This is a genomic window from Streptomyces sp. NPDC047974 (assembly GCF_040653375.1).
GTDB lineage: Bacteria > Actinomycetota > Actinomycetes > Streptomycetales > Streptomycetaceae > Streptomyces.
Window position 1 is genome coordinate 169,598 of the sequence record NZ_JBEZNU010000001.1, and the last position, 55,309, is coordinate 224,906.

56 protein-coding genes (2 of these 56 cut by a window edge) are annotated in these 55,309 nt (G+C 72.7%); 27 read left to right on the forward strand and 29 right to left on the reverse strand.

All coding sequences use genetic code 11. From position 1 onward, the window contains the following. The 6 genes from AB0E19_RS00750 to AB0E19_RS00775 form a co-directional block, all read left to right on the forward strand. A protein-coding gene (locus AB0E19_RS00750; protein WP_362172269.1) for an ABC transporter permease subunit crosses the window boundary here: on the forward strand, positions 1-150 show its final stretch. The gene continues 1,647 nt to the left of window position 1, outside the view; 150 of the gene's 1,797 nt are visible here — the last part of the coding sequence; its start codon lies off the left edge, out of view; its stop codon occupies positions 148-150. 22 nt (positions 151-172) lie between these two features. Continuing rightward, a complete protein-coding gene (locus tag AB0E19_RS00755) occupies positions 173-1,090 on the forward strand; it encodes an ABC transporter ATP-binding protein (protein WP_362170956.1) in 918 nt (305 codons plus the stop codon). Then, positions 1,087-1,761: a dipeptide/oligopeptide/nickel ABC transporter ATP-binding protein gene (locus AB0E19_RS00760; RefSeq protein ID WP_362170959.1), complete on the forward strand. Its 675-nt coding sequence runs from the start codon at positions 1,087-1,089 to the stop codon at positions 1,759-1,761. Before AB0E19_RS00755 ends, AB0E19_RS00760 begins: the two co-directional genes overlap by 4 nt. Further along, on the forward strand, positions 1,758-2,990 hold the full coding sequence (locus AB0E19_RS00765) for an MFS transporter (protein ID WP_362170962.1): 1,233 nt from the start codon (positions 1,758-1,760) through the stop codon (positions 2,988-2,990). The genes AB0E19_RS00760 and AB0E19_RS00765 overlap by 4 nt, the downstream gene beginning before the upstream one ends. A 139-nt stretch (positions 2,991-3,129) precedes the next feature. After that, positions 3,130-3,588 carry an SUKH-3 domain-containing protein gene (locus tag AB0E19_RS00770; RefSeq protein WP_362170965.1) on the forward strand — a complete coding sequence of 153 codons (459 nt, stop codon included), beginning with the start codon at positions 3,130-3,132 and terminating at the stop codon, positions 3,586-3,588. Between the two features lie 344 nt (positions 3,589-3,932). Further along, positions 3,933-4,721, forward strand: coding sequence for a hypothetical protein (locus AB0E19_RS00775; protein WP_362170968.1), 789 nt, complete (start codon positions 3,933-3,935; stop codon positions 4,719-4,721). 102 nt (positions 4,722-4,823) lie between these two features. Here AB0E19_RS00775 and AB0E19_RS00780 read toward each other — a convergent pair whose 3' ends face one another. Both AB0E19_RS00780 and AB0E19_RS00785 read right to left on the reverse strand, forming a co-directional pair. Then, positions 4,824-5,507, reverse strand: coding sequence for a methyltransferase domain-containing protein (locus AB0E19_RS00780; protein ID WP_362170971.1), 684 nt, complete (start codon positions 5,505-5,507; stop codon positions 4,824-4,826). Positions 5,508-5,645: 138 nt separating this feature from the next. Then, the gene (locus AB0E19_RS00785; protein WP_362170974.1) at positions 5,646-6,404 is read right to left on the reverse strand and encodes a DeoR/GlpR family DNA-binding transcription regulator; all 759 of its coding nucleotides are present in this window, start codon (positions 6,402-6,404) and stop codon (positions 5,646-5,648) included. 147 nt (positions 6,405-6,551) lie between these two features. Here AB0E19_RS00785 and AB0E19_RS00790 point away from each other — a divergent pair, with 147 nt between their 5' ends. After that, entirely contained in the window at positions 6,552-7,250 is a 699-nt protein-coding gene (locus AB0E19_RS00790; RefSeq protein WP_362172272.1) for an NUDIX domain-containing protein, read from the forward strand. A gap of 70 nt (positions 7,251-7,320) precedes the next feature. Here the strand turns inward: AB0E19_RS00790 and AB0E19_RS00795 are convergent, their stop codons facing one another. Continuing rightward, positions 7,321-7,710 (reverse strand): cupin, encoded by a 390-nt coding sequence (locus AB0E19_RS00795; protein WP_362170977.1) that lies wholly within the window; start codon positions 7,708-7,710, stop codon positions 7,321-7,323. A gap of 64 nt (positions 7,711-7,774) precedes the next feature. Further along, positions 7,775-8,893, reverse strand: a complete 1,119-nt coding sequence (locus AB0E19_RS00800; protein WP_362170980.1) for a serine hydrolase domain-containing protein — start codon at positions 8,891-8,893, stop codon at positions 7,775-7,777. Between the two features lie 187 nt (positions 8,894-9,080). Here AB0E19_RS00800 and AB0E19_RS00805 point away from each other — a divergent pair, with 187 nt between their 5' ends. After that, complete coding sequence (locus AB0E19_RS00805) at positions 9,081-9,755, forward strand: TetR/AcrR family transcriptional regulator (protein ID WP_362170983.1); 675 nt, start codon at positions 9,081-9,083, stop codon at positions 9,753-9,755. Positions 9,756-10,010: 255 nt separating this feature from the next. After that, complete coding sequence (locus AB0E19_RS00810; protein WP_362170987.1) at positions 10,011-11,231, forward strand: hypothetical protein; 1,221 nt, start codon at positions 10,011-10,013, stop codon at positions 11,229-11,231. 56 nt (positions 11,232-11,287) lie between these two features. Here the strand turns inward: AB0E19_RS00810 and AB0E19_RS00815 are convergent, their stop codons facing one another. The 3 genes from AB0E19_RS00815 to AB0E19_RS00825 are packed head-to-tail and all read right to left on the reverse strand — an operon-like array spanning position 11,288 to position 13,525. Then, positions 11,288-11,800 carry a hypothetical protein gene (locus AB0E19_RS00815; RefSeq protein WP_362170990.1) on the reverse strand — a complete coding sequence of 171 codons (513 nt, stop codon included), beginning with the start codon at positions 11,798-11,800 and terminating at the stop codon, positions 11,288-11,290. Then, a complete protein-coding gene (locus AB0E19_RS00820) occupies positions 11,797-12,735 on the reverse strand; it encodes a methyltransferase domain-containing protein (protein ID WP_362170993.1) in 939 nt (312 codons plus the stop codon). Before AB0E19_RS00820 ends, AB0E19_RS00815 begins: the two co-directional genes overlap by 4 nt. A gap of 55 nt (positions 12,736-12,790) precedes the next feature. Continuing rightward, positions 12,791-13,525, reverse strand: coding sequence for a dienelactone hydrolase family protein (locus AB0E19_RS00825; protein WP_362170996.1), 735 nt, complete (start codon positions 13,523-13,525; stop codon positions 12,791-12,793). Between the two features lie 341 nt (positions 13,526-13,866). Between AB0E19_RS00825 and AB0E19_RS00830 the strand changes: the two genes are divergently transcribed. From AB0E19_RS00830 to AB0E19_RS00840, 3 genes are all read left to right on the forward strand, one after another. Next, positions 13,867-15,063 (forward strand): FAD-dependent oxidoreductase, encoded by a 1,197-nt coding sequence (locus tag AB0E19_RS00830; RefSeq protein ID WP_362170999.1) that lies wholly within the window; start codon positions 13,867-13,869, stop codon positions 15,061-15,063. A gap of 107 nt (positions 15,064-15,170) precedes the next feature. Next, on the forward strand, positions 15,171-16,304 hold the full coding sequence (locus AB0E19_RS00835; RefSeq protein WP_362171002.1) for a hypothetical protein: 1,134 nt from the start codon (positions 15,171-15,173) through the stop codon (positions 16,302-16,304). A 74-nt stretch (positions 16,305-16,378) separates the two neighbouring features. After that, positions 16,379-17,332, forward strand: a complete 954-nt coding sequence (locus AB0E19_RS00840; protein WP_362171005.1) for a sigma-70 family RNA polymerase sigma factor — start codon at positions 16,379-16,381, stop codon at positions 17,330-17,332. Between the two features lie 68 nt (positions 17,333-17,400). Here AB0E19_RS00840 and AB0E19_RS00845 read toward each other — a convergent pair whose 3' ends face one another. Then, the gene (locus tag AB0E19_RS00845; protein WP_362171008.1) at positions 17,401-17,904 is read right to left on the reverse strand and encodes a hypothetical protein; all 504 of its coding nucleotides are present in this window, start codon (positions 17,902-17,904) and stop codon (positions 17,401-17,403) included. Positions 17,905-17,957: 53 nt separating this feature from the next. Here AB0E19_RS00845 and AB0E19_RS00850 point away from each other — a divergent pair, with 53 nt between their 5' ends. From AB0E19_RS00850 to AB0E19_RS00860, 3 genes are all read left to right on the forward strand, one after another. Beyond that, positions 17,958-18,563, forward strand: a complete 606-nt coding sequence (locus AB0E19_RS00850; protein WP_362171011.1) for a hypothetical protein — start codon at positions 17,958-17,960, stop codon at positions 18,561-18,563. A gap of 461 nt (positions 18,564-19,024) precedes the next feature. Further along, complete coding sequence (locus AB0E19_RS00855) at positions 19,025-19,813, forward strand: RNA polymerase subunit sigma-70 (protein ID WP_362171014.1); 789 nt, start codon at positions 19,025-19,027, stop codon at positions 19,811-19,813. A 123-nt stretch (positions 19,814-19,936) separates the two neighbouring features. Next, on the forward strand, positions 19,937-20,374 hold the full coding sequence (locus AB0E19_RS00860) for a DUF732 domain-containing protein (protein ID WP_362171017.1): 438 nt from the start codon (positions 19,937-19,939) through the stop codon (positions 20,372-20,374). Between the two features lie 40 nt (positions 20,375-20,414). Here the strand turns inward: AB0E19_RS00860 and AB0E19_RS00865 are convergent, their stop codons facing one another. Beyond that, positions 20,415-20,885 (reverse strand): SsgA family sporulation/cell division regulator, encoded by a 471-nt coding sequence (locus AB0E19_RS00865; protein ID WP_362171020.1) that lies wholly within the window; start codon positions 20,883-20,885, stop codon positions 20,415-20,417. Continuing rightward, positions 20,882-21,241 (reverse strand): hypothetical protein, encoded by a 360-nt coding sequence (locus AB0E19_RS00870; RefSeq protein ID WP_362171023.1) that lies wholly within the window; start codon positions 21,239-21,241, stop codon positions 20,882-20,884. The genes AB0E19_RS00865 and AB0E19_RS00870 overlap by 4 nt, the downstream gene beginning before the upstream one ends. A 361-nt stretch (positions 21,242-21,602) precedes the next feature. Here AB0E19_RS00870 and AB0E19_RS00875 point away from each other — a divergent pair, with 361 nt between their 5' ends. Next, a complete protein-coding gene (locus AB0E19_RS00875; RefSeq protein WP_362171026.1) occupies positions 21,603-22,505 on the forward strand; it encodes a DUF2637 domain-containing protein in 903 nt (300 codons plus the stop codon). Between the two features lie 207 nt (positions 22,506-22,712). Here the strand turns inward: AB0E19_RS00875 and AB0E19_RS00880 are convergent, their stop codons facing one another. Further along, a complete protein-coding gene (locus AB0E19_RS00880) occupies positions 22,713-23,846 on the reverse strand; it encodes an NADH:flavin oxidoreductase (RefSeq protein WP_362171029.1) in 1,134 nt (377 codons plus the stop codon). 118 nt (positions 23,847-23,964) lie between these two features. On the opposite strand from AB0E19_RS00880, the gene AB0E19_RS00885 reads away from it, so the two are divergent. Continuing rightward, on the forward strand, positions 23,965-24,399 hold the full coding sequence (locus tag AB0E19_RS00885; protein WP_362171032.1) for a MarR family transcriptional regulator: 435 nt from the start codon (positions 23,965-23,967) through the stop codon (positions 24,397-24,399). A 271-nt stretch (positions 24,400-24,670) separates the two neighbouring features. Then, entirely contained in the window at positions 24,671-26,344 is a 1,674-nt protein-coding gene (locus tag AB0E19_RS00890; RefSeq protein WP_362171035.1) for a carbohydrate binding domain-containing protein, read from the forward strand. Positions 26,345-26,418: 74 nt separating this feature from the next. On the opposite strand, the gene AB0E19_RS00895 is transcribed toward AB0E19_RS00890, so the two are convergent. From AB0E19_RS00895 to AB0E19_RS00905, 3 genes are all read right to left on the reverse strand, one after another. Further along, positions 26,419-27,261, reverse strand: coding sequence for an alpha/beta hydrolase (locus AB0E19_RS00895; protein ID WP_362171038.1), 843 nt, complete (start codon positions 27,259-27,261; stop codon positions 26,419-26,421). Further along, entirely contained in the window at positions 27,258-27,851 is a 594-nt protein-coding gene (locus AB0E19_RS00900; RefSeq protein ID WP_362171041.1) for a TetR/AcrR family transcriptional regulator, read from the reverse strand. The genes AB0E19_RS00895 and AB0E19_RS00900 overlap by 4 nt, the downstream gene beginning before the upstream one ends. A gap of 170 nt (positions 27,852-28,021) precedes the next feature. After that, complete coding sequence (locus AB0E19_RS00905; RefSeq protein ID WP_362172275.1) at positions 28,022-28,396, reverse strand: FKBP-type peptidyl-prolyl cis-trans isomerase; 375 nt, start codon at positions 28,394-28,396, stop codon at positions 28,022-28,024. 272 nt (positions 28,397-28,668) lie between these two features. On the opposite strand from AB0E19_RS00905, the gene AB0E19_RS00910 reads away from it, so the two are divergent. Further along, positions 28,669-29,241 carry a hypothetical protein gene (locus AB0E19_RS00910; RefSeq protein ID WP_362171044.1) on the forward strand — a complete coding sequence of 191 codons (573 nt, stop codon included), beginning with the start codon at positions 28,669-28,671 and terminating at the stop codon, positions 29,239-29,241. 95 nt (positions 29,242-29,336) lie between these two features. Beyond that, entirely contained in the window at positions 29,337-30,887 is a 1,551-nt protein-coding gene (locus AB0E19_RS00915; RefSeq protein WP_362171047.1) for an alpha/beta hydrolase, read from the forward strand. Positions 30,888-30,959: 72 nt separating this feature from the next. Here the strand turns inward: AB0E19_RS00915 and AB0E19_RS00920 are convergent, their stop codons facing one another. Both AB0E19_RS00920 and AB0E19_RS00925 read right to left on the reverse strand, forming a co-directional pair. Next, positions 30,960-32,159 (reverse strand): M20 family metallopeptidase, encoded by a 1,200-nt coding sequence (locus AB0E19_RS00920; RefSeq protein WP_362171050.1) that lies wholly within the window; start codon positions 32,157-32,159, stop codon positions 30,960-30,962. Further along, entirely contained in the window at positions 32,156-33,601 is a 1,446-nt protein-coding gene (locus AB0E19_RS00925; RefSeq protein ID WP_362171053.1) for an MFS transporter, read from the reverse strand. Before AB0E19_RS00925 ends, AB0E19_RS00920 begins: the two co-directional genes overlap by 4 nt. A gap of 401 nt (positions 33,602-34,002) precedes the next feature. On the opposite strand from AB0E19_RS00925, the gene AB0E19_RS00930 reads away from it, so the two are divergent. Continuing rightward, a complete protein-coding gene (locus AB0E19_RS00930; RefSeq protein WP_362171056.1) occupies positions 34,003-35,031 on the forward strand; it encodes an Lrp/AsnC family transcriptional regulator in 1,029 nt (342 codons plus the stop codon). A gap of 543 nt (positions 35,032-35,574) precedes the next feature. On the opposite strand, the gene AB0E19_RS00935 is transcribed toward AB0E19_RS00930, so the two are convergent. Next, a complete protein-coding gene (locus AB0E19_RS00935; RefSeq protein ID WP_362171059.1) occupies positions 35,575-35,958 on the reverse strand; it encodes a hypothetical protein in 384 nt (127 codons plus the stop codon). 269 nt (positions 35,959-36,227) lie between these two features. Between AB0E19_RS00935 and AB0E19_RS00940 the strand changes: the two genes are divergently transcribed. After that, on the forward strand, positions 36,228-37,406 hold the full coding sequence (locus AB0E19_RS00940; protein ID WP_362171062.1) for an alginate lyase family protein: 1,179 nt from the start codon (positions 36,228-36,230) through the stop codon (positions 37,404-37,406). A 92-nt stretch (positions 37,407-37,498) separates the two neighbouring features. Here AB0E19_RS00940 and AB0E19_RS00945 read toward each other — a convergent pair whose 3' ends face one another. After that, on the reverse strand, positions 37,499-38,767 hold the full coding sequence (locus AB0E19_RS00945) for an MFS transporter (protein ID WP_362171065.1): 1,269 nt from the start codon (positions 38,765-38,767) through the stop codon (positions 37,499-37,501). Positions 38,768-38,923: 156 nt separating this feature from the next. On the opposite strand from AB0E19_RS00945, the gene AB0E19_RS00950 reads away from it, so the two are divergent. Both AB0E19_RS00950 and AB0E19_RS00955 read left to right on the forward strand, forming a co-directional pair. Next, positions 38,924-39,523 carry a CGNR zinc finger domain-containing protein gene (locus tag AB0E19_RS00950; RefSeq protein ID WP_362171069.1) on the forward strand — a complete coding sequence of 200 codons (600 nt, stop codon included), beginning with the start codon at positions 38,924-38,926 and terminating at the stop codon, positions 39,521-39,523. A 197-nt stretch (positions 39,524-39,720) separates the two neighbouring features. Further along, entirely contained in the window at positions 39,721-41,013 is a 1,293-nt protein-coding gene (locus tag AB0E19_RS00955; RefSeq protein ID WP_362172278.1) for a PQQ-binding-like beta-propeller repeat protein, read from the forward strand. Positions 41,014-41,043: 30 nt separating this feature from the next. Here AB0E19_RS00955 and AB0E19_RS00960 read toward each other — a convergent pair whose 3' ends face one another. The 4 genes from AB0E19_RS00960 to AB0E19_RS00975 form a co-directional block, all read right to left on the reverse strand. Continuing rightward, the gene (locus AB0E19_RS00960) at positions 41,044-42,393 is read right to left on the reverse strand and encodes a bifunctional folylpolyglutamate synthase/dihydrofolate synthase (RefSeq protein WP_362171072.1); all 1,350 of its coding nucleotides are present in this window, start codon (positions 42,391-42,393) and stop codon (positions 41,044-41,046) included. 148 nt (positions 42,394-42,541) lie between these two features. After that, entirely contained in the window at positions 42,542-42,811 is a 270-nt protein-coding gene (locus tag AB0E19_RS00965) for a hypothetical protein (RefSeq protein ID WP_362171075.1), read from the reverse strand. A gap of 213 nt (positions 42,812-43,024) precedes the next feature. Beyond that, complete coding sequence (locus AB0E19_RS00970; RefSeq protein ID WP_362171078.1) at positions 43,025-43,357, reverse strand: hypothetical protein; 333 nt, start codon at positions 43,355-43,357, stop codon at positions 43,025-43,027. 122 nt (positions 43,358-43,479) lie between these two features. Next, a complete protein-coding gene (locus AB0E19_RS00975; RefSeq protein WP_362171081.1) occupies positions 43,480-43,812 on the reverse strand; it encodes a hypothetical protein in 333 nt (110 codons plus the stop codon). A gap of 351 nt (positions 43,813-44,163) precedes the next feature. Between AB0E19_RS00975 and AB0E19_RS00980 the strand changes: the two genes are divergently transcribed. Further along, a complete protein-coding gene (locus AB0E19_RS00980; RefSeq protein WP_362171084.1) occupies positions 44,164-45,144 on the forward strand; it encodes a helix-turn-helix domain-containing protein in 981 nt (326 codons plus the stop codon). Between the two features lie 51 nt (positions 45,145-45,195). On the opposite strand, the gene AB0E19_RS00985 is transcribed toward AB0E19_RS00980, so the two are convergent. After that, positions 45,196-46,560, reverse strand: a complete 1,365-nt coding sequence (locus tag AB0E19_RS00985; protein ID WP_362171087.1) for a family 43 glycosylhydrolase — start codon at positions 46,558-46,560, stop codon at positions 45,196-45,198. A 194-nt stretch (positions 46,561-46,754) separates the two neighbouring features. On the opposite strand from AB0E19_RS00985, the gene AB0E19_RS00990 reads away from it, so the two are divergent. Next, the gene (locus AB0E19_RS00990; RefSeq protein WP_362171090.1) at positions 46,755-47,630 is read left to right on the forward strand and encodes a hypothetical protein; all 876 of its coding nucleotides are present in this window, start codon (positions 46,755-46,757) and stop codon (positions 47,628-47,630) included. A 27-nt stretch (positions 47,631-47,657) separates the two neighbouring features. Here AB0E19_RS00990 and AB0E19_RS00995 read toward each other — a convergent pair whose 3' ends face one another. Further along, positions 47,658-48,278, reverse strand: a complete 621-nt coding sequence (locus AB0E19_RS00995; RefSeq protein WP_362171093.1) for a GNAT family N-acetyltransferase — start codon at positions 48,276-48,278, stop codon at positions 47,658-47,660. Between the two features lie 117 nt (positions 48,279-48,395). Here AB0E19_RS00995 and AB0E19_RS01000 point away from each other — a divergent pair, with 117 nt between their 5' ends. After that, entirely contained in the window at positions 48,396-48,764 is a 369-nt protein-coding gene (locus AB0E19_RS01000; protein ID WP_362171096.1) for a hypothetical protein, read from the forward strand. A gap of 11 nt (positions 48,765-48,775) precedes the next feature. Here AB0E19_RS01000 and AB0E19_RS01005 read toward each other — a convergent pair whose 3' ends face one another. The 5 genes from AB0E19_RS01005 to xdhB all read right to left on the reverse strand — a co-directional run. Continuing rightward, complete coding sequence (locus tag AB0E19_RS01005) at positions 48,776-50,293, reverse strand: PHB depolymerase family esterase (protein ID WP_362171099.1); 1,518 nt, start codon at positions 50,291-50,293, stop codon at positions 48,776-48,778. A gap of 160 nt (positions 50,294-50,453) precedes the next feature. After that, positions 50,454-51,788 (reverse strand): cytochrome P450, encoded by a 1,335-nt coding sequence (locus tag AB0E19_RS01010; protein ID WP_362171102.1) that lies wholly within the window; start codon positions 51,786-51,788, stop codon positions 50,454-50,456. Between the two features lie 144 nt (positions 51,789-51,932). Then, on the reverse strand, positions 51,933-52,373 hold the full coding sequence (locus AB0E19_RS01015) for a VOC family protein (RefSeq protein ID WP_362171105.1): 441 nt from the start codon (positions 52,371-52,373) through the stop codon (positions 51,933-51,935). 165 nt (positions 52,374-52,538) lie between these two features. Further along, on the reverse strand, positions 52,539-53,354 hold the full coding sequence (xdhC, locus tag AB0E19_RS01020; protein ID WP_362172281.1) for a xanthine dehydrogenase accessory protein XdhC: 816 nt from the start codon (positions 53,352-53,354) through the stop codon (positions 52,539-52,541). 1 nt (position 53,355) lies between these two features. Then, positions 53,356-55,309, reverse strand: partial view of a xanthine dehydrogenase molybdopterin binding subunit gene (gene xdhB / locus AB0E19_RS01025; protein ID WP_362171108.1) — the 3' portion only. Its footprint extends 434 nt past the window's final position; 1,954 of the gene's 2,388 nt are visible here — the last part of the coding sequence; its start codon lies beyond the right edge, outside the window; the stop codon is at positions 53,356-53,358.

Here is a 55,309-nt window from a genome sequence, read left to right on the forward strand (position 1 = left end):
CCGCGCGCCCCCGGCTCCACGCTCGCTTCGAAGAAAGCCCGCCCTCGTGTCCTTCTCTCCGCCCGTCCCTCCGCCCGTCCCTCCACCCGCGTCTCCGCCCGACCCCCGGCCCGTCTCTCTTCCCCGCCCTCTTCCCCGCCCTCCGTCTGAATCCCCGGCTCCGCTGCTCCGGGTGGACGGTCTGCGGATCGCCTTCCCCGACGGTGAGGCCGTCCGCGGAGTCTCCTTCGATCTGGCCGTCGGCGAAGTGTTCGCCCTGGTCGGCGAGTCCGGGGCGGGCAAGTCCCTCACCGCGCGGGCACTGCTGGGGATGGCCCCGCGCGAGGTCACCGTGCGGGGTCGGGTGCTGCTGGACGGCAGCCCGGTCGCTCCGGCCGACCTCGGCCGCCGCGTCGCGTGGATCCCCCAGGACGCGATGTCGGCCCTCTCGCCGGTCCACCGCGTCGAGGACCAACTCTCGCTCTCTATACGGTCGGTGACCCACTCGGCACGCCGCGAGGCTCTGTCGGCGGCCCGCGCCGCGCTCGCCGCGGTCGGACTCGGACCGGAGGCCGCGGGCGCGTATCCGCACGCCCTGTCGGGCGGGATGCGGCAGCGTGCCGTGATCGCGATGGCCCTGGTGAACGGGCCGGCGCTGGTCGTGGCCGACGAGCCGACCACCGCGCTCGATCCCGAGCGCCAGGAACACGTGCTGACGCTGCTCCGCGCACGCTGCGCGGCCACCGGGGCCACTCTGCTGCTCGTCAGCCACGACCTGACGGCGGTACGACGGCACGCGGACCGCGCGGCCGTGATGTACGCCGGAAGGATCGCCGAACTCGGCTCGGCGGAGCAGATACTGGAACGCCCGGTCACCCCGTACACACGGGGCCTGCTCGCCTCCCTCCCACGAACCGGGCTTCCCCGCCGGGCGCGCCTCCCCGTCCTCGCCGGGGCCCCTCCCGTGCCGGGAGCGGGCGGTGCGGGGTGCGGTTTCGCGCCCCGCTGCCCGGGCGCGGACGACCTCTGCCGACGCGAGGAGCCGACGCTCCGCTCGGTGGACGACCGCGCCGTGGCCTGCCACCACCCCTCCGAGGAGGCGACCGCGTGAACCCTCTCCTGGACGTGCGTGACCTCGTCGTACGGTACGGAACGCGAAAAGTCGTGAACGGGGTGTCCTTCACGGTCGGGCGCGGGGAAGCGGTCGGGCTGGTCGGCCCGTCGGGCTGCGGCAAGTCCACGACCGCGCTGGCGGTGCTGCGACTGCTCCGGCCGGCCGCCGGCGCGGTGCACCTCGCCGGGATCGACGTCACCGACCTCCCGGAGCGCGAACTCCGCCGCCTGCGGCCCCGGTTCCAGCCGGTCTTCCAGGATCCCCACGGGGCTCTCAGCCCGCGCCGCCGGGTCCGCGACCAGATCGCGGAACCCCTGCGCGTCCACGGCTTGTGGTCCCGAGCGGAAGGACCGGACCGCGTGGACGAACTGATGGAGCTCGTCGGGCTCTCGCCCGCCCAAGGACTGCGGTTCCCGGACGAGTTGTCCGGAGGCCAGTGCCAGCGCGTCGTCATCGCCCGCGCACTGGCCACACGCCCCGAACTGCTCGTCCTCGACGAGCCGACCTCGGCCCTCGATCCCTCGCTGCGCGCGGGAGTCCTCAACCTGCTGATGGACCTTCAGGACACCCTGGGCGTCGGCCTTCTGCTCATCTCCCACGACCACACGGCGGTCCGCCACGTCAGCGACCGCGTCCTGACCATGCGCGACGGCAGGCTCACCCCGTGACTCCGCTCGGACATCTCCTGATCGGCAGTCAATTCGCCTTCAACACGGGATTCTTCGCCGTGCTCCCGTACCTCGCCGAACACCTCACGGGAACGCTCGGCCTGAGCGGGGCCGTGGTCGGGCTCGTCCTCGGGCTGCGGACCTTCAGTCAGCAGGGGCTCTTCGTGGTCGGAGGTCTGCTCACCGACCGGTACGGGCCGCGCCCCGTGGTCCTCGTCGGCTGTGCGCTGCGCGTCGCCGGATTCTGCTGGCTCGCGGCGGCGACGAGCGTCGGGACGGTCATCGGAGCCGTCACCCTCGTCGGCTTCGCCGCCGCGCTGTTCTCGCCGGCGGTCGAGTCCGAGATCACCCGCGAGGCGCTGCGCATCGAGCACGCGGGAGGCCCCCGCCGCACGCGGACCCTCGCCCGGTTCGCGGCCGGCGGACAAGCCGGCGCCCTGATCGGCCCGGCCGCCGGATCCCTCCTCCTCGCCTGGGGCGGCGACACCGCGTTCCGCTCGGCGTGCTTCACGGGAGCGGCCGTCTTCGTACTCGTCCTCGCGGCCCACACTCTGCTGATGCCACGGAAGGACGGGAACGAGTCGGGGACTCCGCCCGGTGGCGGGGGCGTGAAGCCGACGGTACGGCTCGTCCTGGGCAACCGTCGCTTCCTCCGGCTCACCGTCGCGTACGCGGCCTACCTCCTGGCCTACAACCAGCTCTACCTGGCGCTGCCGGCCGAACTCGAACGTTCCACCGGCTCCCAAGCCGCGCTGGGCTGGCTGTTCACGCTCTCCGCCACGCTGGTCGTGTGCGCGTCCGGACCGGTGGAGAAGCTGGCCGCCACGCGCCTGGACCACCCCGGCGCGGCGCGGACCGGCCTGCTCGTCATCGCCGGGTCCTTCGCGGCGGCAGCGCTCCTACGGCACCTGGAAGGCATCTGGGCCGCCCTGGCGTTCACCGTGCTGCTCACCCTCGGGCAGATCCTGTTCCTGCCCGCCACCCGGGCCATGCTCCCCGACCTCGTGGACCACCGGCACCTCGGGCTGTTCACCGGAGCCCTGTCCTCCCTGTCCGCCCTCGCCGTACTCGCCGCCGGCGCCCCCATCGGCGCCCTCCTCGGCCTCGGCGGCTCTCTGCCGTGGCTGATCCTGGGCGCCCTCCCCCTCCTCACCCTCACCACCGTCCCGACCACGGCCCCAAGAGAACGCGGCCGGTCGACGGCGACACCCGGCCGCCGCGGGCCATAGGCCTCGGTGTTGTCGATCGCCCGGGAACCCTCGATATCGTGATCGCGATCCACCATCGACCAACACCACGGCGACGGAGTCCTCGCACGTGAGAACCACGCGTCATGGTGCCTGGGATGCACAGAGAGGTGCCCATCGGATGAGTGAAGAGGAGATCCGGGCAAGGGAGGAAGCGCTCCGCAGGGCGTTCGTCGGTGCCTCACGAGTCTCGTGCGGTTTCGTGGACCTCGAGGCGGCCCGCCTGACCTATCAGAATGCGGGTTTCACCGTCACCGAAGAACTCATGGAGTTCCTCCGGGCGTACGGCGAGACGACGGTGTTCTGGCCGTCGCACGTCACCGGGGACGAATCGTCCCTGACGATCTCGGTCGAGGAGGTCGCCCAGGCCACCCCGCCGTGGGTGCGCTCCTTCGAAAAGCGCCTCGGCATGTCCGCCCTGCCGCTGGGCATCGCCCTCTCGACCGAGGAGATGGTTCTCCTCGCGGAGAACGGTGACATCATCCTCGGCGGTGACGCAGGGGTTCAGCGAGTGGCGCACGGCTTCGAGGAAGCCATGCGAGCTCTGATCACAGGCGACTGGGACATGACGTTCTTCTGAGGAATTGCCCGGTCGATCATGCCGCGCCTCCGACTGTCGCGCGCGGAGATTGCGACAGACGACACCATGGGCGCGCCGAACGGAAGCGGTAACGGTAGCGCTCGCAGAGCGGATCAGGGGCACCGAAGCCCCGCCACCCGCTTCCCCCGCCGCCATGGCGTCGGCGTCGCCGAACACGAGCAAGGTAGGCGCGGTGACGGCGGGGATCTCGGCGCTCCAGCCGCAGTCCCGGTGCTTCAGCTCGGCCGTCTTGCCGACCAGCACGAGCCAGTCCTGAGGCCGGGGCGCGAGCCGGGCGGAGTGCCCGTAGACCGGGGACCGCTTCGTCGCGACATGATGTGGCGGTGCAGTACTTCGAAGAGAACCCCGAGATATTCGCCGCCCTGGTGGCCGCCATCGCCATCGTCGGCGGGCTTCTCGGAAGTGTCATCGGGGCGAAGATCCAGGCGAACGGAGGCCGGGACCAGGCAGCGGCGGCACGCGAGGCTGCACGGATCGCTGCCGAGGCCCAGCGGGTGGCGGCCCTGTGGGCAGCGAGGCAGCTCCAGATCGCCCAGTTCATCCAGTCCGCTCGTGACGTGGTGGACGTCTGCAACCGCTCCTACGAAGAGGGCGACGACGGACGTCTGATCCTCCATCTACGTGACGCCACACAGGCAATGCGCCTGAAGGCACACGAGGTCGAACTCGTCGCACCACAAAGATTCGTCGATGCCGCCCAACAGGTTCTACTGTCCGTCGACCGCTACTCGTCCGAAGCCTCCGTGCACGGGGAAACGGGTCATACTCACCTGCTGATCACTCGGCTTCTCTCCAGCAACGACGCAGACGTCGCTCGCACTGCCCGCCTTGCCGAACACGCCGTACTTCACGGGGGCCTGGAGGGAATGGGTCATGAAGAGCGTTTGCAGGCGATCGCAGCCGTGCCCGGCGTTTCCGAGAGACAAGCACGTGCCCTGCTGCGAGACGCCGAGAACCCTCCCCGCTGGAACGCGCGGCTCAACAGCGGACGGCACGACTTCGAGGAGAAGCTGAGGGAAGCGGTGCGTGCCGGGCGCGCCGTGCTGAAGTCCGAGGACGACGTCGTTCCGGCGCTGCCGCCGCAGCGCCGCCGATGGTGGCGAGTGGGGTAGTTCCCGTTCTGGGCCGGCGAGCGGCGCAGCAGAGGTCGGCTGGACACCGATGGCGTTCGTCGGCAGTCCCCGGGCCGCCTCGGGGACTGCCGAGCCGAAGCGTCAGCGGAGGCGGCGGGCACGCAGCACGACGTCGTGGGTGTGGTGGGCGCCGGCGCCGCCCTCGGGGAGCACGCGGGGGCGCTCTTCGTCGACCTCGACCCGCCAGTCGTCGCCGAGGAGGGCGGCGACCATCGAGGGCCGGACGTAGTCGGCGGGGTCGAAGGCGCCGTCCTGGCCGGCGTGGTGTTCGTCCATGCCCGCGTGGTGGACGAGCAGCAGGACGCCGCCGGGCGCGACGGCGTCGAGCAGGGCGCGCTCGGCCGTCGCGCCCGGGGTACGGAGCAGCGCCGGGTACTGCGCGGAGACCAGGTCGAAGGAGGCGGGCGGGAGCGCTGCCTCGGTCAGGCCGGCGTGCACCCAGCGCACGCCGACGCCGGCCTCCCGCGCGTGGGCGGCGGCCCGGTCCAGCGCCACGCCCGAGACCTCCACGGCGGTGACGTCCCAGCCGGAGCGGGCGAGCCAGATGGCATCCGCCCCCTCGCCGCAGCCGACGTCGAGCACGCGCCCGGGCGGGAGGTCGGCGACCCCCGCGACGAGCGCCCCGTTGGGCTGTCCGCTCCAGAGCTGCGGGCGCTCGGAGTAGCGGCTGTCCCACTCGTCGCGCACGGCGGGGTCGCCTGCGTAGCCATCGGCGAAGGAGGAGCGGTCGGAGGAGAGGACTTCTGCTGCGGTGTCGTCGGCCATGACCCCACCGTGACCCAGCGCCTCCTCACCGGGCCAGCCCTGTTGCCGAATCGGCAAAGGCGAGGAGGGGTCTTCGTACGGGCCTGGGCCCGGCCGATCGCTGATCGGGCGACACTCCGCCCTCGTCCGGCTCGGCTTTCATTCGGCTGCCAGGACGTCCACACCGAGCGCCGCGAGTCGTCCCACCGTCGGGTCCCCGGGGTCCGCGTCGGTGATCAGTCCGCTGATCGACTCCCACGGCAGGACGCGGTACGGCGAGGCCGTGCCGATCTTCTCGGAGGAGGCGAGGACGTACGTGTCCGCGGCCCGTGCGGACAGGGCGCGTTTCATCGCCGCCTCGTCGGCGTCCGCGGTGGTCAGTCCCGCCTCGGGGTGAACGCCCGTGACGCCGAGCAGGCAGAGTTCGGCGGAGACGTTCTGCGCCGCCTCGACGGCGGCGGCGCCGCAGGTGACCGCCGAGTGCTTGAAGACGCGGCCGCCGATCAGGAAGAGCTCCGCGTGCGGATGGTCGATCAGGGCCGTGGCGATCGTCGGGCTGTGGGTGATCACCGTGCAGGCGAGGTCCCTCGGGAGGGCGCGTGCCACGGCGAGGGCGGTCGTTCCGCCGTCGAGGATCACCGAGCCGCCCGGCCGTACGAGCCCCGCCGCCACCGAGGCGACCTTCCGCTTGCCGTCGGAGGCCAGCGCCTGCCGGGCGTCGTAGTCCGCCACGGCGGGGGACACCGGCAGCGCGCCGCCGTAGACCCGCTGGCACAGTCCCTCGGCGGCGAGGTCCCGCAGGTCGCGCCGCACGGTGTCCTCCGAGATGCGGAGGCCGGTGGCGACGTCCTTGGCCACGATCTTCCCGGTGCGGGCGAGCAGTTCGAGCAGGTGCTCGCGCCGTTCAGCAGCCAGCATGCACGTTCCTTCCCGTTCTTGCATGATTCTGCATGTATCTTAGCGGGCATGAACGACGAGCCGACGCCCCTCCTGATCGCCGACCCGTTCCGATCCGGCCCCGCCGATCCCCCCGCTGATCCCCCTGCCGGCCGCGCCGGTGCCGGCATGACCGGCCGCTCGGGGGTCGACACTCCCGATCACCGCGGACGCACCGGCCTCCACCTGGCCGGACGCGAGCTCGACCGCAACCCCGACGTCCGGATCCGCGACGTCGAACTCACCTCCCAGGGCTGGCACGTCCTGCGCCGCACCACCTTCGACTACCGCCGCCGCGACGGCCGGTGGGAGACCCAGCAGCGGGAGACGTACGACCGCGGCAACGGCGCCGTCGTCCTGCCCTACGACGCCGAACGCGGCTGCGTCCTGCTGACCCGCCAGTTCCGCTACCCGGCCTATGTCAACGAGCACCCCGACGGCATGCTCATCGAGGCGGCGGCGGGACTCCTCGACGCGGACGACCCGCACACGGCGATCCGCCGCGAGAGCGCCGAGGAACTCGGTGTCGCCCTCGGCCCGCTCACCCCCGTGCTCGACGCCTACATGAGCCCCGGCTCGGTCACCGAACGCCTGCACTTCTTCGCCGCGCCCTACACTCCGGCCGACCGAACCGGCGCCGGCGGAGGGCTGGAGGAGGACGGCGAGGACATCGAGGTCCTCGAACTGCCCTTCACCGACGCCCTCGCCATGGCCCACGACGGACGCATCACCGACGGCAAGACCATCCTGCTCCTGCAATGGGCGGCCTTGTACGGCCCCTTCTCCCCTCAGCAGAAGAGCCTGGCGCGGGAGCGCGTGGAACCGTGAATCGCGCCCCCGCGCCAGGACCGGCCTCGTCGTCGGTAGCGGCCCGCACGAGGAGCGGGCCGCTGCCCGCCTAGGCCTCGGTGCGGCTCTGCAGGCCGCTGCCGCGCGGCAGGGTGACGGACATGATGTCGCTGGGGCCGTCCAGCGCGATGCGATGCCAGCGCCCGCGCGGGACGATGACCGCCGTCCCGGCCGCCAGCCCGACCTCCTCCTCCTTCTCCCCCGGCCGCTCCGGGCGGAAGCAGAGACGGATCGCGCCGGTGAGGCAGGACACGAGTTCGTCCGCCTCGGTGTGGATCTCCCAGTGGTCGCCGTGGACGTCGGCGTCGGTCTCCACGTGGAAGGTCATCAACTGCCAGCCGTCCCGCTCGGAGTCGAACACGGGTGGAGCGGCGCTCACCTGACCACTCCGGTCCAGGTGAATGAACGAGGAGAAGAGATCGATCGGTGCAGCGGTCATGTCGAGCCGTCCAATCTGCGAAGTGCGTCGAGTGGGTTGCGGAGCACGCCGACCGGCCGGGCGGTCAGCCGTACATCGCCACGCGGTACAGCGCCGCGAGCGCGTCGTCGATGGGGTGGGGCTGCGGGCTGCCGGAGGAGTCGAGCCTGTTCCACCGCTGCAGGTTCACCGCGACCGCGAGCTGCCGCTCGCCGTCCGCGCGGATCATGGCCAGCGTCCCGGCGCCCCAGACGGTGCCGCCGTTGCCCCAGAAGATGGCCTGGCCGGGCTCCTCCATCGGGTACAGGCCGAGGCCGTAGTCGATCACCGTGCCCGCGTGGGTGACGACCTGGCCGGTGCGCTGCATCTGCGCCAGCGACGACGGGCTGACGATCTCGCCGGCCAGGAGCAGGCGGTAGAAGCGGTTGAGGTCCGCGACGGTCGATATGAGCGAGCCTCCCAGCCCCGCCCACGACATGTCGTAGACGCTGTAGTCGCGCGGCGGGTCGATCATGCCGAACCACGCCTCGTAGAGCCGCGCGTGCGGGCCGTCGACGTACGGTCCGGTGGGGAAGGCGGTGTCCCGGAGCCCGGCGCGCTCGATGACGCTTTCGGTGATGTGCTCCTCGGCCGTCGTGCCGGTCACCCGTTCCAGGAGCCGGCCGAGGAGGTGGTAGTTGGTGTTGGAGTACACGCCCGGGGTGCCGCCGGGAGTGCCGACGGCGGGTGCGGAGACTCCCATCCCGATCAGTTCGACGGGGTCGAAGCGCGTGAGGCGGAGGTCGTCCAGGCTCTGCGGGCTGGTGTCGGCGACGACGGGCAGCGCCTTGAGGGACGGGTAGGCGTACGGGAGGTACTCGGCGAGGCCGCTGGTGTGGTTGATCAGCATCCGTGCCGTGATCGCGTCACCGCGTTCCCCGGGGAGCAGCTCCGGAATGTACCGGCCGATCGGAGTGTCGAGACCGATCCGGCCGGCCTCGGCCAGTCGCAGCACCGCGGCGGAGACGAAGGTCTTGGTGATGCTGCCGACGCGGTGCCGCATGCCGGCGGTGACGGGGCGGCCGGTGGCGACGTCGGCGACTCCGGCGGCGCCGCGCCAGACCTGGTCACCGGCCCGCACCTCGGCGAAGAGGCCCGGAATCCCGGCGCGGTGGACGTTCTCGATGGCGGCGTCCAGCGCCGCCGAATCCAGTGGGTTCCTCACGACATGCGTCCTTTCGCATTGCTCGGGGTGAGCTCCACATCGGTCGCCCCGATCCGGGCGACGGGGCGTGCGACGCACGTCGGCCCACCTGCTGCCGGTGCGCTCGCCACACCCATGTCCTCATTATGCACGCACCGCGTGCATCACCAAGTGCATGCGTTAGAATCGGTGCGACGAGAGGGGCGAAATGGCAGGTCGACGGCGCTGGACGACCGAGGAAATCCTTGACGCGGCAGCGGAGTTGCTGCGCACGAGCGACGCGGAGTCGTTCAGCGTGCGCAAGCTCGCCGCGACCCTGGGGACCGATTCCTCCAGCCTGTACCGGCACTTCCGCAGCAAGACCGAACTGCTGCGCGCGGTCGCCGACCGGATCCTCCTGGCCTCCATGGACGGCTACCGCGCCGAGGGCGACTGGAAGCAGCGCATCACCGCCCTGGCCCTGCGCGTGAGGGAGGCGTTCGGCCAACAGCCCCAGCTCGCCGCGGTCTGGGGACGGTACGCGTCGGGCGGCGCCGGTTCCCGGCTGGTCATGGAAGAGGTGCTGCAGGCCCTGCGCGCGTCCGGGCTGCCCGACGAGGAGATCCCGGCGCGCTATCACCGGCTCGCGGTCCTCATCGTCGCGCTGATCGCCTCCGAGGCCGGAGTCGGCAGCATCACCGCGGAAGAGTACGAGCAAGGCATGGAGCTGTTCCGCGTAGCGGTACTCGGCGCCGACCCCGAACGCTTCCCCGCCCTCGCCCACTTCGCCCGTGACGTCCGCCCTCTCGGAGCGGATCGCCAGGCCGCGTTCGAAGAGATCCTCGCCGCCCAACTCGACCACATCGAGGCCGCCATCGCCCCGAGCCGACCGGCCGGCTCGTAGGCCTCGGCCGCCCCGCCTTCCGGGGAGGTGACGGATCGGATCCAAAACACAGGATCCAAAACACCAGATCCAAAATCCGGATCCAAAATCCGGATCCAAAATCCGGGTCCGGGTCCGGGTGCCGTGTCCCTTGGTCGGCACACCTCGTTCGCACGGCGGGTTTATGTCGACCGGATGCGAGGTGGGTCCGTGCAGGTCCGGAGGGTGTCGGCGAACGTGGGCGGGTCCGGTGCCGGCTCGGTGCGGCCGGGGAGGATGAACGCGCTGGACCGCGCGTTCGCGTTCCTCTCCGACCGCGCCACCGAACCGTTCATGGTGGGCCATGTCCTGGACTTTCCTGCCGAATCGTTCACACTCGACGCCTTGCGCGCCCGCGTGGACGAGCGTGCGGCCGGGCTGGAGACCCTGAACGTCGCGGCGGTGCCGGGAGAGCGGTCGTGGACCCGGACCGCGCCGCCCCGAGCCGGGCTGCACGTCGGCGCGGAGCGGGTGGACGGCCGGCTCGCCGAGGCGACCGACGCGGCTCTGCGCCGGCCGCTTCCCGCCCGGCCGGCGCCCCGCTGGGACCTGCTGCTGCTGACGTGCCGGACCGAGCAGGTGCAGCGGGTGTGCTTCCGTATCGAGCACGCGCTGACGGACGGTGTCGGCGCCGCCCATCTGCTGGCCGCGCTGCTGGCCGACGAGCCGGGTTCGGGCCCGTACCCGTACCGTCCGCCCGCACGGGGGCGGCGCGGCTCCACGACGTGGCCGGCCAAGTGGCCGCTGGGGAAGCTCCCCGCCGAGGAGACGGTTCCGGCCGGGTCCGACGCCGCGCCGAGCGGGCGGGTGGCCATGGCGTACGCGGATGTCCCGGAGGCGGACCTGCGGGCGGTGGCGGCTCGGTGCGGGGCGGGCGTCAACGACGTGTACCTCGCCGCCGTGACCGGCGCACTCGCGACCCTCCAGCAGCGGCGGACGGGCCGGGCGAGGGACCTGAAGGTGGTGATGCCGATGTCGGTCCGCCCTCGGGGTGCCGCGCTCGCACCGGGAAACGCGGCCCTGCCGGCGATCGTACGGCTGCCGTGCACAGTGGCGGCGCCGGGGCAGCGCCTGGAGGACCTGGCCGGACAGACCCTCGCGCACAAGGAGTCCGGGCTGCGGGAGAGCGGTTGGAGAACCCTTCTGCGCGTTCCTCCCCGTTTGCTGTGCCGGACGACGGAGCGTGCCGCCTTCCGGCTCGCCGTCAGCCACATCAACCTCGACGGCACCTACCGCGTCCTCGACGCTCCCCTGCTCGGCGGCGGCGTCTTCGCCCTGAACAGTCCCGGCATGCTCGGCTACTTCTCCCTCGTCCGCACGACCGACACGGCCCGCGTCACGGTCGTGCACGACCGGTCCCTGGCGGCGGCCGCCGAGCTGCCGGGGCTGTGGGTGCAGGCCCTCACCGCACTCGCCCGGCACGGCGAGCGGCCGACGGAACGGATGGCGGAAGCGTGAGTCGACGCGCGGATCGGTTCCGCGAGCTGGAGGAGGACGCCGGACCGCTGCCGTCGCTACTGCACGTGGTGGTACCAGCGCCGGTGCACCGCGGGTTCGACGCACAGGACGGCAGCGCCCGCGACCGCGCCGACCAGGAGGGCCGGGGCCCCGCCCCCGTTGAGGAGCGCGCCGAGGCAGGCGGCGGCGATGGCGAGGGGACGCAGCAGGGTCAGCGGGCCGAGCCCGATGACCACCGCGAGGGTGCTGGCGCGGAAGGGCAGGACGAGGTAGGCCGCGAGCGAGACGGTCACGACGGCGGTGTAGGCGGCGAGCGGGAGCAGGTATCCGAGGCCTCCGGCGGCCAGGGTGTCGAAGGCCTCGCCCCGGTCGGACGCGGTCGACAGGACGATGACGGCGGTCAGCGTGGGGGCGAGCAGCAGAACGGCCCCGACGGCCAGGCCGCGCAGGGCCGCGCGCGCCGTGGCCCGGCGCTTGCGGATACGGGCGTCACGGCCGGCATAGGCGCGGAATCCGCTGAACGACGCGTCGACCAGGCCGAGGAGCACGAGGAGCATGGCGGCCGTCATCGGGCGGCCTCGGCGAGGTGTTCCGGGCCGACCAGCCGGCGCGCGGCCCGTCCCAGCGCCAGGCGGAGCGGCGCCTCCAGGTGCGGGCGTACGCCGATGACCGGCCGCAGCGTGGTGCAGAACGGGTTCGCCGAGCCGCGCGGTTCGTACAGCAGCGGTCGGATCCCGGGGGCGGCGGCTGCGCGCAGCAGTGTCTCGTCGCTGTGGGCGCGCCGTGCGGAGACGACGCCGTCGTGGCGGCCGAGCGGATGGCGCATCCGGGCGCGGTGGAACACCCACGCGCCGATGGGGGCCAGGCCGGTCGCGGCGATGTCGAAGTGGCAGAAGGCCTGCGCCGGTGAGGCGGCCTGGGTCTGGAAGAACTCGGCCAGGGCCGGACCGCGGAAGTGGTGCAGCACGCCCGTGGAGACGTAGACGGTCGCCGCCTCCGGAAGGTCGAAGGCGTTCCCGTGGACGAAGCGACAGTCCAGTCCCTCCGCGCGGGCCAGCCGATCCGCCTCGCCGACGAGCGCGGCGTCGAGGTCGACCCCGACCAGCTCGACGTCCGCTCCCAGGGCGTGGGTCGCCGCGAGCCAGCGGACCAGGTAGCCGAGGCCGCAGCCGACGTCGACCAGGCGGTACGGGCCGGACCCCGCGCCGCCGGCCGACCGGATCGCGGCGAGCAGCGGACCGAGCACGTGGAGCAGGCGTTCCCCGATCCGCAGCTCCTCGCTCAGGCGCTGGAGCTCGGTGTGCACGCTGACGAGCAGACGGTCCACGGCGTGCGGGTCGAGGACGCCGTCCCGGTCCGCGGGCAGGTCGGCGACGATCCGCGCCCCGCGCTCGTCGCCGCTCTCCAGGAGCTGGTCGATCACCTCGGCGCGCCGCACCGGAAGCCGGCGGCCGCTCCGTGGCTCCACCACCGTGATCAGGTCGGATATCTCAAACTGGTGCACGAAGCAGAACCCTAAGGCTTCCCCTGGCCCGCCCTGATCGCCACGGGTGCCGTGGTCATTCCCCCTTGGGCAGGGTGCGGTCCAGGAGGGGAATCAGGCGATCCCAGTGGCGTGCCAGACCGGAGGCGCTGAAGGCGTCCGTGTCGGACATGGTGAAGCCGTGGATGGTGCCGGGGTAGATCTCGGAGCCGTAGTCGACGCCTGCGGCGTCGAGGGCCCGGTTCAGCTCGTCGAGCGCCTCGGGCGTCACGTCGCCTTCGGCGTGGCCGAGGTGGACCCGAGCGGTGAGCTTGGAGAAGAGCTCCGGGCCGTCGACGCCCACGGGGGCGTGAAACGCGGCGACGGCGGCCACCTGGCCGGAATGGGCGGCGGTACGCATGGCGTAGAGGCCGCCGATGCAGTAGCCGGTCACCGCGACCGGTCCGGCGTCGACCTCGGGCTGGGCCGTGAGGAACCCGAGGTAGGCGTCGGCGTCGCTCAGGACGCGTTCGGCGGTGTGCGCCTCGATCAAGGGCATCAGCCGGGCGAAGACGACGGGGCGGTCCTCCTCCCCGATGTGCGCGGGCAGCTCGACGACCGGTGCCGGACCATGCCGGTAGAAGGGGTTGGGGACGAGTACGTAGTACCCGTGCCCGGCCAGTTCGAGGGCCATGTCCCGCAGCACGGGCCTGATGCCGAAGCCGTCCGCGTACATCAGCACCGCCGGGTGCCGTCCGCCTCCGTCCGGGAACGCGGCGATCGCGTCGGCGTGCCCGTCCGCGGTGGGAATCTGCAAGGTCTTGGTGGGCATGAGCTCTCCTGTCGTGGTCGATGTGTCCAGCCTGTGATCGACACGACGGAGGCGGAGCCCGCGCGGCCGCGCGAGATCCACGATCGGGTAACGGGCCCGCACCGGCCCGTACGGCGCTCAGGAGAGCACCGGGTCACCGATCCGTGTGTGGCGCGATGCCGTCCCGGTAGTCATCCCCACAACATAGCCCACACGCTTGGCCGTTCGGATCGAGATCACGTCGAGGCGGAGGAACGAAGGAGCGGACATCTTGTGACCCACATCACATTCGACACCTGTCAGGAATCGCGGGGCTGCCCCGCTCAAGCCACCGAGAGCAGGCACAACGACAGGAGCCGGACATGAAGCAGCACCGCATCGTCGTTCTCGGGGCCGGGTACGCCGGGGCCTATGTGGCCGGGACCCTGGCCCGTCGACTGTCGCCGGAGGACGTCGAGATCACCGTGGTCAACGCCGAGCCGGAGTTCGTGCAGCGGCTGCGGCTGCACCAGTTCGCGGCCGGCCAGGAGATCGCGGCTCCGCGGCTGACCGAGGTCTTCGCGGGTACGGAGGTCCGGCTGCGCCTGGCCCGTGTCACCGCGGTCGACCCCGAGCGGCAGGTGGTCGCCGTGGCCGACGCCGACGGCGGCGACGAGTTCGGATACGACACGCTCGTCTACGCGCTCGGCAGTCACGGCGCCTCCCACGGCGTCCCCGGCGTCGCCGAACACGCCTTCGACGTCGCCACCCGGCCCTCGGCACTGCGTCTGCGCGACCGCCTGGCCGGCCTGGACGACGGCGGGCGGGTGGTCGTGGTCGGTGACGGGTTGACCGGGCTCGAGACCGCCACCGAGGTCGCCGAGTCACGGCCCGGCCTGTCGGTGGCGCTGGTCGCCCGCGGGGAGCTGGGCGCGCGGCTCTCGACCGGCGCCCGCGACCATCTGCGCCGGGCGTGCGAGCGGCTGGGCGTCACCGTGTGGGAGCACACCGAGGTCGAGTCCGTCGAGGCAGGGCGCGTGGTGTGCGCCGACGGCACCGTGCTGGCGTCGGACACGACCATCTGGGCGGCCGGGTTCGCGGTCGGCCCGCTCGCCGCCGCGAGCGGTCTCGACGTCGCCGACGACGGTCGGATCGTCGTCGACCGTGCCATGCGGTCGGTCTCGCACCCGAACGTCTACGCCGTCGGCGACAGCGTTCTCGCCGTCGGCGACAACGGCCGGCCGCTGCCGATGTCCTGCGCCTCGGCCGGTTACACCGGCCAGCAGGCCACCCACGCGATCGTGGCCCGTCTGACCGGCCGCACGATGGCGACCACCAAGCTGGAGTACGTCGGCAACCACATCAGCCTCGGCCGGCGCGACGCGATCCTGCAGATGGTCGACGGCGAGGGGCGGGCGAAGCCCACGTACACGGGTGGCGGGAAGGCCGCGCGGATCAAGGCGGGCATCGTCCGGATGTCGCTGTGGGCCACCTCGCACCCGACGTTCGGCCTGCCCAGGCGCAAGCACCGCCTGGCCGCCTCACCGGTCACCTCGTCCACCGAGACGGCGGTGGCGTAGCCGTGCGCCCCGTCGCCGCTCGGGCCGGGGCCGGAGTGGATCCGGCTGGGGCAGCAGCCGGATCCGCTCCGGCCGGGGCCGCCGCGCGCGTCTCGTCCTGGCCCGCCGTGGCCAGGGCGGTCGCCCTGCTCACGGCGAGCACCAGCCTGCTGCTCGCCGCCTTCGCCTGGCCGGCCGTCCGCTCATCGGTGCACGAGGTGCCGATCGCCGTCGCCGGGCCCGCCCCCGCCGTCGCACGGCTCGCCGCCGTACTCGACCAACGGCTCCCGGGCGGCTTCGAGGTGACCCGGGTCGCCGACACCACCGCCGCCGAACGGCTGATCCGCCACCGCGAGGTGTACGGGGCGATCGACCTCGGCTCCGGCACGCCCCGGGTCATCACCGCGTCGGGCGCGAGCATCGCCGTCGCCCAGACGCTGCACAGCCTCGCGGCCGACCTCGGCCGGGCACCGAGCGCCGGCACGGCGGGAGGGGGCACGACGGGGGGCAGCGCGACGGACGCGGACAGGACGGGAGCCGCCACGACGGAGGCCCACACTGCGGGAGCGAGCACGACCGGAGCCGGCACGACGGAGGCCCACACGACGGGAACGGGCACGACCGGAGCCGGCACGACGGGAGTCGGGGCCACGCCCGCCGCCCGCGACCTCGTCCCGCTACCGGCCGACGACCCGCGCGGCGCGGGACTGGCCGCCGGAGCCCTGCCGCTCGTCATGGGCGGCCTCCTCGCCGCCCTGCTCCTGACCAGGCTCGTACGCGGCCGCGGCCGCCGCGTCGCCGGAGCACTGGCCTTCGCCGTCACCGGCGGCCTCGCCATGGCGACGATCCTGCAACTCTGGTTCGGGTCGCTCGACGGCTCGCTCTGGGCCAACAGCGCCGCCATCGCCCTGCCCCTCGCCGCCACCTCGCTGAGCATCCTCGGTCTCGAGTCGCTGCTCGGGTCCCTCGGCTTCGGTCTCGGCGCCGCCGTCATGATGCTCGTCGGGAACCCCTTGTCCGGCACCGCGACCGCGCCCGAGATGCTGCCCGGCCGGTCCGGCGCCCTCGGGCAGCTGCTGCCCCCCGGGGCCGGTGGCCAACTGCTGCGCTCCACCGCCTTCTTCGACGGTCACGGGGCCACGCGCCCTGCCGTCGTGCTGGCTGCCTGGCTCGCGCTCGGACTCGTCCTGTGCCTGCTCGGCGGCCTGCGCACCCGCACCCCGGCCACGATCGACGGCCCGCCCGTACCCGCGACGGCCTGACCGACCCTCCCGGCCTGCCCCCTTCGCCCCTTCACCCTTCACCCCTCCCCACAAGATCTTCTAGGGTGGTCCACGTGGACAGCACCGTCTCTGATTCCTTCGACACCGATCGGTTCGAAGCCGGCCGGAACCGGCTGGCCTCGCTGGCGTACCGGCTGCTCGGCTCCGCCGTCGACGCCGAGGACGCCGTGCAGGACGCGTTCCTGCGCTGGCAGGCCGCCGACCGGCAGCGGATCGAGGTGCCGGAGGCATGGCTGACCAAGGTCGTCACCAACCTGTGCCTCGACCGGCTCCGTTCGGCACAGGCCCGCCGCGAACGCTCCGTCGGTGCCTGGCTGCCCGAACCGCTCCTCGACGGCGACCCCATGCTCGGCCCCGCCGACACCTTCGAGCAGCGCGAATCGGTCTCCCTGGCCGTACTCACGCTCATGGAGCGCCTGTCCCCCGTCGAGCGGGCCGTCTACGTCCTGCGCGAAGCCTTCTCGTACGGCCATGCCGAGATCGCCGAGATCCTCGACGTCTCCGAGTCCGCGAGCCAGCAGCACCTCCACAGGGCCCGGCAGCGCGTCACGGCGGCCCGCCGCCACGGGGCCGAGGTCGACCGGGCGGCGGCCCGCAGGATCGTCGAGGAGTTCCTCGCCGCCGCCTCCTCGGGCCGCACCGAACGGCTCGTGGCCCTGCTCACCGACGACGCGACCGCGGTCTCGGACGGTGCCGGTCTGGCCGAGAAGCTGCTGCGGTTCGACACCCCGCAGCGCGTCGCCGCCGTCGCCCGCGCCGGCTTCAAACCCACCCCCGCGAAGCGGCGCCTCGCCGGCGGCACCCCCGCCATCCACTACGCGCTCCTCAACGGCACCCCCGCCATCGTCACCGTGGTCGGCGACCGGGTCGTCGGCTCCGTCACCTTCGACCTCGTGGACGGAAAGATCGCCACCGTACGCGGCATCGCCGCCCCCGCGCGCCTCACCCGCCTCACCGAAGCCTGGCGACAGCACGAAGCGGACACACCCCTCGTCGCCGAGTGGTGACCCGCCGGACGTACGCGGCGGCGCCGCACGCCGAGATCGCCACGTGAAACACCGTCCGAGAGGTCGGCCTATGCCCCGAGTTCGGCGCAGAGGGCGACGTAGGTCCGGAGGTGGTCGGGGTTGCCGCGGAGGGTGCCCAGGCCGATCACGTCGAACTCGTCCGCCGTGGCGGTCGCCTCCACGCCCAGCGCCGCCAGAGCCTGGTTGATCGTCGCTCCGTCGGGTGTCAGGCGCACGTTCCCGTCGAAGGCGGCCGCCCACTGGTCGCCCGTGCCGGCGAAGTACTCGGTCTGGATGACGGCGAAGCGCGGTGTGCGTCCGGGGGTCACCTCTTGGACGAGGTCGTGCAGGACCGCCTCTCCCGGGAACGTCACGCTCTCGGCGAGGATCCCGGGCGGCAGATCGAGCTGCGCGCGATTGCCCCGGACCGCGGCCCAGTAGGCGGAGAAGTAGTGGTCGATCGGGAAGACGGTGACGTCCGCGTGTGCGAGTCCGGCGCGCAGCCCCAAGGATTCGGCGCGTGGGGTGTCCACCGGACCGGCCACGACGAGGCCGCACATGGCGTGGGTCATGCGGGCATCGTATCCAGTGGGCCGTGTGACGATCGAAGTGAGCCGGAGGGGACATGGGCGGGGAAATCGACGGTGCGGCGGAGGAGTTCGAGCGCACCGCGGACTGGCTGCGGGATGCCGTGAAGGGACTCGTGGCAGCCGTCGGCCACGCCGCGGAACCGGAGGTCGAGGAGTGGGTCCAGGAGCGCCGGACCACGCGCGGGGCACAAGGGCGTCGGTTCGGGATGCGGATGACTCGTATCGCTCCGGCCCGTCCTCACCACGCGGGCGCCGTCGCCGATGCGTTGGCCGCCGCCGATGACGCGATGACCGCGGCCGGCTGGCGCACCGAGATCCGGGAGGAGGCCCCGGGGCCTCGGCTCCTCGCGCAACGGGCCGGCTTCGAAGTCGGCCTCTTCAGCGTGCCGAACGCGGGCCTGAGCGCGTGGGGGACAGCGCCCACCGTCTGGTTCCGCACCCAGTGGGCGCGTCCACCGCGCGCGGCCACGCCCGAGGCCTTGGCGCCCGGTGACGGGCTGTGCCCCTGGTGCGACGGCTGGGGCACCTGCTTCGCGTGCGAGGGCCTGGGGTTCATGGACGGCCGACAGTGTCCGGAGTGCGGTCTCGGCATGGACTGCTCGTACTGCGGGGGCTCCGGTCGGCGACGCGTCGATCGTTGACCCGAGGCGTCGCCGTGCGGTTCAGCCGTGGGCGACCGGCAACGCGGCGTACACGTCGACCGAAGGGTGCGGCAGCAGAGCGACGGCCTGTCGAACCCGGCACTGGCCCGGTCGACCCGGCGGTGGCGGGCGACGTCCACGTCGTGCCCGGCACCTGCACCGGGAACTCACCACTCCTTCGTGTGAATCAGTCACCGGATCGAAGGACATCTCATGGCCCGATCATGTCGTTATGTGGGCGTAAGAGGGACAAGCGGGGACGGAGAAAGGATTCTTCCGTACGTCGGCGCTGCCGCATCGACCTATCGGACCGCCCTGCCGTTCCGCACACGAACGCACCGGCCACGTCAAGCGAAACCACTCCGCAGCGCGGGAACCGGACCACGTCCCGATCGACCACGCGCGTCTCCTCGCGCTCCCCCGACCTCCACGACGTCCACGACCTCCACCCAAGGAGCCCCATGCATCGCAAGACGATCAACCGGCCAGGCGGCACTCCGGAGAGCCCGAGTCCGGCAGCGGCGCCGACACCGGACCGCGCGGGCGATTCCGCCGAGGCGGACTTCGACGCGCTCTACCTGTCCACCGCGCCCGGCCTCACGCAGCAGGCGTACGTGCTGACCGGCTGCCGTCGCCTCGCCTTCGAGTCGGCCGAGCAGGCGTTCCACCGGGCTTGGGAGCAGTGGCCCGAGGTGGCGCACGATCCCGACCCCGAGGCATGGGTCAGGGCTCGGGCCCACGAGTACGCCCTCGCCCCCTGGCACCGCCTGCGCCCTGGCAGGCCCCGGCCCGATCCGCCGGCCGCCGACCCCGTCGTGCGCGTGCTCCTGGAGCTCCCGCCGTGGCAGCGCCGGACGGCGCTCCTGTGCGACGGCCTCGACCTGAGCGTGGCGGAAGCCACCGCCGAGACGCACGCGAGCACGGCCGCCACCGCCGGCCGGCTGCGTCATGCCCGCGCCGTCATCAGCGGACGGCTGCCCGGCGGCGTCGCAGGCGCCCCGGACCATCCGCTCCGAAGGCGCGTCAAGGACGCGTCGGCGGCCACGCTCGCCCAGCCCTGGTGCGTCCGCGCCGCGAGCGAGCGTCGGGCACGCGCCCTCACCCTCGTCGCGTTCGCGGCGACCGCCGCCCTCGCCCTCCTCGCCGGCTTCTTCGCCCTCGCCCCCTCGGCCGACAGGTCCGACGACGGCAACGGCCGCTCGCCACACGCGCGTTCCCAGTCCGGCGACCCGTCGCCCGGGGCACGGTGACGTACGTCGGGAGCCCATTTCTTCAGGTCCGTCCGAGGCATGTCACAACGTCGTCATCACCGCCACGCCCTCGACTCTCCTGACGCACGATGTCCCCGACTCACCGGAAATCAAGGGGGAACCATGCGTATCCGCACCACCACCAGCGCGGCCGCGGCCGCCGTCGCCGTACTCGCCGTCACCCTCGTCGGCTGCGTCGGAGAGGGTGACGGCCACAAGCCCACCACCGTCGAAGTGGCCTCGCCTACCTCCGCACCCACGGCGACGGGCACGGCGGACACGGGTGCGGGCGCCACGAACGCGGGCCTTCCGCCCGAGCCCACCGGCGCCCGCCGGGACGCCCTCCTCGCGGCCATCCGTGACGTCGACGGCGGCCTCGCCCGCGACGAGGAGAAGGCCATCGACGCCGCCCGCAGCCAGTGCGCGGCGCTCGACGGCGGCGCGGCGGATCCCGAGCGCAGCGCCGCGCGGCGGTTCGACTACGACGGTGTCACGCTGACCGACGAGGACGCGAGCCACCTCAACATCGCGCTGCGCAGGACGCTCTGCCCCGAGTCCTGAGGCGTCCGCCCACCCCGCCCGGGGGCGAGCGGAGCACGTATCAGCCCTGGGGCGGGGCGTCGCGGGTCAGGAGCCTGCCGAGCTGCGCTTCCAGGTCGGCGTACTCGGACTCGCGGCCGGCCGGGACGATCGCGTACGAGGCCGCGAGGAATTCCTCGATGACGGTCCTCGGCGCGTGGAACGTCACCGGGCAGCCGGGTGGGTGCAACCAGAAGTAGACGACGTCGTGGGCGGGGTCGAGCGACGGATGGACGGACACGTCGCCCGGACCCGCCCAGCCGTTGAGCCCCTGGACGAGGAGGTCACGGGCGAAGACCCACGTGACCGGCGTCGGCAGGTCGACCCGGCAGTCCAGGTGCACCGCGTACGGATCCCATCGGTGGAAGCGCAGCCGGGCCGGTACGGGCGTCGTCCGATCCGGCGCGGTGTACGCGGCCAAGGTCAGGGGGACGACGCAGTCGGCGGCCTGCGGCGCGCGGCAGGGTGCCTTCTTCCGATTCCCGCCGGTCATGGGCGCGCCACCCCCGACACCGCGCGCCGTGCGCCACGGGCGACGGGGACGAGCTCCGGCAGCACCGTCACAGGGGCCAGGGACGGGGTGGGCAGGGCCGGGGTGGGCGGGGCCGGAGTCGGCAGGGCCGGGCTGCCCGGCGCCAGGGTCGCGGTCGGCAAGGTCGGGCTCGGGCTCGGGCTCGGGCTCGGGCTCGGGCTGACGGCGACGATCGCCAGTGGGCGGTCCCGGCACGCCGCCCCGGGGACGAATCGCCCGCTCTCCAGCCACTGGCAGGCGAGCGCGGCGAAGATCGGAGACTCGCGCAGAACCGTTTCGTCCAGAGCCAGGACGGTGACGCGAGGGTAGGAGGTCATGCCAGAGGAAACGATGCTGCAAGATCTCGGTAACTCCTCCGGTCAACTCCTCTTGACGCCCGAGCCGGCCCTGGGCGATTCCTCCGTTCGTCCGCCCCTCGACCCGCCACGCGCTTCGCTCAGACGTTTGGGAGACGGATTCCGCATCCCCCTATCAAGCGAATTGATCACCCATTGGTGGTGCGACCTTCCCCCGATCGCCGTCGTTAGGTGGGCATGACGTCGGAAGGGGTGTTTGCAGAAAGGGTTCTTCTATGGAACGCCGTCACACCCACGAGTTAACCGGAGAAGATCACGTGCGCGCCTCCGCACTCCGTGCTCTCGACGGAACGACCTGAAACAAGGGCACGAAGAAAGTCAGATGGACCGGTACAGAGACAAGCCGAACCACTACGTCCCGCACCACCCCATGGAGCCGGTACGGGAGATGCCGCAGTACCCCGGCACGGGGCGTGAGGTCCCGCCGTATCCCACGAGCGCGGGCTGGAACGCGCGGGAGTACCCGGGCATGGGGGACGACGTCCCGCTGTACGCCTCGGGTCCGGTGCGGGAGATGCCGCAGCACTTCGGGGCGGGGCGCGAGGTCCCGCTCCATCCTCCGCGCTCCGGGCGCGACGAGCGCGTCCCGTACGACAGCGGCCCGCTCCCCACCCGGCAGCCCTGGGACGACGACGGGCTCGACTCCACCATGAGTCACAGGAACCTGGAGGAGGAGCTGGCCCACCTGCTGGCCGCGGAGCCGGGGCCGCCGCGGGACGCCGGCCCGGAGGACGACCTGCGGGCGCCCAGGATCGACAGGCGGCGCACCCGGCCGAGACCGCGGCTCCTCGGCCTCTACCGGCGCATCACCCAGGTGACCGCGCTCTTCGCCGCCATCGCCGTGTGCGCGGCGTGTCTGCTCGTGTGGTCCATCGCCTACACGTACGGGCAGCTCTCGGAGACCGCGGCGTCCGTCCTCCCGATGGACCTCGCGCTCTGGTGGCCGCTCACGCTGTACGGCCCCTGGTCCGTCGCGGCCCTCTCGATCCTGCGGGCGGCCGTCCAGCGCCAGCCCGCGAAGCGTTCCTGGGGCGTGCTCCTCGTGACCTCGGCCATGGCGGTGGCCCTGTGCGTGAGCCACTCGTCCCACTCGGTGCTGGCGTACGTGACGCTCGGGATTCCGCCCATCACCTCTCTGGTGTGCTTCTGGGAGCTCGTCGGCCAGTTCTCCTGCGAGCGCCGGACCCGACGGAGGGCCCGCGTCCAGCAGCCCTCCAGGGCCTGAGGAACTCCCGTCGGAATCACGGCATGAGAAACCCTCGGAGCAATCCCGGAAGCGTTTCCGGTTCATCCTGATGCCTCTTGGCGGTTCCCTGACGCCTCCCCGTGAAGAAACGGTTCGCCGAATCCCTCGGCGAACCGTTCCGGCCGGGTCGTCGCTCGACTAGGCCGTCTCTTCCGGATCATGCCGGGCTGACCCGGAAGAAACGGCCTAGCTCAGCGTCTTCACCGCGGCGGCGTCGTACGGCTTCAGCTCGTCGAAGCGGCCCGACAGGACCTTCGACGCCCACTCGGGGTCCTGGAGCAGGGCGCGGCCGACGGCGACCATGTCGAACTCGTCGCGCTCCAGGCGGTCCAGGAGGTCGTCGATGCCCTGCACCGGGGAGCCCTCGCCCATGAAGGCGCCGATGAAGTCGCCGTCCAGGCCGACCGAGCCGACGGTGATGGCGGGCCTGCCGGTGAGCTTCTTGGTCCAGCCGGCGAGGTTCAGGTCCGAGCCTTCGAACTCGGGGATCCAGTAGCGGCGGGTGGAGGCGTGGAAGGCGTCGACGCCGGCCGCGGCGAGCGGGGACAGGATCGCCTCCAGCTCCTGCGGAGTCTCGGCGAGGCGCGCCTCGTAGGCGTCCTGCTTCCACTGCGAGTAGCGGAAGATCACCGGGAAGTCGGACGAGACGTTCGCGCGCACCGCCGCCACGATCTCGGCCGCGAACTTCGTACGGGCCACGGGGTCGCCGCCGTAGGCGTCGGTGCGGCGGTTCGTCCCCGCCCACAGGAACTGGTCGATGAGGTAGCCGTGGGCGCCGTGCAGTTCGACGCCGTCGAAGCCGATGCGCTCGGCGGCCGCCGCGGCCTCGGCGAAGGCGCCGATGACGTCGTCCAGGTCGCGCCGGGTCATCGCCTTGCCCGCGCCCTCGGTGCCGTCGGTGCGGATGCCGGAGGGGCCGACGGCCGGGGCCTCGGGGTAGGGCGCCTGGCCCTCCTTGCGCACCATGCCGATGTGCCAGAGCTGCGGCACGATCGTGCCACCCTCCGCGTGGACGGCCTCGGCGACCTTCGCCCAGCCCGCCAGCTGCTCCTCGCCGTGGAACCGCGGCACCCGGTCGCTCTGGCCGGCCGAGTCGTGGCCGACGTAGGTCCCCTCGGTGACGATCAGTCCCACGCCTGCGGCGGCACGGCGGGCGTAGTAGGACCGCACGTCGTCGCCGGCGATGCCGCCCGGGGAGAACATGCGCGTCATCGGCGCCATCGCGATGCGGTTCGGGACGGTCAGGCCGTTCAGCGCGACGGGCCGGGACAGGATCTCGGCCGCGCGGGAGGCGGGGGACGCGGACGCGGTGACGGTCACAGGGACGCTCCTCAGGGCTACTGCTTGACAACTTCGATGCTTGAGAACCTCATGCAATGACGAAGACGGTAGAGCTCGATATTTGAGGTAGTCAAGTATCTCCGGTTAGAGTGATCCCATGACCGAAGCTCCCCGCGCCGACACGGCCCAGCTCATGGAGCTGCTCTCCCTGTCCCTCGGCGTCTACTACGGCGAGTTCATCGCCTCGGCGGCGAGCGAGAACCTCACGGCGAGCCAGGGCAAGGCCCTGACCGTGCTGCGCCGGGGACCCGCGGCGATGCGAGCCCTGGCCGAGACCATGACCTGCGACGCCTCGAACATCACCGGGATCGTCGACCGGCTGGAGAAGCGCGGCCTGGTGCGCCGCGAGGCCGGCGCCTCCGACCGGCGCGTCAAGAACGTCGTCCTCACGGCCGAGGGCGAGCGCGTCGCCGACGCGATCCGCGCGAGGATGCGCACGACCCAGGAGGGCCTCGACAGGCTCGACGACGAGGACCGGGACCGCCTGCGGAGCCTCCTGGAACGGGTCTTCCTCTCCCACCCCACCGCCTGATCCTCCCCCCTTCGCGTGGGTGCGCCCCCGCGGCGCCGGCCACCCGGCGCCGGGGCGCCCCCGTCCACGGCCACGCCCCCTCGCCTGCCGTCGCGACCGTCACCGCCCAACTCCTCACCGCCTCCGTCGAGTTCTTTCACGGGGCGGTGAGCTGCGCTTCTCCGAGGAGTGACTCAAGGGGTGAGACGGAGGTCTTGACGCCGCGATTGGTCCAGTCCAATCTGTGACGCGCTTGCCCCTCCCTGCCACCCCACAGCTCCCCCCTGGAGGAATGGTGCTCGTACGCAACCGTCTGGTGGCGTCGCTCGGCGCGTCGCTTCTGGGCGCGGCGGCCCTCGTCGCCCTGCCCGCCCCGGCCCAGGCAGCCGAACTGCTGACGAATCCGGGCTTCGAGTCCGGCTCCCTGTCCGGGTGGAGCTGCTCCGGCGGCACCGGCTCGGTCGTGTCGAGCCCCGTCCACGGCGGCACCAAGGCCCTGGCCGGCGCGGCGAGCGCCTCCGACACCGCCAGGTGCGCCCAGACGGTCGCCGTCCAGCCCAACACCACGTACACACTCGGCGGTTGGGTGCGCGGAAACTACGTCTACCTCGGCGTCGACGGCGGCACCTCGACCTGGACCGCGTCGGCGCCCTCGTACCAGCGCCTCTCGCTGACCTTCACGACCGGTGCGAGCCAGACCAGCGCCACCGTCTACACCCACGGCTGGTACGGGCAGGGCACCTACTACGCCGACGACCTCAGCCTCGACGGCCCCGGCGGCGGGGGCGGCGGCGACACCCAGGCGCCGAGCGCGCCCGCCGGCCTCCAGGTGACCTCCAAGACCGCCTCCGCGGTGACCCTCGCCTGGGCCGCCGCCTCCGACGACGTGGGCGTCACCGGGTACGACGTCTACCAGGGGGCCACCAAGGTCAGCACGGTGACCGGCACGACCGCCACGGTCGGCGGGCTCGCTCCGAGCACCGCGTACACCTTCACCGTCAAGGCCCGTGACGCCGCCGGCAACGTCTCCCCCGCGTCCGCTCCGGTCACGGTCAACACCGAGGCGGGCGGCGGAGGCGGCACCGGCTTCAAGCAGGCGGCGCCCTACCTGTACCTCGGCTGGGGCAACCCGCCGGCCCCCGCCACGGTCATGAACGCCACCGGCATCAAGACCTTCACCATGGCCTTCATCCTCTCCTCCGGCGGCTGCAACCCGGCCTGGGACGGGCAGCGCCCGCTCACCGGCGGGATCGACCAGTCCACGATCAACGCCATCCGGGCGGCCGGCGGCGACATCGTCCCGTCCATCGGCGGCTGGTCCGGCAACAAGCTCGGCCCCAACTGCGCTACCCCGGAGGCCCTCGCCGGCGCCTACCAGAAGGTCATCGACGCCTACGGGCTCAAGTCCATCGACGTCGACATCGAGAACACCGACGAGTTCGAGAACGCCGCCGTCCAGGACCGCGTCCTCGGCGCGCTGAAGATCGTCAAGGCGAACAACCCCGGCCTGCGCACCATCCTCACCTTCGGCACCTCGACCACCGGCCCCACCTCCTGGGGCAACCGGCTCATCGAGCAGTCCAAGGCGCTCGACGCCGGCATCGACGTCTTCACCATCATGCCGTTCGACTTCGGCGGCGGCGCCGACATGTACGGCAACACCGTGAACGCGGCCGAGGGCCTGAAGAACAAGCTCAAGTCCGTCTACGGCTGGGACGACGCCACCGCCTACGCCCACATCGGCATCTCCGGCATGAACGGCCTCTCCGACCAGCAGGAGCTCACCACCCCGCAGACCTGGACCGACATCCGGGACTGGGCCAACACCCACCACATCGCCCGGCTCGCCTTCTGGTCCGTCAACCGCGACCGGGGCTGCGCCGGTGGCGGGGTGACCGAGACCTGCTCCGGCATCGCCCAGGCGGACTGGGAGTTCACGAAGATCACCGCCGGCTTCACCGGCTGACGCCACCCTCCACGATCGGCGGGCCGGGCTCCCCTCTGCTGGGGCCCGGCCCGCCGCCGGTGGACAGCGCGGGCTCAGGCGCGCAGGGTCTTCCTCAGGAGTTCGCCGAACTCTGCGGGGTGGGTGGTCGAGCCGGTGTGGCCGCCGGGGAAGTGCCGGAGGTCCAGGCCGAGGCGTTCGGCGAGGAAAGCGACTGTGCGGTAAGGGAGTTCACCGCGCGAGTCCTCGCCGCCCACGAGGACGAGCCGGTCCTTCAGCGCTTCCAGACGGTGGACGTCGGGGGCGTAGGCCATGAAGGCCGGGACGATGCGTTCGACGAAGTACGGCAGGTCCGCCATCGTCCGCGCGGCGCGTGCGGCCGCTTGCGGCGGCAGGGCGGGCGCGGCCTTCGGCTCGGCGTCCCCCCTCCCGGCCCCTTCCTTCAGTCCGTCGGCGAACAGGGCCATCGCCGGCATGAGCCCTCGCGTACGGAGCGTGTCCCGCACGCGGGCGAGGAGCGCGCGGTGTTCGGCCGCGTCCGGCAGGACCTCGACCACGGGCGGTTCGTGCACCACGACGCGTTCGACGCGTTCGGGGCGGGTGGTGAGCAGGTGCAGCGCGGCGATCGCACCCGAGCTCGCGCCGAACACACGGGCCGGCTCGCCGGGCGACAGCCGCTCCAGCAGACGCAGGGCGTCGTCGGCGTGTTCGGACACCCGCTGCTCGGCCCCGGCGTCGTCCAGCGCGCTGCTCCCCATGCCCCGCGGGTCGTAGGCCGCGACGGTGTAGTCGGCCGCGAGCGCGTCGACGACGCCGTCGAAGGCGGCCGCGCCGCCCGTGCCACCAGGGATCAGCAGCAGGAGCGGGCCCTGTCCGCGTACTTCGTAGTGCAGGGTCGCGCCGTCCACGCGCAGGCTGCCGACGACGGGTTCGGTCACGAGGGGTCTCCTTCTGAGGCGGAGGGCCAGTTCTCCAGGAGGGAGTGCAGGGCGTCGAGGGCACGGACCCAGGACTGCTGCGGCGTGCGCTCGTGCGCGAAACCGCCCGCCGCCTCCAGGGCGACGAACCCGTGGAACGTGCTGCGCAGCAGGCGGACCGCGTCGGTGAGATCGGGTTCGGCCAAGCCGTAGCCCCGCAGCACGCCGTAGGTCAGCACGACCGCGCGGCGCGGTCCGGGCGCGTCCGCGACCAACTCCGGGGCGATCTCGATCGGGGTCTGCGTCGCGGAGTAGCGGCCCGGGCGCTCGTGGGCGTACGCGCGCCAGGCGTTCGCGAACGCCACCAGCGCGTCCTTGCCCGACAGCCCGGCGGTCGCCTCCGCGATGCGGAGGGTCTTCTCGTCCGCCGCCAGGAGCGCGATCCGACCGCGCAGGTCGTTCAGGTTCCGTACGTGCGCGTAGAGACTCGCGTCCTTCACCCCGAGGCGCCGCGCCACCTGCGACATGGTCACCCGGTCGAACCCGGCCTCGTCCGCCAACTCGGCCGCCACAGCGGTCACTCGCTCCGCCGTCAGCCCGGCACGCACCATGCGCCCCCCCTTTTCCTAAGGGTCCTAGATTCAAACTAAGGGCGTTAGGTTGTCAATCGATTTCAAGGCCACCGCATCGACGTCGTGGGAGGCGCGTCGAAGGGCCCACCCTCCGGGAGAGGCCCTTCGACGCGTGCCCGGTACGCCCCCCGGGGGCGTATACCGTGACGTCAGCCGACCGAGAGGAGGTCGACGACGAAGATCAGCGTCTCGCCCGGCTTGATGGCCGACGACGGCGAGCGGTCACCGTAGGCCAGGTGGGGCGGGATGACCAGCTTCCGGCGGCCACCGACCTTCATGCCGCGCACGCCCATGTCCCAGCCCTTGATGACCTGCCGCCCTCCCAGTGTGAACTCGAAGGCCTGACCGCGGTTCCACGAGGCGTCGAACTCCTCGCCGGTGGAGTGGGCCACGCCCACGTAGTGGACCCCGACCACGGACCCCTTGGTGGCCTCGGCCCCGTCCCCCACCACCAAATCCTCGATGTGCAGGTAGGGGGACGGCCTGCCTCGGGGGGACTCGATCTCGGGTCGCTCAAGGGCCATCGCCCGCTCCTCGCTCTCGTCGCCGGCCGACCCGTCGTCGACCGGCATGCCTGAGTGATCATTCTCTCCCGACCGACCCCGTGCCGTGCGGCAGAATCACGGTCGACCGGGCAGGCGCGGATGGGGGCGGGGCGCACGTGGGACGTTTCGGGTCGTGGGGACGGAACAGTCGAGGCAGTCAGGGCAGCCGAGTCAGTCGGGAAAACCGGCGTCGGGGCGTTCCGACCGATCCCGGACTGCCGGCCGAGGCCGCGCGGAACCCGGGTGGGAGTGTGGCCGAGATCGACCCGACGTACATCGACGACCCGAACGGCTACGTGCCGCCCGAGGCGATTCGCGGCGCCTGGCTGGTGGACGCCCACGGGCGACTCACCGGCGCGTACGAGAAGAACCCCCGCCACGGCGTGCCCCAGGACGACTTCGGCAGGCTCGACGCCTCCGATCACTGGCTCGGCTGGCTCGGCGACCATCCCGCCGCCGCCCTCCGGGCGGGCATCGAGGACTCCTTGCGCGCGCAGGTGGCGGACGCGGTCGTCGAGTGGGTCAAGATCCTGGAGACGCCCCACTTCCTCACGGGCGGGCGCCCGAGCTCCGAGGACGAGCAGACCCTGCTGGTGACCCGCGCGGCCCTCGCCGCGCCGTTCGCGCTGTCCGTCCGTACCGCACAGCACGGTCGTTCCGTCCTCCTCGGGGTCTTCTCGTGGGCGGCGGTGGACCTCGCTCCCCCCGGAGTCCGCAGGGACCGGCACTGGTTCGACCTCGGTGTCGACCTCGACTGGGCCGCCGAGCGGCTTCGGCAGCGCGTCTACGCGATCGACGGCCCGGACGACGCCGCCGAGGGCTAGGACGGCGGCAGTCCGGAGTCACTGGGGGTGGCCACACCCCGGATGGGGCCGGTGGCCGGATGGGGTGACGGGCGTTCCGGCGACAAGGTTGAGGCATGACAACACGCCGTACGCATACGTCACTTGCCGCCTCGACCCTGGCCGTCGCCGCCATCGCCTCCCTGGGTCTCGTCGCCGTGGGAGGGCCGGCGAGCGCGACCGGCACGAACACCACCACCGCCCCTTCGGTGATCCCTGGCGGTGACGGTCCGCGGTGGGGCGACTGTCCCGCTTCCGTGAAGCCCGGCCCGGGGCAGCAGTGCGCGACGCTCTCCGTGCCGCTCGACCACGGAGACCCCACCGGTCCGCGCGTCGACATCGCCGTCTCCCGGCTGGCCTCCGTACGGCCGGAGGCCCGCCGCGGAACGCTGCTCGTGATCGCGGGCGGGCCCGGGAGCTCCGGGGTGCAGCGGCTCTCGCAGAAGGGCGCGGCGCTCGCGAAGGAGACCGGTGGCGCGTACGACCTCGTCGCCTTCGATCCGCGCGGGGTCGGCGGCTCGACGAAGGCGCGGTGCGGGCTCGCGGACGAGGACCGGTGGATGGTGACCCTGCGGTCCTGGCCCGCCGCCGACGGGTCGATCGGCTCCAACGTCGAGCGTGCGCGCCGGATCGCCGAGGCGTGCGACCGGAACGGCGGCGCCCTGCTGCGGAGCCTGACCACCGCCAACCAGGTGCGGGACATGGAGGTCCTGCGGCAGGCGCTCGGCGAGTCGAAGGTGTCGGCGTGGGCCAACTCCTACGGGACGTACGTCGCCGCCCGATACGCCCAGGAGTACCCGGACCGGACCGATCGCTGGGTCCTGGACAGCAGCGCGGACCCGAACCCGCGCCGGCTCGCGTACGGCTGGCTCGCCGACATGGCCAAGGGCGCCGAGGACCGCTTCCCGGACTTCGCTGCCTGGGCCTCGCACCCGGACCGGGAAGCGGAAGGACTCCGGCTGGCCGACGGCCCCGGGGAGGTGCGCGCCCTCGTCGTCGGCCTCGCCGCGCGCCTCGACCGCGAACCCCGCGCCACCGGCGTGCCCGGCGCGCCCCTCACCGGCGCCGTCCTCCGGCAGGCGCTGCAGTCCGCCCTCTACTCCGACGCCGCCTTCCCCGGCTTCGCGCGCCTCGTCGGCCAGGCCCTCGACCCGAAGGCTCTGCCCGTGCTGCCGCCGGAGCTGACCGGGGCGATGCCCGACGAGGCCGCCGCGATCACCGTCGGCGTGATCTGCAACGACGTCGACTGGCCCCGCTCCGTGCCGGCGTACGCCAGGGCGGTCGCCGCCGACCGGGCCCGTCACCCGCTGACCGGCGGCATGCCGGTGAACATCACGCCCTGCGCCTTCTGGAAGGGCGGGGCGGTGGAGAAGCCGGTCCGCCTCACCGACGACGGTCCGTCCAACATCCTGATGATCCAGAACCTGCGGGACCCCTCCACCCCGCACTCCTCCGGCCTGAAGATGCGCCAGGTGCTGGGCGACCGCGCCCGGATGGTCTCCGTCGACCGGGGCGGGCACGGCTCGTACCTGGTCGCCGCAGGCGGTACCGGCAACGCCTGCGGCGACCGGACGGTCACCCGCTTCCTGCTGACGGGGGAGCGTCCTGACGCCGACGTGCGGTGCTGACTCGTCGAGGACGCCGGACGGAGTCGCCCGCGCCGCCCGGCTGTCCCTGTTCCTCCTGCTACTCCGCTCCGGTTACTCCTGGGACAGGCCGGAGAAGGGACCCCGGGCGGTGCGGCGGGCGAGGAGGGCGGTGCGGTGGGGGGTGTCGGTGGCCAGGTCCAAGGCGGTCCAGGCCATGGCCAGGCCGCCGTCCAGGACGGCTCGGTCGGCTTGCGGGGTGGTGCCGTAGCGGGTGAAGTCGGGGTTGTGCATGACGGCGTCGCCGGAGTCGTAGCCGATCATCGGGTGGATGGTGGGGACCAGGTGGGAGACGTTGCCCATGTCCGTCGAGCCGCCCCGGAGGGTCGGGGCGACGTCCTGGATGCCGCGGCCGAGGTCGCGGGCCGCGGCGAGGTAGCTGCGGGCGATGCCGAGGTCCTGGCGCAGGTCGGCGTAGTCGTTGCCGACCGCTTCCAGGGCCAGTTCGGCGCCGGTCGCGAGCGCGCCGGCTTCGAAGCAGGCACGGATGCGGGCCTGGAGCTCGCGCAGTTCCTCCAGGGTTCCGGCGCGGCAGTCGTAGTCCGCGGTGGCGAGGGCCGGGATGACGTTGGCGGCGTCGCCGCCGTGGGTGACGACGCCGGAGACGACCGCGCCCGGGAGCATCTGCTGGCGGTGGGCGGCGATGGCCACCTGCGCGATCATCAGGGCGTCCGCCGCGTTGACGCCGCGCTCGGGCATCGCGGCGGCGTGGGCGGCGCGGCCGGTGTAGCTCACCTTCCAGCTGCCGATGGCCTGTGAGGTCATGCCCACGGCGTCCTGCGGGGCGGCATGGACCATCATCGCGGCCGCCACGTCGTCGAAGGCACCGGCCCGCAGCATGTCGACCTTGCCGCCGCCCGACTCCTCGGCCGGGGTGCCGAGCAGTTTCACGGTGATGCCGAGGTCGTCGGCGTACGGGGCCAGGGCCAGGGCGGCCGCCACCGCGGCGGCGCCGTTGACGTTGTGGCCGCACGCGTGGCCGATGCCGGGCAGCGCGTCGTACTCGGCGCAGATGCCGATGACCAGGTCGCCGCTGCCGGCGGTGGCCCGGAACGCGGTCGGCAGTCCGTACGCGCCGCGCTCGGTGTCGAAGCCGGCGGCCTCGACGAGGTCGGCGATGCGACGGGCCGACCGGTGTTCCTCGTAGGCGAGTTCGGGGTCGGCGTGCAGGGCGTGACTGAGGTCGATCAGGTCCTCGCGGCGGGCTTCGACGACGGCGCGGGTGCGCTCTCGCAGGCTGGTCGCGGCGGTCATGCGCGCTCCTTCTCGGACTGGGCGGTGCGGTACAGCAGGGCGATCACGGCGCCGGCGACGGACACGGCCGCGCAGAGGGTCCACGACGTGGTGTAGGCGCCGAGCGCGGGCAGGGGCCGGCCGGCGGCGGTGTGCCCGGCGAAGACGGTGAGGACCGCGGCGGCGCCGAGGGAGCCGCCGACGTTGATGAGGAGTTCGTTGATACCGGAGCCGACGGCGGTCCGGTCGCGGGGCACGGACTCGACGGCGAGGGTGCGCGTGGAGTGCTGGAGGAAGCCGGTGCCGAGCCCCGCGACGGCCGTGGCGGCGAGGAAGGCGCCCAGGTTCGTGTGGGCGACGGCGCAGAGCACGTACCCCGTGGCCATCAGCAGGGAGCCGCAGACGAGGGTGAGGCGGTCGGAGAGGGCCCTGGCCACCGCGGGTGCCACGAGCGCGCCCGCCGCGAGGGCCAGCAGGTTCGGGAGCATCGCCAGGGCGATGGCGAAGGGGTCGAGGCCGGGGCCGTATCCGTCACGGGCGGCGCTGGTGCCGAGGAAGACCGGGTTGGCGACCTGGAGGCCCAGCATGCAGAAGGTGAAGGTCAGCGTCACGAGGGAGACCACCGCGACGTTGCGGCGGCGGAACATCCGGACGTCGATCATCGGCTCCGTGGTCCTGAGCTCGACCAGGACCCAGAGCGCCGTCACCGCCGCGCCGCCGACCAGACAGCCGAGCGTGCGCACGGAGCTCCACTCCCAGCCGGGGGTCCCGCCGAGTCCGAGCCCGAGCATCACGGCGAGCAGGCCGACGCAGAGCAGGACGCCGCCCGCCCAGTCGACCCGGCCGCCCGGCCGGTGGTCCGACTCCGGCAGCAGGCGCCAGCTGAGGAGGAACGCGAGGGAGGTGGCCACCGCGGGGACCCAGAGGGCGGCCGTCGGGCTGTCCACCGAACGGGCCACCAGGCCGCTGGTCACGAGTCCGAGGGTCAGGCCGCCCACCAGGGCGGCGACCATCACGCTGATGCCCCTGCGGCTCTCGGCGTCTCCCGAACGGTTGCGGAGGATACCGACGAGGAGGGGGAAGAAGCCGGCGAAGGCTCCCTGGAGGATCTGTCCGGCGAGGAGGGTCGGGAAGTCGCGGGCGACGCCGACCAGGAGCGATCCGAGCAGGACGATCGCGAGGTTCCAGCGCAGCACCCGGCGGTGGCCGTGCAGATCACCCAGCCGGGAGAGGACCGGGGTGAAGGCGACGCTCGCGAGCAGGTTGGCGATGCTGATCCAGTTCAGGTCCGCGGCGGACACCCGCAGGATGTCGGTGAGGCCGCGCAGGACCGGGGAGAGGAAGCCCTGCGTGATGCCGCTGGAGAGCTCGACGAGGATCACGGCGGCGATCACGGCGGCCGCGGGCGTGGGGCGCACGGGGCCTCTGGGGGTGGAGGCGGGGGGCGCGACGGTTTCCGTCATACGTAACACCTGTTCGGTGGCGGGCCCTCGCGGGCGGCAGGAGGCGGTGTGGTGGCGGCCGGTGCGCTCTGGACGGCCGTATGACCGCAGTACGGACGTCGTACGACCGCCGGACGGACGTCGTGCAGCCCGTCGTACGGCCGGGGAGCGCGCGGCGTGGGCCGCACCACAATGTCGCCAACGCGACGGGACCACGACAAGGGTCGACGGTGGAGTCGGGGGAAGGAGACATTCTGGGGCCACTTCACGGCGGATACTGGCAGAGGACGTCGGGATGAGGTGGTGATCCGGCGGTTCGCGGGAGCGTGCGCCTGTCGCCCCATACGGTCCGCGGAGCAGCACGCGCCGGAAGGCAGGCAGGCAGGCACGAAGGAAGGCACGAAGGAAGGGAGGAGCGGGCCATGACCGTCCCCCACTCCGGCCCGCCGGGCCTGGACGCCGTGGACCACACGGTGCTGCGGGCCCTGCACCGCAATCCGCGCGCCGCCTTCGCCGAGATCGGCGTGGCCGCGGGGGTGCACGAGCGGACCGTGGCGCGTCGGCTCGAACGGCTGACCGCCACCGGGCGGGTCCGTTTCACCGCCGCGCTCATCCCCGAGTACCTCGGCGAGGGCGTGATCGCCGAGCTGGCCGTACGGTGCGCGCCCGGCCGTGTGCACGAGACCGCGCTGGCGCTCGCGCGCCGCGCCGACACCCGGTCGGTCGAGGTCGCCACGGGCGACCTGGAGGTGTACGCCGAGATCACGGCACCCGACCACGACGCCCTGCTCACCCTGATCGACTCGGCGATCGGCCGGCTCGACGGCGTCGTCGACGTACGGTCCCAGGTGGTGCTGCGGCTCCTGCTGACGGCGAGCGACTGGGCGCCGTACGACGAGCGGCCGACGGACGTACGACGCCGGGTCATGGAGGGCCTGCCGCTGCCCGGGGCACCCCCGGTGGACGATCTGGACCGGCGCCTCGTCGCGCTGCTCGGCACGGACGCCCGCATGTCCACCACCCGCCTCGCGCAGGCGCTGCGGGTGGGCGAGACGACGGCCCGGCGACGGCTCGCCCGTCTGATGGCCTCGCACGTGCTGCATCTGCGGCTGCACGCCGACCCGTCCGTCCTCGGCTACCCGGTGGAGGCGCGGTTCCGGCTCGCCATCGCCCCGAACCGTCTCGACTCCGCGCTACGGCTCCTGGCCCGCGAGCCGGCCGTCCGGCATCTGGTCCTCACCACCGGCACCAGCAACGTCCTGGGCTACTCCAGCCATCGGGACACCCGCGACCTGCACGCCTTCACCACACGCGTCTTCGCCCTCCTGGACGGCGCCACCGCGACGGAGACGGCCGTCCTCATGCGTACGTACAAGAGGGCGGGGATTCCGGAGCGGCTCATGGGGGCGGCGACTGCGGGGACGGGGACGGGCGCGCCCGCGAGACCGTAGGGCCTCGTCGCGGCCGGATCGCCGTCCGCGTCAGGGGCGCCGGCGGCCGTCGGCGATGTCGTTTCCCGCGGTCGGCAGCAGATCCTGGCGGGCAGGGGCCCTGGAGGACGTCCCTCTCCGCCACCCCCTTCACCGCCGCGGACCCCGTCACCGACCTCGACCTCTTCGGGCGACGGCCCCGCGGGGATCGGCACCCGGTCGGTCCGGGCACCGGCCCGGACGGGCGCGGACGCGTCGACCGCCACGCCTCCTGCGCGGGCCGTCACGTCTCCCCCGGCCCCGGTCGCGCCCGCACGGCTCCGGGGGGCGCGACGTCGCTCAACGCCGCACGGCACGACCGCACGGGCGCCGGCGTCCGCGCGGGCCGCTCCAGGAACACCCCGTCCACGCGCGCACCGACGGCGGCCTCGGCCTCACGGCGGACGGCACGGGGACTCCCCTCGCCATCCCCACGCATGCGGGGAGCAGCGACCCACGCCCGTACGGACGGCCATCTCGGCAGGGCCATCCCCGCACACGCGGGGCCGGCTTCGATGAGGAGTCTCAGGAAGCCGAGGAGGCCTCGGGACCAGGGCCGCCGAAGACACGGGCGACCCATTGATCGACACGGACCCCGAAGTCCGAGGCCGAGGTGATCCCCGAGGCCGGCAGGCAACCGGCGTCGTCCAGGTCGACGACGAAGTCCACGTCGGCCCAGCCGCCACGGAACAGGACGACCGACAGCACGGCGTCCGCCGGCCCGGACAACACCAGCCCGAGCGAGTCCGGATCGCGGACCCGATCCCTGTCGGTCGACAGCGGCTGAGGCCAGGGAGCCTCCGCGTCCCTCCACGTCGCCCGGGCGACGACGAGACCGGCCGACGCCCAGCCCGGCGCCCGCCGAGCCAGTACGACGGCCGCTTCGTCGAGATCGACCACTCTGTCCATGCGGGCCTCCTCCCCGTCCCTGGTCAGTCTGCGGCAAGCGGGCGCGAGGCGGGCAGCACCCGCACCGGGCAGGCGGCACACGAGGCGTGCTCGGTACGGCCCGCCCCTCCGTCTCCCGCCCTCCCCCGCCCCTCTGCCCCCCACCCATCCCGTCCCACCCCCTTCCTTCACACCTTGACGAAAGCATGGTCCAGACCTATGGTCTCGGCTCAACACGCTTTCCCCGCAAGGCGTTTCACGTTCACACGAGAACGGAAGGCCCCCCACCCATGCGCAGAACCGCACTCCTCGCGGCCGTCGCCGCACTCGTCACCAGCGCTCTCGCCTGGCCGTCCGCGCCCCGCGCCGAAGCCGCCCCCGCCGTCTTCACCCATCCCGGAGTGACCGTCTCCCAAGGCCAGTTGGACTTCACCCGCTCCAAGGTGCTGGCCGGCGCACAGCCTTGGAAGGGCGCGTACGACCAGATGATGGCGAGCAAGTACGCCGACCCGAACCGCACCCCGAAGCCGCGCGCGGTCGTGGAGTGCGGCTCGTACTCCAACCCCAACTACGGCTGCACCGACGAGCGGGAGGACGCGATCGCGGCGTACACCAACGCGCTCGCCTGGTACGTCACCCGCGACGCCCGCTACGCGCAGAAGTCCATCCAGCTGATGGACGCCTGGTCCGCCGTCATCACGGACCACACCAACAGCAACGCCCCGCTCCAGACCGGCTGGGCGGGCTCCTCGTGGCCCAAGGCCGCCGAGATCATCAAGTACACGTACACGGGCGGTTGGCCCAACTCGGGCCGGTTCGCGACGATGCTCCGCAACGTCTACCTCCCCGAGGTCATCAACGGCTCGCACTCCAACGGAAACTGGGAGCTGTCGATGATGGAGGCCGCCGTCGGCATATCCGTCTTCCTGGAGGACAGGGCGTCGTACGACAAGGCCATGGCGAAGTTCCGCACGCGCACCGCCGCCTACGTGTACCTCGCCTCCGACGGCGCACTGCCGAAGACCGTGCCGAGCCAGAACCTCGACACCCGCGACAAGATCGTCAAGTACTGGCAGGGCCAGTCGACCTTCACCACCGGCCTCACCCAGGAGACCTGCCGCGACTTCACGCACACCGGCTACGGCATCTCGGCCATCGCTCACGTCGCCGAGACCAGCCGGATCCAGGGCCAGGACCTGTACGGCACGGACGTCGGCGAACGGCTGCGCCAGGCACTCGGCTTCCAGTCCAGGTACGAACTCGGCACGACCGTGCCGAGCACGCTGTGCGGCGGCAGCCTGCACCTGGGGCTCGGCCCCGTCACGGAGGTCGGCTACAACGCCATGCACAACCGTCTCGGCTTCGCCATGACCAACACCGAGACGCTGACCAAGCGCAACCGTCCCGCCGGCACCAACAACCTCTTCGTCGCATGGGAGACCCTCACCCACGGAGACAACCGTTCCTGACCGGAGCGGGAAGCGAGGCCCGGCCGGGAAATGCAGCCGGAGCCCGCGAAGAGGGGCCCGTCGACCCGATGCGCGACAGGGTCGGGAGGTCGTCACCCGTCCGATCGGAAAGCCCCCACGGGAGGCGCCTCCGCGTCGCGGAGGCGCCGGGTCGTGACCCGGGAGGCGAGGGGGATCGCGGTGAGGGCGAGTCCGGCGGCCGCGGCGAGGAAGACGGCTCGGACGCCCAGGTGGCGTCCGAGCAGGCCTCCGCCGAACGCGCCGAGGGGTACGACGCCCAGGACGATCAGGCGGTACGCGGCGGTGACGCGGCCGAGGAGCGCGTCGGGGACGGCCGCTTGACGCAGGGTGCTGACGACGATCTGGTTGAGCGAGCCGGCGAACGCCGCGCCGAACATCGCGGCCAGGGCGAGCGGCGCGCTGTGCCCCAGCCCGAGGACCGCGTAACCGGCGGCCGGGACGAGGGCGGCGAGCCAGGTGGTGGGGCCGCCGCCGATGCGGGGCACGACGCGCTCGGCGAGCAGTGAGCCCGCCGTGGCGCCGGCCGCGGGAACGGCGATGAAGAGGCCGTAGTTCGCGATGTCCACCGCGTACGGGCCGGTGATCAGCAGGACGAGGAGCCCACCGGTGGCCGCGCCGAAGAAGTTGATCGCCGCCGAGATGAACGCGACCCGCCGCAGCAGGTCGTGGCGCCAGAAGTGGGCCCATCCGGAGCGGATGTCCTGGGTGAGGGTGGTGCGGCCGGAGCGGCCGCCGGAGCCGTCGGGCTCGGGTTCCTCTCCCGTGGGGCGCAGTGCGGGCAGCAGCAGGGCGGCGAGTCCGGCGAGGGCGAACGCCGCCGCGCCCGTGAAGAAGGCCGCGGAGGCCGCCAGCGCGAACAGCGCCGCGCCGGCGGGCGGGCCGATGAACGTGTTGACGAGCGACTGCGTGGCGAACAGCCGGCCGTTGGCGCGCTCCAGCTTCGCGCGGGGCAGGAGGCGGGGCGGTATGGCCAGGGCCGCGTTGTCGACCAGCGTCTCGGCGCAGCCGGCGATGAACACCGCGGCGTAGAGAAGCGCGACGTGGCGCCATCCGTCGGCGAGGGCGAGGGCGAGCAGCGCGAACCCCGCCGCGCGCAGCAGATTGCCCGCGACGAGGATCCGCCTCCGGTCCATCCGGTCGGCGAGCGCGCCCGCGGGGAGGGTCGCGAGCAGCCAGGGCAGGAACTGCGCCACCGTCATGCCGGCCACCACGAGCGGGTCACGGGTCAGTGTGGCGACGAGGAGCGGGGCTGCGGCCTGGAGGAGTCCGTCGGCGAGGTTCGAGGACGCCTGTGACGCCCACAGGGCGGTGAACGGTCTGACGACGGCGGCAGCGGGCACGGCGTTCCCCTCGTGGCGATCTCATGGATGATTCGCCTATTGGGCATGACGGCGAATGGAGCATCATGATCACAGAGGATGACCTCACATGCAATGATGCTTTCACCCATGAGGGTCGACATCCGTGAGGATCGACATCCAAGAGAGGAGCCGCTGGTGAAGTTCGGCCACATCGCAGGCGACCGCATGCTCGACCTGGTGAACACCGTCGCGTGGCGACTGGGCGGACCCGCACGCACGGAGTCCCTGCGGACCTACTCCGACGTCGTCGAGTGGTGTCTCGAATCCGGTCTGATCGGTACGGGTGAGGCCACCGCCCTGCGCGACCTCGCCGAGCACGACGGCGCCGCGGCCGAGCGGGAGCGCGAACGGGTGGTCGCCGCGCGGGAGATGGTCTACGAAGCCCTCTTCGCCGAGGACGCGGCAGCCGCCGCGGACCTCGCGGGCCTGTACCGGGCGTCGATCGCCGCGGCGGACCTCGTCCACGCGGACGGCCGCTGGCAGTGGCAGGACCGGGAGACCGACCTCCACCTGCCCCGCCACCGCATCGTCCGGGGGCTCGTGGCCCTCACCCAGCGCGACGACCTCGACCGCCTGCACCAGTGCGAGGACGCCACGTGCGGATGGGTCTACCTCGACACGTCACCGCGCCGGAACCGTCGCTGGTGCGACACGAAGGACTGCGGCGACCGCAACCGCACCCGCGCCTACTACGCCCGGCAGAAACAGAAGCAGACGCGGACTCAGGAGGCGTAGGGCCGTCGGCCCTGATCCACCGCGGGCGCCTCCGCAGTGTCCCGATTGGTTCACGAAGCCGTCCCGATCCGACCCCGGCACCGCCTCCGGCCGGCGACGACGGCTAGCGTTCCGTGCCGCCGGGTCGCACGTCTGTACGACACCGACCCGAGCGGTTCCCCGATCCGACGGCTCCACGGGAGTACAGCGACATGACGATGCGAGGCGACAGCGTGCCGAGTGGCAGATTCTCCCGGCGGCGCGCGCTGCGGCTGGCCGGCGGCGGACTGGCGCTGGCCGTCCTGACGGCGGGCGCGACCGGCTGCCGCGCGGACGAATCCGGCCTCGGCGGATCGGAGACCTCCGGAGGATCGGGCACCTCCGGTGCATCGGGCGGTTCCGGGGGCTCGGGCGACTCCAGCGGGTCCGGTGGCGAGAAGCCCGCCGGGGGCGACGCCGGCGGGACGGGAGGGGCGCCCCGGCCCCTGTGGACGAAGACGACGTCCGCGCAGACCTACGGCGACAACGACGAACTCGTCGCCACGAGCGGCGTGGTGATCGCCAGTGGTGAGCCGCTGGCCGCCCTGGACGCCGCGTCGGGCGCGGAGCGGTGGTCGTCGAAGGACGGCGCGGTGCCCGGCGCACCGATGCTGCTCGGCAACGGCACGCTGTACCTGGCCAGCGCCACGTACGACGGCACGGTCGCCGGCCACGACCCGGCTTCGGGCAAGGAGACCTGGCGCGGTCACCTCGGCAAGGGCTACCGGCAGCCGAGGCCGATCGCGGTGGACGACGAGCAGGTGTACGTCATCGCCGAGGTCCTGGAGGCCGACGGGTCGTCGAAGACCAACGTGATCGCCGCGCTGGACAGCCGTACCGGCAGGCCGGCGTGGCAGGAGCGGCGCGACCTCGGCACCGAGGGCAACGGCATCCACGCCCACGCCCAGGGCCGCCACCTCGTCTACACCGACTTCAAGAAGAACCTCACGGTGCGCGACACCGCCACCGGCAGGCAGGTGTGGACGCACAAGACCACCAAGACCAACTACGGCTTCTTCGCCGTGCACGAGAACCTGGTGATCGTGCCGCAGGGCCCGAAGCTCCAGGCCTTCGCCCTTGCCGACGGCTCGTTGAAGTGGTCGGTGGAGACGACGGAGAGCTACGTGTCCTTCAAGGAGCCGGCCGTCCTGGACGACGTCCTCTACCTCGCGGACAGCGGCCGTACCCTGCGCGCCCTCGACCCCCGCACCGGCAAGGAGATCTGGACGTCCCAGGCGCTCGCCGACGCGAACCTCACGGTGCCGCGGCAGTACGTGAAGGCCGGTGGTGTCCTGTACGCGGCCACGGACCTGGACCAGCGGGGCGGTGTGATCGCCATCGACGCGAAGACCGGTGCGGTGCGCTGGACGTTCAACGACGGCTCCGGTGACTACCACGCCTGGCTGGTGGCCACCGACGGGAAGCACGTGTTCGCCCTGCACGGCAAGAAGCTGCACGCGCTGCCCGTCTGACGTCCGGACCCCGACCGGCCGGAGGCCCCGTCACGCGGGCTGCAGGCCCAGGGCCGTACGGGACTCGCCGACCAGGCGCAGCGAGCCGAACACCACGATCAGGCCGTCGGGCCCAGCGAGTTCGGCGGCGCGGCGGAGCGCGGACCGGGGGTCCTCGGCGGTCACGCACGGGCCCCGGCGGCCGGGCGCGAGCCCGGCGCGCAGAGCGGCGGGGTCCGCGGCCCGGGTCGCGCCGGTGCGGGTGAGGACCAGGGGCCAGTCGGCGGGGAGCGGGGCGAGCATGCCGGAGACGTCCTTGTCGTCCATCGACGCGAAGAGCAGCACGGGCGGCGCCGTGCGTTCGCTGCCGCGGGCGTGGCGCAGGATCTCCGGGGCCACGGTCGCGACGCCTTGCGGATTGGTGGCCCCTTCCAGGAGGACGCGGCCCGTCCAGTCGCCCAGGCGGGTCTCGACCAGTTCGAGGCGTCCTGGCCAGCGGGTGGCCGCCAGGCGGGCGCGGAGCCGGTCGCCGTCCGGCTCCTGGACGTGGCCGCGTTCGACGAGGGCGTCGACCCCGGCGACGGCGACCGCGAGGTTGTGGTGCTGGTGCGCTCCGGGGAGCGGGCAGGGCAGATCGCGGTACACGGCGCGGGGTGTGGAGACGTCGACGAGCGTCACCGGGCCGTGCGGGCCCGCGCCGTCGGCGACGCGGGCGGTGTAGCGGATCTCCTGGTCCATCCGCCATACGGAGAGTCCCACCCGTTCCTTGAGGACCCGGTCCGCGGTCGTGGCCGCCTCCGGGTCCAGGCGTCCGAGGACGACGTGGTCCCCGTCCTGCGCGGCCGCGACCTTCGCCTCGGCGATCCGGGTGAGGGAGGTGCCGAGCAGGCGCGTGTGGTCGAGGCCGATGCCGGTGACGACCTTCACGTCCAGGCCGAGTTCCGCGGCCGCCGCCCGTCTCCCGCCGATGCCGGCCTCGGCGACGGCCAGCTCGACGCCCGCCCGCCGGAAGTGCACGGCCGCGGTGAGCGCGTAGACGCCCTGGGCGAGGACGGGCAGGTCGTGCCGTTCGATCGCCTGCCGGACCTCGGAGTACGCCGCGACGTACTCGTCGCGCGTCACGGGGACACCGTCGATCCGGATCCGTTCCCTGGGCTCCTGAAGGTGGGGGCTGGGCATGCTGCCGACCCGTGCGCCGGTCGCGGCCACCGCCGACACGGCGTACGCGCACGTCGACCCCTTGCCGTTCGTCCCGACCACCAGCATCCCGCGCAGTGCCCGCTCCGGTCTGCCCAGCACCTCCAGCAGCCGGGAGACGTTCGCCTGTCGCACCGGCCGGGGAACCCCGTCGGGGTTCTCGTGCAGCCTCGCCAGCATGTCGACGCACATTCGGTAGTCCACGCACCGGATCATGCCACCGGGGCGTGACGGCCCGGCGGCGAAGAGCGAAACTCCATGGTGGCGCGCATGGTTGACGCTGCCTCACGCCTCACGACGTGCCGCTGCGCCGTCATCGTGACCGGGCGTCGTGGCCCCTGGATCCGTCGGGTCATCGGTACGTGCCGGGGTGCGGTGGCAGGGGCTGCGGCGGCATGGGCGGCGGCGCGGGCGGCCAGAACGGGTCGTACGGCCGGTCCTGCGATCCCTGGTCGCCGGTCACCGGTGGCGGCTTGGTGTCCGACTCCTGGGCGCCGGTCGCTCCGAAGAGGTGAAGGCACAGGACAGTGACGAGGGCGACGGCACCGCAGAGGCCCACGATGACTGCCGTGGCGAGGAGGACGCCCCGGGGGCCGCCGCCGGGGTGGGATGGGTCGGCCATGGAATGCTCTCTCCTTCTCGGGTTGTCCGCCCTGTCGGCCCGCCCCGGCCGGGCGATGCCGGCCGGGGCGGTGCCGTCGAGGCGGACTGGTTGCCGATGACCGTCAGGTCAGGTCCCCTCAGGTCAGGTCCCCTCAGGTCCGGTCAGGTCCCCTCAGGTCCGGTCAGGTCCCCACCGGACCGGTCAGGTCCCCACCGGACCGGACCCGGCCGGTCAGAGGTCGCGTACGTCGACGGAGACGCCGCCGACGCCCGATCCGCCGCAGCGGCCGCTGGACGCCTTCCGCTTGCCCGGCTGGAGGGTGATCCAGGGTCCGGTCGTGTCCCACGTCCAGCCGCAGACGATGACGGCACGGAACTCGATGGGGTGGTTGTTGTTGTTCTTGCAGACCGCGGTGGCGTCATGGCCGTCCGCGGACACCGAGTACGTGCACGCCTCGCCGCCCCCCGGCGGACGCTTGACCACCGCTTCGGCGGGCGCGAGCTGCGCGACTGCGGCCAGGGTCAGTGCGGCGCCCAGGGTCAGGGCGCGCCGTCGGTTACGCATGATGTCTCTCCTTGCTGCGAATGCGGTCGTTGCCGCGGATTCGGGCGAAGTGGTGCGAGGGGGCCGGACGGAGCGAGGGGGCGGGACGGGGCGAGGGTCCGCGGGCGGCAGGTGACGACCGCTCACAGGTCGCGGACCTCCGCGATGATGCTGCCGACGCCGCTGCCGCCGCAGGTTGCGTGGGCGCCGTCGCTCTCACCGGGGGCGAGGGCGAGCCACGGGCTCTCCAGGTCGAGGGCCCAACCGCAGACGAAGATGAACTTGACCTCGATCATGTGGTCCCCGACGTTCTTGCAGATGCCCTTGCCGGTCTTGCCGTCGGCGCTGACGGAGTACGTGCACGACTCCCCGCTGCCGGGCGGGCGCATCAGGGCCGCCTGGGCGGGGGCGGCCTGGAGGACGGTGCCGGCGAGGAGCAGGGCCCCCACGGTGAGGGCCCTCAGCTTGGAACGCATGGTTTCTCCTTGACGTGTCGGTCGACGACGGGAACGGACTCGCCTGTCACCTGATGGGGTGACGGTTTCGGGCACGGTCCGCCCGCGGATCGACGGGTGTTCAGGGGATCGCGGGCGGGCCGGCGCCGGTGTACGACCGTCCGGGAGCCGTGTACGGCCCCCGTCCGTCGGCCGTGTCGGCGAGCCGGGTGTTCCGAGTGTGCGGCGGTGCCTCAGCGGCCCACAAGCTTGTCCCGGTTGCTTCCGTGATGTCGGGATCCCTAAGGTTCTGACCTGCTGGGACGTGCTTGTCCCGGGACGTGGGACGCACGGTTGGACCAGCAGCCGGGGCCAGGACAGAGGGATGACGACATGCCCGCCCGTCACACTTCGGACACCGGCGCGGCCGGCCGGCTCGGTGCCGCGCTGCGCGCCCTGCAGCAGCGATCGGGGTGCACCTTGCGTGACCTCGAGGACCGCCTCAACGTCAGCGACTCGTCCCTCTCGCGGTACTTCCGCGGCAGCACCGTTCCGCCCTGGCCCGTCGTCCGGGACCTGTGTCACGCCCTGGACGCCGACCCCGACGCGTACCGGGTCCTGTGGGAGGCGGCGGACCGGAACCAGCCCCGTCCTTCCCTGCCCGCCGACCAGCTCGCCGACCAGCCCGCGGATCGACCCGCAGACCGACCCACAGACCGACCCTCAGACCGGTCCACCGTGCTGGAGGACAGCCCGGGAGACGGCCCGGGAGACGCTCCGGCAGACGGCTCGGAAGGTCTTCCCGGGGTCGGCCGACCGCGGCTCCCCGAGCTCCTCAAGCTCCTCGCCCGCCTGCGCCGGCCCGGCCGAGTCGGATCGCTGCTGACGGGACTCCTGGTCGGGGCGGTGCTCGGCACGTTCGGCACCCTGCTCGTCGTCCGCCCGGCACCGGCGGCGGAGGCCACTCGGGAGGTCGCCGCCTCGGGCGGCGGAGGTTCCCCTTCCGACTCCGTCAGGATCTTCGTGAGCCGCGCGACGGGCGGCTGCCTCGATCACAGCCTCGACCAGCGGCTGCGGTCCTACGCCTGCAACGGCATGAGCTACCAGCGGTGGACCGTGACCCGCCTCACGGACGGCACCCACCGGTTGAGGAACCACGCCACCGGCGCCTGTCTGGAACACGGCGAGCCCGCCGGCCTGCGGGCCACCACCTGCTCCGCCTCCTCGGCGTCCCAACAGTGGCGGGTCACCCCCGGCCCCGACGACGCGGTGCAGGTGCGGAACGGGACGACGGGAGCCTGCCTGGACGACAGCGCGCTCGCGGGACTGCGGGCGCTGCCGTGCGCGGACACGGACCGCCAACGCTGGGGCTGACCTCCCGCCGTGCCCCCCCTTGCCCCTTCCCTCGTTCCCCTTTCCCCGTTCTCAGTCCACCTCGACGCTGTCCAGCTCGGCGTACAGGTCCCCCTTCGACAGGCGGACGGTGTTCCATCCCTCCCGCAGGTCGAGGGGGGCTTCGACGCTGCTCCACTGGTCCCACCCGGTGTGCGGGTACCGGACGTCACCCGCGGCGCGCCCGTTGACCGTGAGGGCGTGGGAGGCGGGCGAGGGGACTCCGGCCGGGTCCAGCGAGCCGTTGCCGAACCGTACGGTCAGCGTGTGGCGCCCGCCGGACGCGGCGAAGACCCTGAACTCCACGTGGCTGTCGGCGTGGTCGATGTGCCCGACGGCCCGCCCTTCCTGGGCGCGGTCGGCGTCCCGCACGAGGGCGTGGTGGACGACTGCCCGCTCCGCCTGGTGACGGACCTTGCTGCCTCGGACGACCGGGTGACCGCCGTCCGCGAAGCCGAGATCCGCCCGGTACATGACGCGCCGTTCGCCCAGGGGGCTCCAGCCGTGGAAGAGAAGGTGGTCCCGGCCGTCGGGACCGGTGACGACGTCCTGGCCGCCGGGCCCGACGACCGTCCGCCGGACGCTCTCGGTCGTCACGAGCGGCGTGGCGGCCTTCGTGTACGGGCCGTTCAGCCGGTCGGCGACCGCGTACCCGATCTTGTACCCCTCGCCGTCGTACGCGTCCGCCGAGTAGAGGAGCACGTAGCGGCCGGCGCGCTTGACGAGCGTGGGCGCCTCCACGAGGTCGCCCTCCCAGTCGAGGTCCCCCGTGATGAGGCGTACCGGCGGTCCGGTGACGCGGGTACCGTCCCAGGACGTCGGCTGCAGATGGATCCAGGTGGGCCGCGAACAGCAGTTGCCGTCGTTCTTCCAGAGGAGGTAGCGCTGGTCGCCCTCGGTGTGGCTGGAGGCGTCGATCGCCCCGCCCTCGGTGTCCGGACAGACCAGCGGGCGGTCCCCCACCGGGGTGAACGGCCCGTCTGCGGAGTCCGCCACGGCGACGCCCACGCACTGACGCCCGCTCGCCTCGTCCCTGGCCGTGTAGTGCATGGTGAAGCCGTCGCCGTTGTCGTACACCTCGGGCGCCCACACCTTCCCGCGCGGTTCGAGCGCGGCCCAGCCGCCGAGCGCGGGCAGGACGTCGTCGGCGTCGAGCTCCCAGCGGACGAGATCGCGCGAGGTCGCGTGCCGGATGTTGTGCCCGTCCCCGTTCGTCGCGTACGCGTGGTACGTGGCCCCCACCCGCACGACGTCCGGGTCCGGGAAGTCGTGGTCGAGGACCGGCCCTCCCACGTCCGCGCGCGCCTGCGGGGAGGCGACGCACAGGAGAAGGGCGAGGGCGCAGCCGACCCGCCCCACGGCGGATGCCCTTCTGTCCACGGCCTTGTACCGGTCCATCACGTGCGCCCTCTCCGTCTCCGTCGGTCTGTCTCAGCCCAGGCGGCCCCATGGGCATCATGGGTGTCGTAGACGTCACGGCGTCACGGCGTCACGACACCGTCCTGGGCGTGCCCCCGGCCTAACGACTCGACGATCAAGACGGCACCCCTGCGGGGGCGGGGGCTGTGCCGGGGCGGGAAGAGGGGCGGATCGTGGACGGAACGACGGCGCTGGACGGTGTACTGGGGCAGGCCCACACGGTCCGGGTCGGCCCGGTGGACGGGGAAGGAACGGGCACCGGGCTCCGGGTGGACCTCTCCGATCCGGTGGAGTCGGCGCGGCTCAGGAAGGCCATGGCCGTGGACTCCCTTCCCGGCTTCCGCTGCATGTGCCTCGGGGACGTCCGCTTCGAGGTGGCCGACCGGTCCGGCGGACGGCTCGCGGTCGTCGTGCTCCACCACGGAGAGACGCTGCGGTGGGATCGGTGGGAGAGCGACGCCGTCCTCGCCGACGGCCGGCTGCTCCTGGCATGGCTGGACGGGCACGGCATGCCCGAACCCCTGCGGCGGTACGAGGCCGACCGGCGACGAGCGGACGCGAGGGCCGCGGAGGAACGCGACTGGCTGGCGGCGATGCCCACCGGGGCGGCAGGCTTCGCCGACCGGATCCTCGACCTCTCACGAACCGGCGGCCGGCCCTCCCCCGAGCTGCTCGCCGAACTCACCGAACGGCTGCGGCAGTCGTACCCCGACCCGGTCGAACGCGTGCTGGCCCTGCTCTCCTGGTACGGCTCCGGCAGCGGCCGCTGCTCCGGCTTCCCCGTCCACGAGGGCGTGCCCGGCGAACTGCTGGGCCGGGTCCCGATCGCCGATCTCGTCGCCGGCCTGCTCGACGCCGGGGCGCGGGAGCGGCACAACGCCGGAGCCGTACGGCACCTGGTGGGCTGGAAGAGCCGGCCGCATCAGGAGCGGGACGTCGCCGACCTGCCCGAAGCTCTGCGCGAACGGCTGATGGCGCACGCGCGGCGCTCCGAGGACGCGGACAAGCGGGGCCGCGCGGAACGGTGGTTGGCCCGGCGGCGGGGCTGAGGCTCGAAGTGGCGTGGATGCGGCGCGTCAGCGCCCGCCCAACCGGAGCACCATGGTGTCCGAGTCTCCCTCCCGCCCGACCGTGACGAATCCGCGGGAGGCGTAGAGCGAGGCGGCGGCGTTGCCGTCCTCGACGCTGAGGCTCAGGCGGTCGACGCCCGTCCGCGCGGCCATCTCCACCACCGCGTCCAGCAGTGCGCCGCCGACGCCCCTCCCCCGGTGTCCTGGGAGCACGCCGACGGTCAGCTCGGGCACCTGCGGGTCGACGTGGCCGTATCCCGGGTCGTCGGCGGGGAACGTCCTGGCCCAGACCGCGCCGACGGGCGTGCCCGAGGGGTCCTCGGCCACGACGCCGAAGTCCCCGGCCCGTGGCCACCCGGTGACGTAGTGGGCGAAGTGTGGCGTCGCCAGGATCTCCTCCCGACTGAACCGCGGGGCATCCCAGTTGAACGCCTCCACCAGCATCGCCGTCAGGAACTCGGCGTCCCCTGCTGCGGCCGGCCGCAGCAGGACTCCGGCCCCCGGAGAATTCACCCCGGCCACGGTATCCCCGTCCATGCTCTCCTCGCTTCGCACGCTCGTCGCTCGTCGGTCGTCGGTCGTCGGTCGTCGGTCGTCGGTCGTCGAGAAGCCCTCGGGCCGCCCCATGGTGATGATCCTGCCGTGGTTGCGGCAGGAGGGGGCCGAGATCGCGCCGGTGTCGGGGCCGCCGTGGTGGGGTATCCCCCGCATCGACCAGGTCGGGCAGGTGACACGGGGGCGGGGATGGGTCGCAGGGGTGTGGACAAGGGCTGTCTCGGCGTCGGCTTGGTCTTCCTGCCGTTCGTCCTGGGGCTCGGGTACGTGCTGGTCGTGGCCGCCTGGCGGCTCGGGCGGTATCTGTGGACGACGGGTGGGCCGCGGCTCGCCGAGGGGGATCCGGCGGCGTGGACGGTTCTCGGCATGGTCCTCTTCCTCTTCGCGGTGATCGCCTCCATCCACTGGCACGCGGGCCGCGACGGCGGACCGAACCCCCGGCCCGGTCGGGCGGTCCACCAGGGGGAGGACTGGTACTGGGAACCCGATCCGGTCGAGTACCCGCCGAAGCCGAAGCCGGACGCCGGTTCGCGACGTCCGCCCTCACAGGAGTCGTGATGCCCAAGGCCTCAGCAGGTGACCCAGTAGCCCGGCGAGGTCTCCTTGATGGTGCTGGAGGCCAGGACGTTCCAGAGGCCGAGGTTCTGGTTCGAGCCGTTGGCGTACGTGTAGCCGCCTGACTGGTGGGCCCGGCCGGCCTGGGTGTGGGCGTAGTTGCTGGCGGTCACGCAGAGCGCGGCGCCCGTGGTCGTGGCCGTGACGGGTGCGGTCCTGGCGCCGGGCGCTCCGGAGGCGTCGACGGCCGCGACCGTGTAGCCGTACCCCGTGCCTGCGGTCAGGCCGGAGTCGGTGTAGCCGGTGGACGTCACCGGAGCGGCGTTCACCTTGGCGCCGTCGCGGTAGACCTCGTACGACGCCGCGCCCGGGACCGCGTTCCAGGACAGGGAGGCGCTCGACGCCGTGGTGCCGGTGACGGCCAGGCCGGTGGGGGCGGGAAGGCCGGGGGCGGGGGCGTCGGTGGTGCCCGCGCCGAGGGCCTTGGCCATGTTCATCACGGCCGTCATCTGCGGGCCGGTCTTCTGCGCGTAGTCCGCCGACTTGTAGCCCCACCAGTCCCAGCAGCCACGCGGGTTGCCGGTCATGGTGGTGGCCTGCGGGTAGAGGACGATCATGTCGTTCGTGTCGGCGTACTCGTTGAGATAGGCCTTGTCCATGAGGGCGTTGCCGACCAGGCCGTAGTACTGGTAGCAGCCGTGGAGCGTGACCATCAGCTTGCAGGAGGCCCCGTCCTGGCAGGACCGCGGCACGTAGGCGAAGCCCTCGTCGCCCAGGCTGACGGCGCTCGGGCTGCCGCCGGGGGTGTACGCGCTCTGGTCGAACCGGACCAGCTTGCCGGTCAACGCGGAGGAGCTCGCCGGGCTCACGCTTCCGAGCAGGTGCGTCAGCATGTCCTTCACCGGGTCGCCGCCGCAGTCGTTGACGTACGGCGAACCGGTGGACGTACACGCGTTGGGGCCGATCGGGCTGACCCAGGCGTGGCCCGACGTGGACGAGTTGTCGTAGATCACGTCGGCGCCGAAGTCGCGGTAGTACGTGGCCAGGTCGTCGTTCACGGGGGCCTTGACGGTGGCGTCGTTGGTGCCGTGGAACAGCCAGACCTTGTCGCCCGACAGGTTGGCGACCGGGTCGACCTTGCCCGTCGCGGCCCGGTCGCGGGTCAACTGCTCCAGCTGGGCGGGGGTCTTGCGGGCCATGAACGTGTCCATGCACGCGTACAGGGCCGTGTTGAGGTTGTTCTGCGCGCAGTCGTACGGACCGGCGGAGAAGATGCCGGCCCCCGCGAAGACGTCCGAGTAGGCGACATGCATCTGGTTGGCCATGAACCCGCCGGACGAGAGGCCGCTGACGTACGTCGCGCTGATGTCGTACTGCTGGAGCGTGCCGGGCGTCGGCGCCGGAACCGCGGCCGTCGCCCCGCCGACCGTCGTGGCGGCGAGCCCGACGGCCGCCAGAGCGGCGACGAGGAGCCTCCCGACCGCGCCGGCCCTGCCGTTCCTGCCGGTTCCGCCGGTCCTTCTGATCTTCATGCGCATCTCCGGGGTGCAGGTGGGGGTGAGATGCGGACATCCTGGTGAACGGCGGGGATCCCGGCCCACATGTGGTGCCGCCACTTCCGTGGGCGGGAATGTGGCGCGCTGTGCCATAGGAGCGACGGGTTCCGGCCTGCCTGGCCGGGCGCACCCGGCGTTACGGACGCCGGGGCCGCTCCACCGCCACCCGCAGCGGGGCCCTGAAGGACAGCAGGCCCAGCATGGGAGGTTCGGCGGCGGGGTCCGCCGGCCGTACGGAGGGAAGGCGGCGGGCCGCCGCCCGCAGGGCCACCGCGGCCTCGGTGCGGGCGAGCGTGGCGCCGGGGCAGAGGTGGCGGCCGGCTCCGAACGCCAGGTGGCGGCGGGCGTTCGCCCGTCCCGGGCACATGCGCTCCGGGTCCGGGAAGACGGCCGGATCGGAACCGCTTCCCATGAGCATCAGCAGCACCTGCGCGCCCGCCGGCAGCTCCACGCCGCCCAGCCGGGTGGCTTCGGCGGTCACCCTGCGCCAGGTGGTCACCGGCGGCTCACGGCGCAGGACCTCCTCCACCCACGCCTCGGCGAGGCCCGGCTCCTCGGCGGCCCGCTGCCACACTCCCGGTTCGGTGAGCGCCGTGCGCAGGACGGTGGCGATGAGCTGCCCGGTGGTGGACTGGCCGGCGACGAAGACGAAGAAGCAGGCGGCGACGGCGGTGGCGGCGTCCAAGGGCGTGCCGTCGGGCAGCCGGTGGTCGGCGAGGGCGCGGACGAACGAGCCGGGCGGCGCGTCGTCGTCGCGCACGGTCGCGCTGAGCCACTGGTGGAACTCCGCGACGAGCTCCGCCAGCTCCAGCTGACGGGCGAGCGGGGGGCGCCCCCAGAAGAGTTCCAGCGCGGCGTCGCTCCAGGCGATGAGCGTGGCGGGATCGACGCCGCGGATGCCGAGGAGCTCCATCAGCACGCGGCAGGGCAGGATCTGGGAGAAGGGAACGAACAGGTCGAGTTCCGTTCCGTCGTCGGGCAGCCGGTCGAGCAGCTCGTCGGCGATGCGCTCGATCATCGGTACGGCGGCGGCGACGCTCCGCGCGTCGAAGAACCGCATGACGACCCGGCGCAGCCCGGCGTGGCTCGGGCTCCCGTTGTTGGCGAGCGCGGGCGGCAGCGTGAACCCGGCGCGGACGAGGACCCGCATCACGGCGACGGGCAGCGGCGTGACCGCGTGCTGGGCGTTGTCCGGGAGGAACCGGTCCGTGTCGAGCAGGGCGCGCCGGATGTCCTGATGCCGGCTGACCAGCCACAGCCCCGTACCGGGATCCTGGTGCACGGGCGCCTCGGCGCGCAGCCGGTCGAGCCACGGGTACGGGTCACGGACGAAGGAGTCGCCGAACAGGTCGAGCAGTCCCAGGGACTCGGCGGCGTGGACGGCGTCGCCGGCCAGGCGGCCGCCCGACGGGCACGAACCGGAGCTGACTGCGTCGTCGACTTCGCGGGCATCCGCGACCTGGGATATCACTGCCGGAAGCTAACACGTCGCAGGCAGCGACCCCGCCGCATGTGTGCGGCATCACTCGCCGTGACACAGCGGTCGCCGTGACCGCACCGGTTCCGTGCCCTGGAGCGGCGACCGCACCGCTCTCGTCCACCGGGGGGGCTGGCGTCAGTTCGTCTGCTCGGCCAGGGCGAGGATGATGCCCGAGGGGCCTCGGAGGTAGCAGAGGCGGTAGACGTCCCGGTACTGCGCGACCTCGCCGATGAGTTCGGCGCCGTGGGCGCGGAGGCGGGCGAGGGTGTCGTCGATGTCGTCGACGGCGAACATGACCCGGTGGAGGCCCAGGGTGTTCGGGGGCGGGTTGGGCGAGCCGTCGCCGATCGCCGCGGGGGTCCGGTACTGCGCGAGTTCCAGTTTGCCGTGGCCGTCCGGGGTCCGCAGCATCGCGATCTCGCTGCGGACCCCGTCGAGTCCGACCGCCTGGTCCGCGAAGAGTCCCTCGATCTGCGCCCGGCCGTCGACCGTCATGCCCAGTTCGGTGAAGAAGGCGACGGCGGCCTCCAGGTCCTCGACGACGATGCCGACGTTGTCCATCCGCTGGAGTGTCATGGCTGCTCTCCCTCTGCCTCTGCCTCGCGAGGCCCTTCGGCCCCTCGGCCCTTCGGCCCCTCGAAGCCACCGGTATATCCGGGTCCGGGGCGACGGGCTCGGTCCGACACCCGCAAGCCGGCCGGGTTTCGTGGACCTCCGCCCGTGGGCCGGGTGGGGTCCGGTTCAGCGGCCGGTCTTCTGGAAGGTCAGGAGGAGGTCCGCCGCGACGCTGACCGCGATCGTGGCGGGTTCCTTTCCGGTGATCCCGGGGAGGCCGATCGGCGTCTTGATCCGGTCGATGGTGGCGGGATCGTGGCCGCCCTCCTTGGCCAGGCGCTGCCGGAAGCGGGCCCATTTGGCGGCCGAGCCGATCAGGCCGATCGAACCGAGGCCGGGCGTGCGGAGCGCGGCGTCGCACAGGGCGGCGTCCTCGGCGTGGTCGTGGGTGGCGATGAGCACGTGGGTGCCGGGTGCGAGTTCTTCGAGGACCTCCTCGGGGAGGAGCGGGGTGTGGTGGACGTGGAGCCGGGCCACCGCGTCGTCGAGGACGGCGAGGCGCCGCGTCGTGAGCATGTCGGGGCGGCTGTCGATCAGGTGCAGGTCCAGGTCGTGCCGGGCCAGGATCCGGGCCAGTTCGAGGCCGACGTGCCCGATGCCGAAGACCGCCACCGCGGGCGGCACCGGCAGGGGTTCCAGGAACACCGAGACCGTGCCGCCGCAGCACTGGACGCCGTGGCGGCCGGTGACCTTGTCGTTCAGGGCGAAGTCCATCAGCTCCGGCCCGGCCTCCGCCTCGGGCGTGTCGATCAGCTCCCGGGCCCGGTCGATGGCGACGGCCTCGATGTTGCCGCCTCCGATCGAGCCCCACACTCCCGTCCGTCCCACGACGAGTTTCGCGCCGGCCTTGCGGGGTGCGTGACCGCGCACGGTCGCGACGGTCACGAGGACGCCGGTCTCCCGGCGTTCCCGCAACCGCGCGACCGCGGCGATCCAGGTCATGTCAGACATGGCTCGGAACGTTCGCTTCCGGCTCTTCCTCCAGGCCTGCGGGCGACCCGCCGCCACGGGCCGACTCGATGGCCCAGTACACCGCTTCCGGCGTCGCCGGGCTGGCGAGCTCGACGCTGACTCCGGTCGGGCCGAACGCCGCGGCGGCCTGCCGCAGCGCCTCGCGCACCGAGAAGGCGAGCATGAGCGGAGGCTCGCCGACGGCCTTGGAGCCGTACACGGCGCCCTCCTCCGTGGCGTTCTCCATCAGCCTGACGTGGAACTCCTCCGGCATCTCCGAGAAGCTGGGCAGCTTGTACGTGCTCGCCGCCTGGGTGAGCAGCCGGCCGCGGTGCGGGCCGTCGCCGGTGTCCCAGCGCAGGTCCTCCAGGGTCAGCCAGCCCGCGCCCTGCACGAAGCCGCCCTCCACCTGGCCGATGTCGATCATCGGGGAGAGGCTGTCGCCGACGTCGTGGACGATGTCCACGCGCCGGATGCGGTACGCGCCGGTGAAGCCGTCCACCTCCACCTCGGTCGCGGCGGCGCCGTGCGCGAAGTACTTGAACGGGGAGCCCCGGAAGGAGGTCGCGTCCCAGTGCAGGCCCTCGGTCCGGTAGTAGCCGGCCGCCGACAGCTGCACGCGCTGGAAGTACGCGGTGCGCACGAGGTCGTCCCAGGCGAGCTCCTCGTCGCTGCCGAGGGCGCGCGCGACGCCGTCGACGACGCGTACGTCGGAGGCGTTGACGCCCAGCCGGGTGGCGGCCACCTGGAGGAGGCGTGCGCGCAGCTGCTCGCAGGCGTTCTTGATCGCCCCGCCGTTGAGGTCGGTGCCGGCGCTGGCCGCGGTCGCCGAGGTGTTGGGCACCTTGTCGGTACGCGTCGGGGCCAGCCGCACCCGGTGCAGCGGGATGCCGAGCGTGGTCGCGGCCACCTGCATCATCTTGGTGTGCAGGCCCTGGCCCATCTCGGTGCCGCCGTGGTTGATCAGGACGGAGCCGTCCTTGTAGATCAGCACGAGCGCGCCGCCCTGGTTGAAGGCGGTGAGGTTGAAGGAGATGCCGAACTTGATGCCGGTGAGCGCGAGCGCCCGCTTCGTGTGCGGGTGCGCGGCGTTGAAGGCGTCGATCGCGCGCCTGCGGTCGGCGAGGCCGGCGTCGTCCTGGACCTGCCGCCAGACGTCGGCGATCCGCTCGGCCTGGGTGACCGGCTGGCCGTACGGCGTCGTCTGCCCCTGGCCGGGCCGGTAGAAGTTGCGTTCCCGCAGCTCCATCGGGTCGAGGCCGAGCAGGGGGGCGCAGCGGCCCAGGATGTCCTCGATCACCAGCATGCCCTGGGGGCCGCCGAAGCCCCGGAAGGCGGTGTTCGAGACGGTGTTGGTCCTGGCGATGCGGCCGGCGACGCGCGCGTTCGGGATCCAGTAGGTGTTGTCGATGTGGCACAGGGCGCGGGCGAGCACCGGCTCGGAGAGGTCCAGGCTCCATCCGCCGTCCGCGACCAGGGTGGCGTCGAGGGCCTGGATGCGGCCGTCGGCGTCGAAGCCGATCCTCCAGGTGGCGTGGAAACCGTGCCGCTTGCCGGACATGGTGAGGTCCTGGGTGCGGTTCAGCCGGAAGCGGACGGGCCGGCCGGTGAGTTTGGCGCCGAGCGCGGCGACGGCCGCGAAGCCGTGCGGCTGCATCTCCTTGCCGCCGAAGCCGCCGCCCATGCGCAGGCACTGCACGGTGACCTCGTGGGCGGGGACACCGAGGACGTGCGCGACGATCTCCTGCGTCTCGGACGGGTGCTGGGTGCTGCTCTGGACGAAGACCTGCTCGTTCTCGTCGATCAGCGCGAGGGCCGCGTGGGTCTCCAGGTAGAAGTGCTCCTGCCCGGAGAAGCGGAACTCGCCGCTGAACACGTGCGCGGAGTCCGCGAAGCCGGCGTCGATGTCGCCGGTCTCCATCAGCGGCCGGGCGCCGTGGTAGCTC

Coding starts and splice junctions, on each gene's coding strand:
- AB0E19_RS00855 (WP_362171014.1), top strand. CDS start 19,025: ATGCATCGCAAGACGATCAACCGGCCAGGCGGCACTCCGGAGAGCCCG.
- AB0E19_RS00770 (WP_362170965.1), top strand. CDS start 3,130: ATGAGTGAAGAGGAGATCCGGGCAAGGGAGGAAGCGCTCCGCAGGGCG.
- AB0E19_RS00970 (WP_362171078.1), bottom strand. CDS start 43,357: ATGCGTAACCGACGGCGCGCCCTGACCCTGGGCGCCGCACTGACCCTG.
- AB0E19_RS00815 (WP_362170990.1), bottom strand. CDS start 11,800: ATGACGGCCGCCATGCTCCTCGTGCTCCTCGGCCTGGTCGACGCGTCG.
- xdhC (WP_362172281.1), bottom strand. CDS start 53,354: ATGACCTGGATCGCCGCGGTCGCGCGGTTGCGGGAACGCCGGGAGACC.
- AB0E19_RS00785 (WP_362170974.1), bottom strand. CDS start 6,404: ATGCTGGCTGCTGAACGGCGCGAGCACCTGCTCGAACTGCTCGCCCGC.
- AB0E19_RS01000 (WP_362171096.1), top strand. CDS start 48,396: ATGGGTCGCAGGGGTGTGGACAAGGGCTGTCTCGGCGTCGGCTTGGTC.
- AB0E19_RS00845 (WP_362171008.1), bottom strand. CDS start 17,904: ATGACCCACGCCATGTGCGGCCTCGTCGTGGCCGGTCCGGTGGACACC.
- AB0E19_RS00890 (WP_362171035.1), top strand. CDS start 24,671: ATGGTGCTCGTACGCAACCGTCTGGTGGCGTCGCTCGGCGCGTCGCTT.
- AB0E19_RS00935 (WP_362171059.1), bottom strand. CDS start 35,958: ATGGACAGAGTGGTCGATCTCGACGAAGCGGCCGTCGTACTGGCTCGG.
- AB0E19_RS00995 (WP_362171093.1), bottom strand. CDS start 48,278: ATGGGGCGGCCCGAGGGCTTCTCGACGACCGACGACCGACGACCGACG.
- AB0E19_RS00805 (WP_362170983.1), top strand. CDS start 9,081: ATGGCAGGTCGACGGCGCTGGACGACCGAGGAAATCCTTGACGCGGCA.
- AB0E19_RS00885 (WP_362171032.1), top strand. CDS start 23,965: ATGACCGAAGCTCCCCGCGCCGACACGGCCCAGCTCATGGAGCTGCTC.
- AB0E19_RS00830 (WP_362170999.1), top strand. CDS start 13,867: ATGAAGCAGCACCGCATCGTCGTTCTCGGGGCCGGGTACGCCGGGGCC.
- AB0E19_RS00925 (WP_362171053.1), bottom strand. CDS start 33,601: ATGACGGAAACCGTCGCGCCCCCCGCCTCCACCCCCAGAGGCCCCGTG.
- AB0E19_RS00875 (WP_362171026.1), top strand. CDS start 21,603: ATGGACCGGTACAGAGACAAGCCGAACCACTACGTCCCGCACCACCCC.
- AB0E19_RS00870 (WP_362171023.1), bottom strand. CDS start 21,241: ATGACCTCCTACCCTCGCGTCACCGTCCTGGCTCTGGACGAAACGGTT.
- AB0E19_RS00795 (WP_362170977.1), bottom strand. CDS start 7,710: ATGACCGCTGCACCGATCGATCTCTTCTCCTCGTTCATTCACCTGGAC.
- AB0E19_RS00920 (WP_362171050.1), bottom strand. CDS start 32,159: ATGACCGCCGCGACCAGCCTGCGAGAGCGCACCCGCGCCGTCGTCGAA.
- AB0E19_RS00860 (WP_362171017.1), top strand. CDS start 19,937: ATGCGTATCCGCACCACCACCAGCGCGGCCGCGGCCGCCGTCGCCGTA.
- AB0E19_RS01015 (WP_362171105.1), bottom strand. CDS start 52,373: ATGACACTCCAGCGGATGGACAACGTCGGCATCGTCGTCGAGGACCTG.
- AB0E19_RS00865 (WP_362171020.1), bottom strand. CDS start 20,885: ATGACCGGCGGGAATCGGAAGAAGGCACCCTGCCGCGCGCCGCAGGCC.
- AB0E19_RS00955 (WP_362172278.1), top strand. CDS start 39,721: ATGCGAGGCGACAGCGTGCCGAGTGGCAGATTCTCCCGGCGGCGCGCG.
- AB0E19_RS00965 (WP_362171075.1), bottom strand. CDS start 42,811: ATGGCCGACCCATCCCACCCCGGCGGCGGCCCCCGGGGCGTCCTCCTC.
- AB0E19_RS00810 (WP_362170987.1), top strand. CDS start 10,011: ATGAACGCGCTGGACCGCGCGTTCGCGTTCCTCTCCGACCGCGCCACC.
- AB0E19_RS00905 (WP_362172275.1), bottom strand. CDS start 28,396: ATGGCCCTTGAGCGACCCGAGATCGAGTCCCCCCGAGGCAGGCCGTCC.
- AB0E19_RS00790 (WP_362172272.1), top strand. CDS start 6,552: ATGACCGGCCGCTCGGGGGTCGACACTCCCGATCACCGCGGACGCACC.
- AB0E19_RS00985 (WP_362171087.1), bottom strand. CDS start 46,560: ATGGACCGGTACAAGGCCGTGGACAGAAGGGCATCCGCCGTGGGGCGG.
- AB0E19_RS00825 (WP_362170996.1), bottom strand. CDS start 13,525: ATGCCCACCAAGACCTTGCAGATTCCCACCGCGGACGGGCACGCCGAC.
- AB0E19_RS00930 (WP_362171056.1), top strand. CDS start 34,003: ATGACCGTCCCCCACTCCGGCCCGCCGGGCCTGGACGCCGTGGACCAC.
- AB0E19_RS00850 (WP_362171011.1), top strand. CDS start 17,958: ATGGGCGGGGAAATCGACGGTGCGGCGGAGGAGTTCGAGCGCACCGCG.
- AB0E19_RS01005 (WP_362171099.1), bottom strand. CDS start 50,293: ATGAAGATCAGAAGGACCGGCGGAACCGGCAGGAACGGCAGGGCCGGC.
- AB0E19_RS00915 (WP_362171047.1), top strand. CDS start 29,337: ATGACAACACGCCGTACGCATACGTCACTTGCCGCCTCGACCCTGGCC.
- AB0E19_RS00780 (WP_362170971.1), bottom strand. CDS start 5,507: ATGGCCGACGACACCGCAGCAGAAGTCCTCTCCTCCGACCGCTCCTCC.
- AB0E19_RS00975 (WP_362171081.1), bottom strand. CDS start 43,812: ATGCGTTCCAAGCTGAGGGCCCTCACCGTGGGGGCCCTGCTCCTCGCC.
- AB0E19_RS00980 (WP_362171084.1), top strand. CDS start 44,164: ATGCCCGCCCGTCACACTTCGGACACCGGCGCGGCCGGCCGGCTCGGT.
- AB0E19_RS00900 (WP_362171041.1), bottom strand. CDS start 27,851: ATGGTGCGTGCCGGGCTGACGGCGGAGCGAGTGACCGCTGTGGCGGCC.
- AB0E19_RS00940 (WP_362171062.1), top strand. CDS start 36,228: ATGCGCAGAACCGCACTCCTCGCGGCCGTCGCCGCACTCGTCACCAGC.